The sequence below is a fragment of the Bacillus norwichensis genome, from assembly GCF_014836955.1.
GTDB classification, from domain to species: domain Bacteria; phylum Bacillota; class Bacilli; order Bacillales; family Bacillaceae_C; genus Siminovitchia; species Siminovitchia norwichensis.
This window is the reverse complement of the sequence record NZ_JACSPV010000005.1, coordinates 118,388-174,963: the sequence shown is the minus strand read 5'-3', so window position 1 is coordinate 174,963 and position 56,576 is coordinate 118,388. Positions and strand designations below refer to the sequence as shown.

Annotated in this window: 46 protein-coding genes and 1 pseudogene; 23 read left to right on the top strand and 24 right to left on the bottom strand. The window is 41.0% G+C overall.

Annotated features, from left to right (window positions below):
* Positions 1 to 155 precede the first annotated feature (155 nt).
* Positions 156 to 590, bottom strand: a complete 435-nt coding sequence (locus H9631_RS04820) for a GNAT family N-acetyltransferase (protein ID WP_191810446.1) — start codon at positions 588 to 590, stop codon at positions 156 to 158.
* A gap of 301 nt (positions 591 to 891) precedes the next feature.
* A complete protein-coding gene (locus H9631_RS04815) occupies positions 892 to 1,884 on the bottom strand; it encodes a zinc-binding dehydrogenase (RefSeq protein WP_191810444.1) in 993 nt (330 codons plus the stop codon).
* A 269-nt stretch (positions 1,885 to 2,153) separates the two neighbouring features.
* Between H9631_RS04815 and H9631_RS04810 the strand changes: the two genes are divergently transcribed.
* Entirely contained in the window at positions 2,154 to 2,399 is a 246-nt protein-coding gene (locus tag H9631_RS04810; protein ID WP_191810442.1) for a hypothetical protein, read from the top strand.
* A gap of 362 nt (positions 2,400 to 2,761) precedes the next feature.
* Complete coding sequence (locus H9631_RS04805; protein WP_191810441.1) at positions 2,762 to 3,811, top strand: acyl-CoA dehydrogenase family protein; 1,050 nt, start codon at positions 2,762 to 2,764, stop codon at positions 3,809 to 3,811.
* Between the two features lie 80 nt (positions 3,812 to 3,891).
* Here the strand turns inward: H9631_RS04805 and H9631_RS04800 are convergent, their stop codons facing one another.
* Both H9631_RS04800 and H9631_RS04795 read right to left on the bottom strand, forming a co-directional pair.
* Positions 3,892 to 5,007 (bottom strand): NAD(P)/FAD-dependent oxidoreductase, encoded by a 1,116-nt coding sequence (locus tag H9631_RS04800; protein WP_191810439.1) that lies wholly within the window; start codon positions 5,005 to 5,007, stop codon positions 3,892 to 3,894.
* Positions 5,008 to 5,414: 407 nt separating this feature from the next.
* Entirely contained in the window at positions 5,415 to 6,857 is a 1,443-nt protein-coding gene (locus H9631_RS04795) for a glutamate synthase-related protein (RefSeq protein WP_191810437.1), read from the bottom strand.
* A gap of 136 nt (positions 6,858 to 6,993) precedes the next feature.
* Between H9631_RS04795 and H9631_RS04790 the strand changes: the two genes are divergently transcribed.
* From H9631_RS04790 to H9631_RS04770, 5 genes are all read left to right on the top strand, one after another.
* Positions 6,994 to 7,728, top strand: a complete 735-nt coding sequence (locus H9631_RS04790; RefSeq protein ID WP_191810436.1) for a YqjF family protein — start codon at positions 6,994 to 6,996, stop codon at positions 7,726 to 7,728.
* A gap of 284 nt (positions 7,729 to 8,012) precedes the next feature.
* Entirely contained in the window at positions 8,013 to 9,533 is a 1,521-nt protein-coding gene (locus tag H9631_RS04785) for a spore germination protein (RefSeq protein WP_191810473.1), read from the top strand.
* Positions 9,534 to 9,543: 10 nt separating this feature from the next.
* Positions 9,544 to 10,737, top strand: a complete 1,194-nt coding sequence (locus tag H9631_RS04780) for a Ger(x)C family spore germination protein (RefSeq protein ID WP_191810434.1) — start codon at positions 9,544 to 9,546, stop codon at positions 10,735 to 10,737.
* Between the two features lie 2 nt (positions 10,738 to 10,739).
* Entirely contained in the window at positions 10,740 to 10,961 is a 222-nt protein-coding gene (locus H9631_RS04775; protein ID WP_191810432.1) for a hypothetical protein, read from the top strand.
* Positions 10,962 to 10,983: 22 nt separating this feature from the next.
* Entirely contained in the window at positions 10,984 to 12,087 is a 1,104-nt protein-coding gene (locus H9631_RS04770; RefSeq protein ID WP_449727650.1) for a GerAB/ArcD/ProY family transporter, read from the top strand.
* 72 nt (positions 12,088 to 12,159) lie between these two features.
* On the opposite strand, the gene H9631_RS04765 is transcribed toward H9631_RS04770, so the two are convergent.
* From H9631_RS04765 to H9631_RS04745, 5 genes are all read right to left on the bottom strand, one after another.
* Positions 12,160 to 13,266 (bottom strand): Ger(x)C family spore germination protein, encoded by a 1,107-nt coding sequence (locus tag H9631_RS04765; protein WP_191810428.1) that lies wholly within the window; start codon positions 13,264 to 13,266, stop codon positions 12,160 to 12,162.
* Entirely contained in the window at positions 13,263 to 14,360 is a 1,098-nt protein-coding gene (locus H9631_RS04760) for a GerAB/ArcD/ProY family transporter (protein WP_191810426.1), read from the bottom strand. Before H9631_RS04760 ends, H9631_RS04765 begins: the two co-directional genes overlap by 4 nt.
* A complete protein-coding gene (locus H9631_RS04755; RefSeq protein WP_191810424.1) occupies positions 14,357 to 15,721 on the bottom strand; it encodes a spore germination protein in 1,365 nt (454 codons plus the stop codon). The genes H9631_RS04760 and H9631_RS04755 overlap by 4 nt, the downstream gene beginning before the upstream one ends.
* A gap of 573 nt (positions 15,722 to 16,294) precedes the next feature.
* Positions 16,295 to 17,716 carry an amidase gene (locus H9631_RS04750; RefSeq protein ID WP_191810422.1) on the bottom strand — a complete coding sequence of 474 codons (1,422 nt, stop codon included), beginning with the start codon at positions 17,714 to 17,716 and terminating at the stop codon, positions 16,295 to 16,297.
* Positions 17,709 to 17,891, bottom strand: a complete 183-nt coding sequence (locus H9631_RS04745; RefSeq protein WP_191810420.1) for a hypothetical protein — start codon at positions 17,889 to 17,891, stop codon at positions 17,709 to 17,711. Before H9631_RS04745 ends, H9631_RS04750 begins: the two co-directional genes overlap by 8 nt.
* Before the next feature lie 218 nt (positions 17,892 to 18,109).
* On the opposite strand from H9631_RS04745, the gene H9631_RS04740 reads away from it, so the two are divergent.
* Both H9631_RS04740 and H9631_RS04735 read left to right on the top strand, forming a co-directional pair.
* A complete protein-coding gene (locus tag H9631_RS04740; protein WP_225220860.1) occupies positions 18,110 to 20,440 on the top strand; it encodes a transporter substrate-binding protein in 2,331 nt (776 codons plus the stop codon).
* 282 nt (positions 20,441 to 20,722) lie between these two features.
* Positions 20,723 to 21,721, top strand: a complete 999-nt coding sequence (locus H9631_RS04735) for an ABC transporter substrate-binding protein (RefSeq protein ID WP_191810418.1) — start codon at positions 20,723 to 20,725, stop codon at positions 21,719 to 21,721.
* A 258-nt stretch (positions 21,722 to 21,979) separates the two neighbouring features.
* On the opposite strand, the gene H9631_RS04730 is transcribed toward H9631_RS04735, so the two are convergent.
* The 4 genes from H9631_RS04730 to H9631_RS04715 form a co-directional block, all read right to left on the bottom strand.
* Entirely contained in the window at positions 21,980 to 23,233 is a 1,254-nt protein-coding gene (locus H9631_RS04730; protein WP_191810417.1) for a glycosyl hydrolase family 18 protein, read from the bottom strand.
* Between the two features lie 169 nt (positions 23,234 to 23,402).
* Positions 23,403 to 23,867 (bottom strand): SRPBCC family protein, encoded by a 465-nt coding sequence (locus H9631_RS04725; RefSeq protein WP_191810415.1) that lies wholly within the window; start codon positions 23,865 to 23,867, stop codon positions 23,403 to 23,405.
* A 177-nt stretch (positions 23,868 to 24,044) separates the two neighbouring features.
* Positions 24,045 to 25,454, bottom strand: a complete 1,410-nt coding sequence (locus H9631_RS04720) for a LysM peptidoglycan-binding domain-containing protein (protein WP_191810413.1) — start codon at positions 25,452 to 25,454, stop codon at positions 24,045 to 24,047.
* A 149-nt stretch (positions 25,455 to 25,603) separates the two neighbouring features.
* On the bottom strand, positions 25,604 to 26,692 hold the full coding sequence (locus tag H9631_RS04715; RefSeq protein WP_191810411.1) for a low temperature requirement protein A: 1,089 nt from the start codon (positions 26,690 to 26,692) through the stop codon (positions 25,604 to 25,606).
* 364 nt (positions 26,693 to 27,056) lie between these two features.
* Between H9631_RS04715 and H9631_RS04710 the strand changes: the two genes are divergently transcribed.
* The 3 genes from H9631_RS04710 to H9631_RS04700 all read left to right on the top strand — a co-directional run bounded on the left by H9631_RS04710 (position 27,057) and on the right by H9631_RS04700 (position 30,035).
* Entirely contained in the window at positions 27,057 to 28,148 is a 1,092-nt protein-coding gene (locus H9631_RS04710) for an NAD(P)-dependent alcohol dehydrogenase (protein WP_191810409.1), read from the top strand.
* A 202-nt stretch (positions 28,149 to 28,350) separates the two neighbouring features.
* Positions 28,351 to 29,043 carry a response regulator transcription factor gene (locus H9631_RS04705; RefSeq protein ID WP_191810407.1) on the top strand — a complete coding sequence of 231 codons (693 nt, stop codon included), beginning with the start codon at positions 28,351 to 28,353 and terminating at the stop codon, positions 29,041 to 29,043.
* On the top strand, positions 29,040 to 30,035 hold the full coding sequence (locus tag H9631_RS04700; RefSeq protein WP_191810405.1) for a sensor histidine kinase: 996 nt from the start codon (positions 29,040 to 29,042) through the stop codon (positions 30,033 to 30,035). The genes H9631_RS04705 and H9631_RS04700 overlap by 4 nt, the downstream gene beginning before the upstream one ends.
* A gap of 226 nt (positions 30,036 to 30,261) precedes the next feature.
* Here H9631_RS04700 and H9631_RS04695 read toward each other — a convergent pair whose 3' ends face one another.
* Entirely contained in the window at positions 30,262 to 31,140 is an 879-nt protein-coding gene (locus H9631_RS04695) for a LysR family transcriptional regulator (RefSeq protein ID WP_191810403.1), read from the bottom strand.
* A 142-nt stretch (positions 31,141 to 31,282) separates the two neighbouring features.
* On the opposite strand from H9631_RS04695, the gene hutG reads away from it, so the two are divergent.
* A complete protein-coding gene (gene hutG, locus H9631_RS04690; protein WP_404801716.1) occupies positions 31,283 to 32,230 on the top strand; it encodes a formimidoylglutamase in 948 nt (315 codons plus the stop codon).
* Between the two features lie 392 nt (positions 32,231 to 32,622).
* Here hutG and H9631_RS04685 read toward each other — a convergent pair whose 3' ends face one another.
* From H9631_RS04685 to H9631_RS04645, 9 genes are all read right to left on the bottom strand, one after another.
* Positions 32,623 to 32,964 (bottom strand): DUF1801 domain-containing protein, encoded by a 342-nt coding sequence (locus H9631_RS04685; protein WP_191810399.1) that lies wholly within the window; start codon positions 32,962 to 32,964, stop codon positions 32,623 to 32,625.
* A 72-nt stretch (positions 32,965 to 33,036) separates the two neighbouring features.
* Positions 33,037 to 33,471, bottom strand: coding sequence for a YciI family protein (locus tag H9631_RS04680; RefSeq protein ID WP_191810397.1), 435 nt, complete (start codon positions 33,469 to 33,471; stop codon positions 33,037 to 33,039).
* 270 nt (positions 33,472 to 33,741) lie between these two features.
* On the bottom strand, positions 33,742 to 35,007 hold the full coding sequence (locus H9631_RS04675; RefSeq protein WP_191810395.1) for an RNA polymerase sigma factor: 1,266 nt from the start codon (positions 35,005 to 35,007) through the stop codon (positions 33,742 to 33,744).
* Positions 35,004 to 35,438, bottom strand: coding sequence for a YciI family protein (locus H9631_RS04670; protein WP_191810394.1), 435 nt, complete (start codon positions 35,436 to 35,438; stop codon positions 35,004 to 35,006). Before H9631_RS04670 ends, H9631_RS04675 begins: the two co-directional genes overlap by 4 nt.
* A gap of 127 nt (positions 35,439 to 35,565) precedes the next feature.
* Positions 35,566 to 36,378: an alpha/beta fold hydrolase gene (locus H9631_RS04665; RefSeq protein WP_191810392.1), complete on the bottom strand. Its 813-nt coding sequence runs from the start codon at positions 36,376 to 36,378 to the stop codon at positions 35,566 to 35,568.
* Positions 36,379 to 37,053: 675 nt separating this feature from the next.
* Positions 37,054 to 38,328, bottom strand: a complete 1,275-nt coding sequence (hutI, locus tag H9631_RS04660; protein WP_191810386.1) for an imidazolonepropionase — start codon at positions 38,326 to 38,328, stop codon at positions 37,054 to 37,056.
* Entirely contained in the window at positions 38,328 to 40,001 is a 1,674-nt protein-coding gene (gene hutU, locus H9631_RS04655) for a urocanate hydratase (RefSeq protein ID WP_191810384.1), read from the bottom strand. The genes hutI and hutU overlap by 1 nt, the downstream gene beginning before the upstream one ends.
* 194 nt (positions 40,002 to 40,195) lie before the next feature.
* Positions 40,196 to 41,665, bottom strand: a complete 1,470-nt coding sequence (locus H9631_RS04650) for a response regulator transcription factor (RefSeq protein ID WP_191810383.1) — start codon at positions 41,663 to 41,665, stop codon at positions 40,196 to 40,198.
* A gap of 340 nt (positions 41,666 to 42,005) precedes the next feature.
* Positions 42,006 to 43,373 carry a sigma-54 interaction domain-containing protein gene (locus H9631_RS04645; RefSeq protein ID WP_225220859.1) on the bottom strand — a complete coding sequence of 456 codons (1,368 nt, stop codon included), beginning with the start codon at positions 43,371 to 43,373 and terminating at the stop codon, positions 42,006 to 42,008.
* 403 nt (positions 43,374 to 43,776) lie between these two features.
* Here H9631_RS04645 and H9631_RS04640 point away from each other — a divergent pair, with 403 nt between their 5' ends.
* From H9631_RS04640 to wrbA, 10 genes and pseudogenes are all read left to right on the top strand, one after another.
* Positions 43,777 to 44,790 carry an NAD(P)/FAD-dependent oxidoreductase gene (locus H9631_RS04640; protein ID WP_191810380.1) on the top strand — a complete coding sequence of 338 codons (1,014 nt, stop codon included), beginning with the start codon at positions 43,777 to 43,779 and terminating at the stop codon, positions 44,788 to 44,790.
* A gap of 189 nt (positions 44,791 to 44,979) precedes the next feature.
* Positions 44,980 to 45,225, top strand: coding sequence for a ferredoxin (locus H9631_RS04635; protein WP_191810378.1), 246 nt, complete (start codon positions 44,980 to 44,982; stop codon positions 45,223 to 45,225).
* A gap of 232 nt (positions 45,226 to 45,457) precedes the next feature.
* On the top strand, positions 45,458 to 46,540 hold the full coding sequence (locus tag H9631_RS04630) for an aromatic ring-hydroxylating oxygenase subunit alpha (protein WP_191810377.1): 1,083 nt from the start codon (positions 45,458 to 45,460) through the stop codon (positions 46,538 to 46,540).
* Positions 46,533 to 47,981, top strand: a complete 1,449-nt coding sequence (locus tag H9631_RS04625) for an aldehyde dehydrogenase family protein (protein ID WP_191810375.1) — start codon at positions 46,533 to 46,535, stop codon at positions 47,979 to 47,981. Before H9631_RS04630 ends, H9631_RS04625 begins: the two co-directional genes overlap by 8 nt.
* Positions 47,982 to 47,996: 15 nt before the next feature.
* Positions 47,997 to 49,085 (top strand): tartrate dehydrogenase, encoded by a 1,089-nt coding sequence (locus H9631_RS04620; RefSeq protein ID WP_191810373.1) that lies wholly within the window; start codon positions 47,997 to 47,999, stop codon positions 49,083 to 49,085.
* A gap of 889 nt (positions 49,086 to 49,974) precedes the next feature.
* The gene (locus tag H9631_RS04615) at positions 49,975 to 51,528 is read left to right on the top strand and encodes a BCCT family transporter (RefSeq protein ID WP_191810371.1); all 1,554 of its coding nucleotides are present in this window, start codon (positions 49,975 to 49,977) and stop codon (positions 51,526 to 51,528) included.
* Between the two features lie 194 nt (positions 51,529 to 51,722).
* Positions 51,723 to 52,178 carry a MarR family winged helix-turn-helix transcriptional regulator gene (locus tag H9631_RS04610; protein ID WP_191810369.1) on the top strand — a complete coding sequence of 152 codons (456 nt, stop codon included), beginning with the start codon at positions 51,723 to 51,725 and terminating at the stop codon, positions 52,176 to 52,178.
* 173 nt (positions 52,179 to 52,351) lie between these two features.
* A complete protein-coding gene (locus H9631_RS04605) occupies positions 52,352 to 53,293 on the top strand; it encodes a ring-cleaving dioxygenase (protein ID WP_191810367.1) in 942 nt (313 codons plus the stop codon).
* A gap of 77 nt (positions 53,294 to 53,370) precedes the next feature.
* A pseudogene (locus tag H9631_RS04600) lies at positions 53,371 to 53,978 on the top strand (alpha/beta hydrolase).
* Between the two features lie 172 nt (positions 53,979 to 54,150).
* On the top strand, positions 54,151 to 54,762 hold the full coding sequence (gene wrbA / locus H9631_RS04595) for an NAD(P)H:quinone oxidoreductase (protein ID WP_191810467.1): 612 nt from the start codon (positions 54,151 to 54,153) through the stop codon (positions 54,760 to 54,762).
* 451 nt (positions 54,763 to 55,213) lie between these two features.
* Here wrbA and H9631_RS04590 read toward each other — a convergent pair whose 3' ends face one another.
* Complete coding sequence (locus tag H9631_RS04590) at positions 55,214 to 56,068, bottom strand: undecaprenyl-diphosphate phosphatase (protein ID WP_191810365.1); 855 nt, start codon at positions 56,066 to 56,068, stop codon at positions 55,214 to 55,216.
* Between the last annotated feature and the right edge of the window lie 508 nt (positions 56,069 to 56,576).

Below are 56,576 nucleotides of genomic sequence, written 5' to 3'. Positions count from 1 at the left end.
GAGGAACGCCTTTGGTTTTAGGAATTTCCTTCGGGCAAGGGCGAGAATACTGCTTTTACATAAGTATAAAAAAATTGAAAGTCATGTTGGGTAGAATGAGCTTCCACCTCACTCTACCCCAACATTTGACATAGAACCTTTTTATTATTAACATATTACATTAAACTTGCTTTGAATACATAACTCACTTTATCATAACCCATTTTTTCTTGGTAAAAACGGTGTGCCTCTGCGCGTTGAAGTCCCGAGGATAGTGCAATATTATCGTAGTGGCTTTCCTTCGCCCATTGCTGAACAAAAGAAAGGAGTTGTTCGCCGTATCCTTTTGAACGGTGATGGGTATCCGTAACTAAATCGCAAACCCAAATAAACCTCCCATAATAGAGAGTGGTCATTGGCTGGAAACCAATAACCGCAACCATATTTTCTTTATCAAAGAGGGCAAACATTTTGTAGCCTTCTTTATCGCGTGCCTCAATGACCAATTTAAGATAAGAGCTTTCATCCAAATGGGTCCGCAGTTGTTTCATCACGGGAAAGGCTGACGTAATTTCCTTTCGCGATTGAAGTTCTTTGATTGACGTACTCATATAAATGCTCCTTTTTCACTTTTGTCATACTGCTGGATAAATCTATCCACAAAATAACTGTATAAGAGATGATCCACATTAATAATGAGTAAGAACCAAGATAAAACGTATTTTATCCACAGATTTAGCATGGAGTTACCCACAATTTCTGTATAACTTTCCTGTGATTCCAAAATTAAAGGAAAAAGCGTTTTCTAACTGTGGATTACTAACATATAAACAAAGTAAAATAACAGACTAATCCACAAGAATATCCACAATTGGGAATAAAAAGGACAGAGCTGAGCTCTGTCTCCATCCATTAATCAATCAAAAATCCAACTTTTCCAAACTGCTCGGCCTCTTCCAAACGGTTGAAGGCTATTTCATATTTGCTTAACGGAAAAATGGCTTCGATTTCCGGTTTGATTTTATGTTTTTCCACAAACTCAATCATTTCCTTGAATTCTTCAGCGCTTCCCATGGTGGTGCCAAGCATGTTGTACTGTCCGTAGAAGAAGGTGCGAAGATCCAAGTTAATTTCATCCCCGGCTGAAGCGCCAAAAGTGACAATGGTTCCGCCAGGACGAAGCTGGCCAAGAGATTTACTGAAAGTAGCAGCTCCAACTGATTCAATCACTAAGTCTACTTTTTCGCCGCTTAGCTGTTCATTCCAGTCACCATCACTGTCGATTGCTTTATCGGCCCCAAGTTCAAGGGCACGCTGCCGCTTTTCTTCCGAACGTGAAGTAACATAAACAGTGGTTCCAACAGTTTTGGCGAATTTTAAAATAAAGGTGATGACGCCGCTTCCAACTCCAGGAAGAAGGATCGTCATATCGGGTGTAATTTTTCCTCTTGTAAACAATGCACGATAACCTGTAAGGGCAGCAAGTCCAAACACTCCAGCTTCTTCCCAAATCAGATGTTCTGGTCTTGGAATAGCATTTTCTGCTGGAATGACAATGTATTCAGCAAATGTACCATGGCCTGGAAGTCCGACAATATCAAATTCTTCAGGCGGGGCATCACTTTTTTCTCTCCAGCCCAATCCGGGATTAATGATCACTTCATCTCCGATATTGGCTGAGGTGACCCCTTTTCCGACAGCATCGATGATTCCTGCTCCGTCAGAGCCAATAACAAGTGGTGGATCCGTTAGTTTATGACGGTGAAGAACGAATAAATCTCTATGGTTCATCCCGGCTGTTTTTAACTTTACTCTTACTTCACCCTCGCCGGGCTGGCCAACTTCCATTTCTTTTAACGAGAGACCTGCCATTCCTGTCTTACCTTCATGAACAATCGCTTTCAACAAAATCCCCCCAGTTTGTATATATTCCAATCATTCTCATAGTCTATCATATGGAGCAAGATTCTGCGTCGGATAAATCAGATTTTTATATTTTTAGATTATTTTTGCAAATAAGAGGAGATTTTAGACGGAAGGGATAATCGGAGAACTCTTGAACTGGTATAATATACTTGAACATTTAAAAATGAATTTCCCGGATTTGTACTTTCAAGGACAAATGAAACTTTCATAAAGCCATTTCGTATTAAAAATAAACGGAGGTAATCGTGATGGAAAGAGATGAAGCTAGTTTGCAGTTGCTGAATGAGCTGAAAGAACTGAAAGCCAGAGAGGAAACAAATACTCAATTATTAAATGAGATAAAAGAAATGAGAACCAAGATGGAAAAGCTGGAACAGGACATCGAAGACATCAAGTTTTTTACGCCAAAACCGATTGTAACCCCTGCGATGATTGGACAAATCGGTGGCCTAATTTTAGGTGCGCTTGTCATAATCGGAATTTTTTGGCTGTAGAGGTGGAGGTACAGCGTGCAGTTAACTGTACGTTGTTTTATTTTTGTAGAGTAAGCAACTAAAAATCAGATGAAATATTTAGTCGAATTAAGTTTTCCTATGTTTAACTACGACGCCCAGGATGTGGCGGCCAGAGGCCATCGGCGTAAGGATCGAGTCACGCGGAAGTTTATTTAGGGAGAATGTGCTCCTGTGGCACAGCATATTCAAGGAAGGATATGTTCTCTTCGTTGCAAAGCTGTGGAGCATACTCAAAGAAGCTTTTCACGATGTAATTGAAATGAGCAGCTTTGCTGTGCTAACTGAGCAACTGCCTCATCAAAATTCGCCTTGCGCTTTTATGCAACTAGGAGGAAGAAATAATGTTCAGTGAAGCAATCATAAATAATATTAGAAGTTATGCAAAGGAAATGGATCAAACTAGGAATGTTCCAAAGGAACTAGTGGAATGGATGTTCAGAGAGAAGCTTTTTAAACTGTTTGTTCCCGAAGAATTAGGAGGAAGATTCCTTGATCTTCCTGCAGCACTTCGTATATTTGAGAAAATGTCCGAAATAGAGGGGAATTTGGGTTGGCTGACTGCAATTGGATCTGGAGGCGGAATGTTCGTCCCCTATATACAAAAAGAGCAGGCTGATAGATTGTTCGATGATGAGAATGCGGTTATTGCGGGGAGCGGGTATCCACAAGGAATGGCCAAAAAAGTTCAAGGTGGTTTTCTGGTTACTGGTGAATGGAAATATTGTAGCGGAGCAGAGTTTGCCTCTTTTTTTACAGCAAACAGCATAAAAGACGATGGCGAAGTGTCCAGTTTTATTTTCATGACGGAACAAGTGGAAATTCTCCATGATTGGCAGGCTTTTGGATTAAAAAGCACGGGTAGTCATACCATACGGGTGAAGGATGCTTTTGTACCAGAAGAAAGAACTTTCGATCTGACACGGAGACAAAATGAATATGATGGCTTCATACATACATTTCCATTTATTCCATTTTCCCAGGCTACCTTTACGTCGGTTTGTCTCGGAATTGCTACTCATTTTCAACAGGAAGCGGAAGCAATAGCCTCTCGCCGTTTTGCAGAAGGATCCAGTCATTTTGAAAAGGTCCTGATGGTTGTACAGGAAAAAGGGAAAGAGCTTGAAAAAGATAGGGATGATTTTTATAAGGAAGTAGATTTACTCTGGGCTGATCATTTAATCGGGAAGCCACTTACATTGGTTCAAGAGGATCATTTTAGTGAAACCTGTAAACAGGCAGTTCATCATGCCATTGGTCGGGCTGGAAGCATCATTCGCTGTCTTGGAATGGAAGCTATTATGGAAGATTCCGCTATCAATAAAATTTGGCGTGATTTAAATACGGCAGGGCAGCATGCGTTTATAACGCCTTATGCTGACAAACTTGCTTAAGGCTGAGCGAGGGATTCTAAGATTGGAATCCCTCGCTGTTTTTCAAACAAAGCTGCCTGCCCTGCAGGCCGCTGATGGCTTCATGTTAAAGCCCGCTCCACTTGATACAGGCTCAAGTCCATACCAGGTTTTTCCCCCAACGCCAACCGTGCAAGCTCTGCCCCTAGGTAAGGTCCTGCGGTTAATCCGGTTGCCCCCAACCCATTCCCAATGAGGATGTTTTCAAATCCAGGCAGTTCTCCGAGCACGGGAATCGATTCGGGTGTATAAGGCCTGAAGCCAACCCGCGTTTCCAACAGGCTGCTGTCTGCAAGACCAGGTGCAACTTCCAAGGCTTTTTCTAAAACTTCATGAATCCCGCCAGCTGTTGCGCGTAGATCGAAGTTAGTAAAGTTTTCATAGGTGGCACCGGCGACAATCCGGCCATCTTCAAATGGAACGATATATTGACTTCCTGGCGGTATAATCACTGGCCAATTTCCTGTTTGTGTATCAGGTAGCCTCATATGTACAATCTGTGCTTTTAAATCCTTCGAACGAAAGCTAATGCCAACGGACTGAAGCAAATCACTAATCCAGGCACCGACTGTTATTACTATTTTCTCTGCCTCAAAAAAATCGCTGCCAGCTTTAACACCTGTCACCTTTTTTCCTTCTGTCACAAGCTGTGCGTCACCGTATATGATCTGTGCCCCTAATCGCTCCGCTGAACGCAACAGCGCATCCCGCAACTCCCGGCCATTCACACGTGCCGCGCCGCTTACATACACAGAGCTGTAGCTTTGCTCTAAAGGGGGAAATAGGGTACGAGTTTCTTCGCTATCTAGAAGCCGGATCTCGCCTATTTCTGGGGCGTCCGCGAGTCTTTTTAAAGCTCTATCTTTCATTTCCATCAGCTTTTTCTGGTCCGTATGGAGGCTGATCGCTCCAACTCTCGCATATCCAGTTTCCGTTTCTCCGGCCTTTTCGAGTTCTGCAATTAAGCCGGGATAGAATGCGGCTCCTGTTTTTGCCAGCCTGTACCAATCTTTATTCCTTCTTTGCGAAAGCCAAGGACAAACAATACCCGCAGCGGCATCTGTTGCCTGTCCCTTATCTTTGCGGTCAATGATCGTAACATTCACTCCCGCTTTGGCCAAATGATAAGCAGTAGAGGCACCGAAAATCCCAGCGCCAACGACAATGAATCTTTCCATTAGATTACATCCCTTTTCCATGGTTGTCCTTATTCGAACTTTTAACTTCATTCAGCTTAAGTCTCCATTGGTATTCCATTCAGTGGGGGTGCAAACCCCGGCTGAGGCCATAGATTTTCAGAGGAAATTTATCGAGCGGAGCTCAATAGAATCTGGGCGACAATACGCAAATATGCTAGCTGATGTCAAAAGCCCGTCAAACGATGGCTCCTCAAATTATTAGAACACCATTTATAAGTTATCATAGCTCATTGAATAACGCCAAAACAGCCTATTAATTAAATGACGGTGGTATTACCAACTCGTATATAATCGTGAACAAATTGGTAATACCACCGCTGGTTTACTGGCTTTTATGAACAAATGATAATAAGAACTGGTTTTTTCTTGGATGTTATAAAATGCCATTAGCTTTCTTGATCTTTTTCGTTTCCTCTGATTCCGTTCTTCCCCTTTCCTGGAAATGGTTGAAATGTAAAGGGAATTCCAATCATTTTCGCTGTCATCTCATCATAGGAAACGAGATCTTTTCTGGATAATTCGCTCAAAGAGCTCTTTCCCATCGCTCTCAATGCCATTTTTATTTCTTCAGTACTAGAGGTGAGGAATTTTTCGGCGCCTCTTGTTCCTTCCTTAATGTCAAACTGGTCTTTAAACTTCCCTTGGTGCCAGACGACTTGTGTGGGCGGCTCGAAGGGAAGGGCTTTTGTAACCTGAGTATGCGCTAATGCAAAGAGAATAGCTGATCCCAGATAGACAGCATCAGCTCCAAGCGCCAGCACTTTTAAGAAATGACCGGGAACAAGAAGTCCACCTGAAACAATCAAGCTGACTTTCCCTTTCATTTTTCTTCTCCGCAAATGATTAGAAGCCCGAACAATGGCATGCAATGTCGGGATTCCGAAATCATCAGCTAAAATAGGTGCACCTGCGTGAGTGGATGCTTGACCACCATCAATGGCGATATAATCGACCCCCATTTCAAGCAAATGGTCGATATCTTCTTCGATCTTTCCTCCGGCTCCCATTTTGGCTCCAATTGGGACGCCTCCTGACAGGTCACGAAGTTCCTTAACTAATTCTTTTAAGTCCTTCAATGTCTGGTTTTCAAAGAAATGTTCATAAATAACGGCATCCTCACCTTCTTTTAAGCCCATGATCTCCCTGGCTTTTCCTGTCAGGTTTTTTGGCGAGAGTTTCGCTCCCATCCCCATCTTGGCTCCCTGACCGAGCTTGATTTCAATCATGTCTGCCCGTTTAATAAATTTTTCGTCCTTGGCCCACTCGGTTTTAGAAAACTGTAGAATATAGTTTCCAGCAGCATCCAACTCCTCATCTAAGATCCCGCCTTCTCCGGAATTAATGGCAGTGCCGGTATTATTTGCTGCACCTGCCAAAGCGATTCGGGCCTGTCGACTAAGACCTACACCATAGGCCATTCCACTAATCATAAATGGGATTTCAATTTTCATTGGCTTCTTTGCTTTGGGCCCGATTGTGACACTGACATCAACATCATCTTCGCTTGAGACCGGAAAAGGTGATGTTTGAACAGGTATAAATGTGATGCTATCCAAATGTGGCCATGTTTTTGATGAACCAAGCGGCCGATGAAGCAGATCTCCGCTTTCAGAGCGTAAATTATTTTCCAGCACATTTTGAATTCCCATATGCTTTAAGCCGGGAATGATTTCAATGATATTTTCCTGATAACTATCAGTAAAAATGATTTTGGTTGTGAGCTTGACAATCCTTTTCATGATCCAACGCCAACCAAATAATGCAAACAAAAAAACGATAAATAAGAAGACTGTGATTCCAAATGTAATATAGGACAAAACTTCCGCCATGGTTGTCCTCCAATCTCTTTTGTCTTGTCTTTATTGTTGCTCAGATAAAAAAAACTATGTCCCGACGTTGAAAAATTATGATAAGGGATAGAAGACAAGTAATAAGCACAAATTATAATTGAAAGGAGACGAGACCATGGACATATATAAAGAAGTTGAGCATCGATTGCTACCATTGCCTCCAAATAATTGGATCATGCGACAGACATGGCGCAATACATTATTTCTACATTGGCCTGTTCAGCCTGAGCAACTCCGCTCTTATATACCGTCTGTATTGGAAATTGATACATATGACGGATCTGCCTGGCTTGGAATTGTGGCATTTGAAATGGAAGGAATTTACTTCCGAGGCCTTTCTTTTTTTTCTGTGGTTGCTCCTTTTTCTGAAGTGAACGTTCGAACATATGTTAAACATAAGGGAAAGCCTGGTGTTTTTTTCATTTCTCTTGATGTAAATGACTGGGCTTCTTTGTTGATTGCAAAAAGATGGTACCGCCTTCCGTATCATTCGGCAGACATTTCCATACGACAGGAAGGCGAGGCTACTTTCTATGACTCTGTACGTAAAAACTTGCCTGTTCGCTTTGATGGAAGCTGTACACCAAAAGAAAATAAGTTTTTCCCGAGCGATGGCACACTCGATCATTTCCTTACAGAGAAATACTGTTTTTACACAACCCAAAATAAAAAAGATATTTTCCATGGAGACATTCATCATCTGCCTTGGCCTTTACAAAAGGCGGATGTTCAAATCCAAAGAAATACCCTTTTCTCACCTTTAAATCTAGATTTTTCAGAAGAACCGATTGTCCATTTTTCCAAAGGGGTCGATTCGCTTATGTGGAATGTGAAGAAATTGGAGTATTGAACATTTCCAGTTGATTAAAAGGTCAAAAAAAATTAACCAAATTAAAAAACCAACAATTATTTCTAGTCATTAGTGGGAAAAGCAGGCTAAACTTTCGTTTGCTTTTTCCGAAAGGCTCAAGCTGCCCTTGATTTTTTCTAACTTGAAGAATCTGGTGTTTTTTGAATAATTGGCTTCATGTGTAGAAAGATAAAAAAAAACTATAAACGGAGGGAACTGGCTTGATTCGGAATGTGCAGAGGCTACTGAAGAGAAACAGAAAAAAGCAAACAAATGATAAACCAATGCCTAAGCCGCAGGAGCCCCTTCGGAAAAGCTTCAATGAGAATGTTGAGGCTTTTCAATCTATTTATTACGAATGTTCAGATGTCATTTTCCGCGAGTTTCAGATTTTCGGCAGTGTGAGGGGAATGATTATTTATATTGAAGGTTTATCAGATTTGGAAATTCTAGATGAATGTGTTATTTACCCGCTTATCCAGAAAGATGTCGAAAAATTCCACCTGCCAAAGCTTGAGATCATTAAAAATACAATTGCGGTCTCGGGCATTAAACAGGTATCCCTTGTTTCCGACTGTATTGAGTCGATTTCGAATGGTTGTCCTATCTTATTGATTGAAACTGAAAATATCGCCCTATCTTTAGCATTGTCTAAGTATGAAGTCCGGAGTATTGAAGAACCGCAGTCAGAAAAGGTGATTAGAGGTCCGCGCGAAGGGTTCATTGAATCGCTTCAGGTAAATACAGCAATGGTGCGGCGCATAATAAAAAGTGCGGCACTAAAAATGAAACCAATTAATAAAGGTGAATATACGAAGACGGAGATTGTTCTTGCCTATATTGAAGGAGTAGCTAGTCCAAATTTAATAGAAGAATTGGAGGAAAGGCTGCAGCGAATAGAGGTCGGTAGTGTTCTGGAGAGTGGTTATATCGAAGAGTTGATTGAGGACAATCCATATTCGCCATTTCCGCAAGTTTTATCAACGGAGCGACCGGATGTGGTAGCTGCTCAATTGTTAGAAGGGCGTGCAGCGATTTTATTGGATGGTACACCATTTGCTTTAATTGCTCCCGTTTCATTTTTTTCCATGCTCCAAGCGCCTGATGATTATTATGAACGCTATATTTTCGGCACGGTTATCCGTTGGCTGCGGTATGTATTTATCGTTATTTCCTTGGTACTCCCGTCTCTTTTTGTAGCGATTACCACTTTCCATCAGGAAATGATTCCGGATCCGCTGCTTCTAAGTATTGCTGCCGCAAGAGAGAGTGTTCCGTATCCGGCCTTGGTAGAAGTGATTTTGATGGAATTGATGCTGGAAGCGCTGAGGGAAGCTGGGGTTCGGCTTCCCAATCAAATCGGTGCTGCTGTCAGCATTGTCGGTGCCCTTGTTATTGGACAGGCGGCTGTGCAGGCAGGACTTGTATCAGCTCCAATGGTTATAGTGGTATCCACGACGGGAATTGCTTCATTTTTGGTACCACGTTATATTATCGGTTATTCCATTCGTTTTCTTCGTTTTCCTCTTGTTATTCTTGCCGGGTTTTTGGGACTGCTTGGGATCATGTTGGGCGTCTTGGCGATTATTATTCATTTATGTACGTTAAGGTCCTTCGGAGAGCCCTATATGCAGCCGTTGGCACCCCTCAAAAAGCATGAATTGAAGGATGTACTTTGGAGATCGCCTTTTTGGATGATGGACACACGTCCTCATTTTGATGGAAGTACTAATGTATACAGACAGGCGCCCGGTCAAAAGCCTGGACTGGCTCGAAATGACGAGACGCAGAACGGAGGAAAGTGAGGGCTAAATAGTGCAGGAGGTATACAATTCTTTTATCAAAAAATCCATTATATTTATTATCCTTGTCGGAAGTATGCTAATCCTCACTGGTTGTTGGGACCGGATCGAAATAAATGATCTTGCTATTGTGACGGCTACGGGGATTGATAAAAGTGAAGATGGTCAAATAGAGCTTTCTCTTGAAATTTTTATTCCGAAGTCAATGGGGGGAGGCAGCGAGGGCGGTGGAAGCGTTACAAGCGGAGGTAAGCAAACGATGATTACTTACCATAAAGGAAGGAATGTAGCGGAAGCCCTCTCGAAGCTTCAGGCTGAATTATCCCGTAAAGTCTTTTGGGGATCCTGTAAAATATTTATTTTTGGTGAGGATGTAGCCAAGGACGGAATACAAGATCATGTTGATTTTCTCCTACGGCATCCAGAGCCGCGGGAGAGAGCTTACATGTTTGTTGGCCAGGGAAATGCTAAAAGAATCCTGGATACGAAGGCTACCCTTGAACGTTATTCAGCGGACGCCCTTCGGAAGCTCTCCAAAGGAGAGCATGGTATGAATGTAACACTTCAGGATCTTGATGAAATGTTAACTTCGAAAGACCAAAATGTTGTTTTGCCTTACTTGGATGTTATAAAGCACAGTAGTGATGGAGATAAGAATCAAGATGTTATTTTTGATGGTACTGTTTTTTTCGAAAAAGATCGAATGGTAGGAGTAATTTCTGAATCAACAACGCGGGGGCTGCTGTGGCTGAAGGAAAAGTTGAAGGACTATACCATTACCTTTGAGCCAGGGGAAGGCAATGGAAAAATGTCTATTTTCCTAGTCAACAACCAAGTGAAGCTCATACCCAAAATTCAAAATGGGACGTGGAAGATGATTGTAGACATTAATACGGAAGGAAGCCTTATTCAGAATGGAACAGATTTAGATTTGGATAATCCGGAATCAGAGCGGAAAGTTAAGAAGGCTTATGGAGATAAAGTAGAAGAGCGGATTCGCCAAGTGATAGCTGACGCGAAAGAATATAAATTAGATGTACTGGATTACGGCAAAGAATTTCATCGGAAATATCCGCAGGAATGGAAGCAGGTGGAAAACAGGTGGGAAGAAGTGTTTCCGGAAGTTCAGACCGAAATCCACATCAAGACCAATATTCGCAGACAGGGATATATTAATGGTCCGATTAAATCACGGGGAGAAGAATGACAATGGAGTGGAAACAATTCTTCAGTACAGCAGCAGTTGCTGCAGTCATTGTTATTTTACAATGGCCAAGGATGAAGGACAGTTCCAAAAGGGATAAAGGAACATTTATCGTTTTAATTTTGCTAGGTCTTGCACTATCCTTATTCAATTTGGAGTATTTAAAAGGTCCTGCTGATTTGGAGCAAGCTATATTTCGTCCGATCAGCCGGTTGGTAGGGAGGTAGTCTCACCCAGCATGGAAAGGAAGTGGGAATCTTGGAAAGAGGGAAAATATCAGCTTTGCAAATGGCTATGTTATTGTATCCTGCTGTTCTTGCTACTGCCATTCTTTCCATGCCAAGCCTAACAGCTCAATCTGCGGGTCGGGATATGTGGATGTCTCCCATCTTTGCTTCTATAACGGGTTTTTTAGCCGTTTATTTGGCAGGAAGCCTTCATAATATGTACCCAGGGAAAAGTGTTATCCAAATCACTGAAGCTGTCGTTGGAAAAATGCCGGGAAAGGTGATTGGTTTCTTCTTCTTTTTTTTCTACTTAGATCTTTCCGGATTGAGTATCAGATCATATAGTGATTTTATTGTGACTTCTTTTCTGTTCACGACTCCTCAAACAGTTGTCATTTCATCAATGGTATTACTCTGTGCTTTATGTGTATATAGTGGGTTGGAAGTGATGGCGAGGGTAGGACAGTTGCTTTTTCCCCTATTCGTTCTGCCGATTCTAATTGCCATAATATTTTTAGTGCCAGACCTTCAACCAAAAAATATGCTGCCCGTTTTGGAGAACGGATGGCTTCCTCCCCTCAAGGGTGCCATTCCGCCCAGCGGGTGGTTTTCGGAGTTTTTTATCATTGCGTTCCTTCTCCCTTATTTATCAGATGTGAAAAAAGGAATGAAATATGGATTGACGGTAGTTTTGGGAGTCATGATCTCACTGGTAATTGTCAACTTTATGGTTCTCTTTGTCTTGGGTGAATCAACAGCAAATAAACTTTATCCGTTGATGAACGTTGGTCGATATTCGCGCGCAGGTTTTTTTGAAAACATGGAGGCAGTCATTATGGCAGTATGGATCGTAGGTGCCTTTGTAAAAACCTCCCTCTTTTATTACATTTGCTCTTTGGTGATTGCCCAATGGCTGAATCTTTCCGATCATAGACCAGTTGTCTGGCCGCTCGGAATATTGATTGTACAATTTTCCTTTTGGGCAACGCCTAGTACGATGGCCATCAGCCGATTCGACTTTTTGACCTTCCCCTATTATTCAGCTACTATTCAACTGCTTCTGCCACTGCTGCTTCTGCTTATAGCCTTTGTTCGGAAAAGAAAGAAAAAGAAAAGCGCTGTCTGAAATGAGCGCTTTTCCAATTTGGACGGATTTTAAGGCGCGTAGAGAAGGGATTTCCGCTCTAACACCGAATGTTTATTCAACAGTTCCAGTACTTCTAATTTTTGCATCGACGGATACATCAAAAGTCAGATTTGGATAAATCCCCTGCCATTCCTCATATCTTTTTCCGTTTTGGATCCTCGTTGCTTTATAGCGAAGGCCAAAGCCTAGCGGATCCAAGTCCTCTTTCTGGAGGAATCTCAATACCTTTAAGACTTCCTGTTTTGTTTTTTTTGCTGTCATTTTGCTATAGGTATCTAATTCACTCGGGTTCATATCAAAGGTTGATTCTTCAATAATACCCGCAATGACAATCTTCATTTTCAGAACAGGCTTCTTTTGAGGTGCAGTAATAATCTTATACTTGACTCTTGCTGAATCCACTGACATGGTAAAATTCTCACCCTTTTTTTTCACTTCTATGTCTAATTTATTAATACGACTCGCCATCAAACTGAAAAATTTTGTCTGCATTGGATTAAGCTTCACTGGCTCATGACGAGGTGAGAAAACATAGGAATGATTGACAATCAGAGTCGAATGGTCTTTATTGGTTCTGATAATTGGAATAATAGGTTCGATCCCATTTTCCACCATTTTCCTTCTTGCATCAAAAAGAAAAGTGGAGGTGATATAGGCGCTTTCAACCCCATTGCCTGAAAAAAGGTTAGTGAGGACAGTTGAGCCTGCCATTTCCGATTCTGGTTTGACCCTCAACACTTCCTCGGCGGAAGGCTCTCCGACTGCAACCCATGAGATCATCTGAATATCTCTTCTTCTTATGAAAAAGTCCAATGTCTCCTTGAAATCCTTTTCCAAAATTTTTTTATCGAAAATCAGAGCTCTTGTATGTCCAAAATCAAGTTCTTTATCCACTTGTGTTTTCAAAAAGCGAATGGCACCAGCAAGGGTTGAATCTTCCTTCGTCAAATACGTATACTTAACCCCTGCTTCTTTTAACGACCCGGAAGGGACAGCCAGTTTTAAAGTGACTTTGTATGGTTTTTTCTCGTTGCCGGAATAATCAACCCCTATGGCCTGTACGAAAATACGTTTATCGATATCTTTGAAACCACAGCTTGATAATAAAAAACAAGTGATACATACTGCCGCCAATATTAAAAAACGGTTTCGTTTCATGATTTAACCCTCCTGTTGATATACCAAAAACAGAAAAAGAAAAGAAGGATGAGGGGTGGGCCTATATTGTAAAAGTACCCGGAATATAAAAGAAGGGTGTGTTCTGAAAGAGAATTGATTACAATCAACGTAATAGTCCAAAAAACGATTAGGTACAAATAGGAAGTTAAATTCATTTTTTTTAACTTGAATTTTTTAAACCAGATCATATTCTTGCATGCCTCAATGGCTATATGCCAATGAATCAGGAGATTCAAAAAAGAAATGGCCAAAAATAATGGCAGAAAAATATATAGAAGACGTTCAATGATCCCGAATTTTAACCAAAGTGTATCGCTAGTTGAGATAGCAGGATAAACCAAATGGTTAATATGGTCAAATCCGTTCAAGCCAATTGGAGCAAAGTACAAGGTTCCCAACACCCCCGTCCCAATCACGCCAATCAAGGAGATTTGCTTCCAAGTTACGCGGGTTTTTTTGTGTGTAAACGCGCGATTGAAAATGATCATGTTGGAGATGCCGACAAATGCGAAAGTGGCTGCTGAAAAAGAGCTGTAATTGGGAAGGTGATTGAAATGCATGATGGCTTCCCGAACAAAATCCCATTCGAATTGTTTGCTTGAAAAGGCTTTATATATGATCAAAGCAACAAGAGGAAATGATAATAACAGCACATTCTCTACTGTATATAAGACACTCTCTGTATTCATCAGCACACCAAAAGAGACGACGATTAAAAAGCTGATGGCAATCCAGGTGATTGACATCTCCGGGGTTAAAAAGCGTTTAAGCATGAATGAGTAGGTGACCAATGTAATGAGACCAGCTGAAAACCATACACAGGCAATCAACAAATTAAATGGCCAATACATCCAGGAAGGAGCATATTCCTTCAGCAATGAAGGGAAGTCCTTTCCCGGATATTTACTGAAAAAATTGCCGGTTATATATAAAAGGATTAAACCAAAAATGAGAGATAGAAGCATGGAAACAATCGCGCCATCCGTTCTATGATCTAAGAGGACTTTCGGAACTGCGGAAATCATGTTTGCGATCATGTTGACAAATAGTAAACAATACATAAAGCGATTCATGTTCCGCTCCCCTTAATCTCTTTTTTCCGTCCTTTAAAGTAAAATTTTAAATAAGGCTCCCCAAAGCTCCTTTTGTTCGTCAAATACATAATAAATCCAATAAAGCTTAACATTAGGCCAGCCATTCCCGAGATAGTTGTGAAGAATAGGATGACATACCTGAATACCCTAATGGCTAAGCTCATTTCATTAATGGGAATGACAAAGGTTGATATAGCCACTGCAGAAATAATGATGATCATGACATTGGAGGTTAGAGCAGCCTCCGTAGCCGCTGTACCAAGAATAAGACCGCCTACAGTGGTAGCTGTTGCACTAATGGCTTTGGGCAGTCGTATACTGGCTTCTGTCAGAAGCTCCATCACAAATAACATAAACAGGACTTCAACATAGGAAGGATAAGGTACCCCGACTCGGCTTCCTGCAATTGAAAGCGCCAGTTCTGACCGGAAAACATCAGGATTATAAGAGATGACAGCAACATATAATCCTGGCAGAACTAGGCAGTTGAAAAGACCGATGTATCTAAGTATGACAGCAAAACGGGACACCCAGTAAGTATGATAGCTGTCTTCAATGGAAGTCATGAAATCAAAAAAAACGGCTGGAGCAAGAATGGCATTTGAATCTCCATCCAGAAGCAGAATGACTTTTCCACCCGCAATATTGTAGACGATGCGATCTGTCCTTTCTGTCATCATCATGCTTGGGAATAAACAAAACCTTTCATTGTTGATCAGATACAGCAGCTCCGAAGTGGATTGAATAATGTCTCTGTCAAGAGAGTCGATCCTTTTTTTCACTTCCTCCAGTACATTTTGATGTACATCGTCCTGATCATAAATCAGTGCAAGTGACTGGTTTGTCTTTTTCCCAATCGTGAGCATTTCGATAGTAAGAGAAGGCTGATGGTAGCGCTGCCTGATCAAATTCAGATTTGTCATAATAGCCTCACTCATAGCATATTGCGGCCCTTGAATCGTAGGCTCAATATTACTTTCGAGGACATTATCATTATTGACCAAAGTAAAATCAAACAGGAATAAGGAGTCGTTAATATGAATCAAGACACTGCCTTTTGTAATCTCCAGTAAAATGTGCTCCCTTGATTCAATCTCAATCTGATTTGGCAAAGATGACAAATAAGCTTCTACTTCTCCAAGTGAAGGCAGTTCAAAAAATGGCTTGATGAGGCTATCATGCAGCCTTTGCCCGTCTGCGACTGTTTTAATATATAAAAGCATCATCCTCTTATTGTTGATTTCAAGCGGCTTATGTACAAAATCAAAGGATTTGATCTCATTCTTCAACCATTCAATCGTTTCGGATGGAGTGTAAATGATGGGTATTTTCTTACGCATAGGTGTCATCTCCAAACGTAGGTGTGTACTTGCACATTGGTTATGAAATAATGTGTGAAAAAAGTAAAAAGTCATATAGGGATCATAAATTATGTGAAATCCTAAAATCGGTCACTAATGACACGATGCACGTTTAATCAGAATTCATGCTGGTTTTTAGCATGTCACGAATGAAGATGGAATATGCAGGATGTACGGTTACCTTAGGGGTGGAATGTTTCAACAGGGAGGGTGGATAGAATTTGTTTCATCGTTTTATTGTAAAAATGTGCTTGGAAGGATGAAGAGACTGTCGAAAAAAACAGCGGAAAGGGACGGTCATTGTACATTCTACCTTAGTCAACCGAGGACAAAAGCTTAATGAAAATGTGGAAGCGGGGCTTTTCTTTTATCGTAGAAGTTGGTACGTTATTAATGTTTTAAGTGGAAATCAGGGATGCCAGTGTAAATAGTACCCGTTTTTAATGTAAATAAAAGATGTCCTTCTAGTAGTACTCGCTTTTAGTGGAAACAGTAAAGGACGGGCATGAAGCCCGTCCTAATGTCCGATTATCTTGCTGAACGATGCAGCGCTTATTTTACTGGGCTGGCAATTTTGGCTTTTCTTCCTTTTAACGGGTTGGTTTGTTCAAAGGCGTAGCCTGCGTTCAGAACAGTACTTTCACTGAATGCTGGGCCGATGATTTGTAATCCGACAGGCATTTCATCTTTCAATCCGCACGGAAGGGTCATGGCAGGAAGTCCCGCGAGGTTGCATGGTCCCATAAAGCGGATAAAGTTATCAATGAGATCGACTTGCTTTCCGTTCAGGTTAGCGAAGTCGCTTCCGATATCAGGCGGCATGACAGGCAGTGTCGGCGCCATTAGTACATCCACTTTTTCGAAAGCTTTGCGGAAGTCCTGCTTCAATTGGCGGCGAAGCTGCTGTGCCTGCAAGTAGTCGACAGACGAGAAGAGTTCTCCAAGCTCAAAGAGCAGGCGGATATCGTCGCCGAAATCGTCAGGTCGCTTTTGCAAATCTCGATGGTGGATTGCCGAAGCTTCTGATAGGGAAGTAACCAGCTCTGCATATTCGGAATATTGCAGGGCAGGGATTTCAACCTTCTCTACTTTTGCTCCTTGTTTTTCAAGTGTTTTGATTGCTTGTCGAACCAAGCTTTCAACGCCTGCGTCTACGTTTTTAAAATAATACTCTTCGTTGATACCGATGACGAGATCTTTTACATCTCCGGTCAATTTGGAGGAGTACTTCTCCGTTGGAGCATTCGCGGAAGTCGGGTCATTCGGATCGTAGCCCGCGATAACTTCCAACAAGCCAGCTGCATCTCTGACAGTCTTGGTCATTGGACCAATGTGATCTAGCGACCAAGCAAGGGGATAGCACCCGTATTTACTGACTCGGCCAAATGTTGGTTTGAGACCGACGATTCCGCAAGACGATGATGGAATACGGATGGAACCCGCTGTGTCTGTTCCAAGCGTAGCAACGGTCATGTCAGCTGCAATACCTGCACCGGAACCGCCGCTTGATCCACCTGGAATTTTTTCAAGATTCCATGGGTTTCTGACAGGGCCGAAATGCGGGCTGTTATTTGTGATTCCCCATGCATATTCGTGCATGTTCAATTTTCCGGTAAAAACAATGCCGGCTTCTCTCATTTTAGAAATAACAGTAGCATCATAATCGGAAACAAATTCTCCATGGATTTTGGAACTCATGGTTGTCACTTCATCTTTAAAATAAAAGTTATCTTTTATTGCCATTGGAATACCATGATACATTCCTTTATAATTGCCTGATGCGATCTCTTTGTCTGCCTGTTCCGCTTCTTTTTCCGCCTTATCACGCCTAAAGCTGACATAGGCATTGATTGTTTCGTTGAGGGCTTCGGCATGGTCAAGTACTGCTTTTGTCAATTCAAGTGATGACACTTCTCTCTTTTCAATGAGCGGCGCCAACTTTTCTACTGATTTAGTTACGAGCTCTTTACTCAATGTGGTCACCTCCGGGAGTGTTGCGAAGACTTATGTCTGCTTCATCAAGATTCGCATTGTTAATGTTCTTCTTCAAATCCTGAATAGCATCCCAGCGTGTCTGAAGCAGGGGAAGATGCCCTTCTTTAACAGTAATCCCCTTATCCTCCAATTTTTCCTGAATCGATAACTTCAACCTGAATCCTCTCCTTTTTTAATTAAGTAGAAACGGATTGAAACTTATGTTTGAAGCAGTGCTGCCTCGGCCTCCCTTCATATTAAAAATATTGCAAATTTCATGCCAAAGAAAAAAGACGGCTGGAAAGGGATTTTGCTTTTTCCCTTGTCCCAAAAATGGACATGTTAATTGAATTATTAGAAATTTAGATATACTATAGAAGGTGATCATATAGTATGTCCGATATTGAGACGGTTTTCCTAAAATGGGACATAGGGGGAGAAGATGATTTGCAAATTAAAGTTGGACTTCTTTTTTCTTTGACAGGAATCACGTCAATCACGGAAAAAGGGCAGTATGAGGCTGCCAGTTTTGCTATCAGCGAGTTCAATAAGCGTCATGCGGAAATCGAAACCATCATCCGAGATATAGGTTCAGATCCAATGGTGAGTGCCAAAGAAGCAGAAGCGCTTGCCCAGGACGGAGTCAGGATTTTTATTGGCTGTTACACTTCAGCTTGTCGGAAAGCCGTTTTGCCTATCATGGAAAAGTATAATTGTCTCCTAGTGTATCCAACCCTTTACGAGGGACAGGAAGATCACCCCCATGTTTTTTACACTGGAGAAGTCCCTAATCAACAAGTCCATATATTGATTGATTATTTCATGAGTCATTATGGAAAGCGTATTTACCTGGTTGGAAATGACTACATTTACCCACGGGAAACAAATGAGCAGGTAAAGATCTATGCAAATGAGAAGAATGGAGAAGTGGTCGGAGAAAAGTATGTGCCCTTTGGCAATCAGGAATTCTATGAGGTGATTCAGGATATCATCTTAAAAAAGCCGGATGTTATTTTTTCAACCTTGGTAGGAAAAAGTGTGCCGGCGTTTTATCGCCAATATGCTCATATGCGTCTGTCCCCGGAGTCTATTCCCATTTTTAGCCCAATTACGAAAGAAACGGAAATCGAAGCAATGGGAGCGGAATTCGGATCAGGACACTACAGTTCAGCTAGCTATTTTCAATCATTATCCAATCCTCTTAATCTATCCTTCATTCAACAGTTTCATCGTTTTTCTGGAAAAAAAATGCCCGTTTCGTCTGTCATGTATAACACTTATTTGGGAACAAAAATTGTTATTGATTCAATAGTGAAAACAAAAGCACTGGACCGAAGGGAAATTATTCGGAGCATAGGAGGAAAAAGGATGGATACGGCATGCGGGACACTGCGTGTAGATGCTAGAGGCAGACATCTTTCGAGACCAGTGAAAATAGGAAAAGCACAGCCCAATGGCCAGTTTGACATAGTTTGGGACTCAGATAAAAATATAAAGCCAGAACCTTTTAAAATCAGTACAAAGAAAGCGAGCCGTTTAAATGAAATTGTCCTTGAAGCATGGGGACAGATCAGTGAGGAAGCGATCATTGCTTTTTCTGAAAAAGGAACGATTCAATATTTGAGCCGAAAGGCCTCCGAACTGACAGGGCTTGAAAAAGGAAACAAACTAACAAGGAAAATGATCGGGCAGCTATACGACTCCTTTCAAGTTATTTCCCATGAGGCCAAACGGAAGCATCTGTTATTACTAAAGCCGCGAATAGGCAAGAGTACAGTTCCCATTATGACGTTTGGTCGGGTGAGAACAAGAAACGAGCAGTATCAGCTTGAATTGGAGACTGCCCGAATTGCTGCGCAGTCTACCGCGAATGTACTGATTTTAGGGGAGACCGGGACTGGGAAAGAAATGGTGGCTAAATCTATTCATGAAATGAGCGACCGGAGCAGTGGGCCTCTTGTTTCGGTCAACACTGGCCTTATACCTGAGAGTCTCATTGCAAGTGAATTGTTTGGATATATGGAAGGTACGTTTACGGGGGCTAGAAAGGGAGGTGCCATTGGAAAATTTGAAGCTGCCCACAGTGGAACGCTTTTCTTAGATGAAATTGGCGATATGCCAACGGAATTGCAGGTTATTTTGCTGCGGGCCCTTGAAACAAAAACGATTGTCCGTCTCGGTGATACGAAGGAGAGGAAAGTAGATATTCGGATTATTGCTGCAACAAACCGGAAGCTGGAAGAGGAGATTGCTTACGGACACACATTTCGCTCAGATCTGTTTTATCGCTTGAATGTGTTGTCCGTAACAATTCCGCCATTGCGGGAACGACCTGAGGATATTGAATTGCTTGTCATGGAGCTTCTTCAGGAATTGGAAAATTCATATGGAGACGGTGTGAAGCGGGTAAGTGCTGAAGTTATACAGCTCCTTGTGGAATACCCTTGGCCGGGAAATATTCGGGAGTTGAGGAACGTCATGGAACGGGCTTATCTGCTCGTGCGCGGGAAAGACCAGGAAATCAAAGTAGAACATTTGCCCGGGAATTTGCGAGGTTATTTTTCGAGAAAGGCGGGGCCACAACTTTCTTTGAAAGAGGCTGAGAGAGAAATGATTGCGAAGGCGCTCCGCGAAACGAAAAATGTACTGGAAGCAGCCCGGAAGCTAGGGATTGCAAGAAGCACTCTCTATCGAAAAATAAAAGAATTTGGAATCAGTGTCTAAGAGAGCAAGATTGACAGCGCATACACACTGGTTTATAATTTTTCTGAAAATATTAACTTCATAAGTCTCCCACTTCTGTAAGTGGTGAGATGAAAGTGTATTAATATTCTATTCAGTAGGGGTTCAAACACCGACTGAATAAAGTTAAATCCTCCGGTAGATGCCATAGATTTTCAGCGGGAATTTATCGAGCGGAATTCGATAAATTCTGGGCGCAAATACGCCAAGGTGCACTCGATCTTTAGAAAAAAGGGAATTTTATTAGAATTGGGGGTTAGTAGGATGAGGTTTAAAAAGAGTCTCCTTTCCTTAGTCGGAGCCATTTTCATTTTAGGAGCTTGTAGCAGCAATTCTTCTGCGCCTGAAACAGAGCTGGCCGATTCAGACGGAAAGGAAAGCAAGGAGACATATGCGATTGGTGTCACACAATTAATGGAACATCCGGCGTTAAACCAGGCGACTGAAGGATTCAAAAAGGCGATTGAGGAGGCTGGGCTTGATGTTGAATATGACATGCAAAATGCCCAAGGGGATAACAGTGCGAATGATACAATAGCCTCCAACTTTGTCGGCCAGAACGTGGATCTTATTTTTGCGAACTCAACACCAAGTGCTCAAGCTGCATTGAGTAAAACAACGGAAATTCCAATTGTTTTTACATCAGTTGTCGACCCAGTTGGAGCAGAATTGATCGACTCTATGGAACATCCCGGCGGCAATGTAACCGGGACAAGCCATCATCATCCAGAGTCCATTCCAAAAGCACTGGAATATTTGAAAAACGAACTCAAAGCGAAAAAAGTCGGTACGATTTACAATGCTGGGGAGCAAAATTCGCGCGCTCAAATCGATAAAATAAAAAAACAGATGGAAGAGTATGGATTGGAATTGGAGGAAGCGACGGTCTCCACAAGTGCGGATGTTAAGCAGGCGACGGAATCAATTGCGGATAAGGTAGATGCTATTTATTGTATTACGGATAATACTGTAGTTTCAGCTTTTGAGTCAATTGCCGATGTTGCAACTACACAGAAAGTGCCATTATTGGCAGCGGATCTTGATTCGGTTCCAAGGGGGGCTTTTGCTGCGTTTGGAGTGGATTTCTTTGAAGTTGGCCATGGAGCAGGTGAAATGGCTGTGAAAATTTTAAATGGGGAAGCCAAGCCCAGTGAGATTCCTGCCGAGCCGCCTAAAACTTTGAAGTTTATGGTTAACAAGGAAGTGGCGGATGCCATCGAAGTGGAAATCAAGCCAGAATGGGAAGCGGAAGTTTATGAATAAAGAAAGTGTTTAGCGGTTGAAAAAATGTGAAAACGCGTGGATCAGACGGATAAATGAGTGACAGGATTGGCACTAGCATTTCTTTTCCTTTGAATTCAGGAATCGGCAAGATACCTCGGATAAAATGTATGAAAAGATCTCCTTTAGAGAAAATCTCTCTGAAAGGAGATCTTTTTGTGTAGAACTTTTATGTTTCCAAGGTGAAGGAATCAAAATGACTGAGAGTGTACCCATAAACATTAAATAAAGCCGCGCCTTTTATCTTCTTTTTCTAAAAAACTCTCGGACTAAAAATGCGGACTGCGGAAAGTGCAGGCCTAGTTGCCAGGCTCCAACTCCTCGTAGCTGATAATCGACGGCCAATTGAAATTTTACCGCTCGTGCCCGGATATCTTCAAACCAGACAATGTGTCTCCTGCCATCTTCATCCCAGTAAGTGTAGTGAGGCTGTTGATCTTCAGTGGAGTATTCGATTGATACCTGGTATCTCATCGCGGTCGCATAAGCATTTGCTACGGAAAAGGCTCTGGCACTAACAACAGACCCATTGTTCATTGTCCAATTATATCCGTAGCGAGGGACGCCCAGTACAATTTTATCCCTCCTCATCTTTGTCAGGGCATAATCAAGTGTTTTTCTCACTTCAGTAATGGGAGCAACTGGTCCGGGGTCACTTCCGGCCTCATGCCAGTCGTACGCCATGATAAAAACAAAGTCGACAGCTGCTCCGATTCCCCCATAATCAAACCCTTTCAGCCATGGGATGTCGTCAGAACTCTTTGCGGGAACGGCGACCGAAACAGTGAGCCCCTCAGGTCTCAGACGATCCCTAAGGGCAGCCAAGAATCCGCTGTATAAATCCCGGTCACTTTCTAGGGTTTGCTCAAAATCTATATTGACCCCGGCGTAATTTTTACTTTTAACTAGATTATAAATATTATCGATTACTCGCTGACGTAGTGAAGGGTTATTTAATATTCTGTTAGTTAATTGCGGACTAAAGCCACTCTCTGTCAGGTTAGTAATGACAACGATTGGAATCGCACCATTCTCTCTAATAAGCGAAATGACCTGCTGATCATCCAGCGCACTTAAACTACCATCTTCTAAAATATGGTATTCAAACACACCAAAATTCGAAGTGATTGGAGCAAAGGTTTGCACATTTAGCCGGTTTTGCTCAGGGGTGGAAGGAGTCAAATAACTAAGGCCTTGCTTTGGATGCTTTTCCCTCGGTGGAAAATAAAGCTCCATCCCGACGGTCAACTCATCAGATTGAAGCCCGTTATATAAGCGAATTGTCTCTTCTGGAATAAAGGCAATCTGAGAAATGGAATAGAGAGAATCGCCAGGCTGCACAATATATACATTCGATGGAACCAATAAATCCTGACCGGGAACAAGCTGGTCCGTTCTCAAACCGTTAGTGATGCGAAGGCTGTCCATCGAAATTCGATACTTGGCCGCGATTGAAAACAATGAATCCCCCAATTTCACAACATAAATAAACATATGGCACACCCCGTTTCATCATTAGCGGATGGTCTTTTATTGATATATATGTGGGCATGTTTTCTCTTATGTATGGGGATAGAAAGGGAGAGGGGATTTTGGTTAAATGTTTTTTGTTTTTTTGGACAGGCTAGCTTTTTAAAGTCTCCCACTTCTGTAAGCTAGTCGCTTACTCAAATGCTTGTATATATTTCTTATACCACTTCTTCCATTCTTCAGAACGATCAAAGGCTCTGCCATCCATTAATGCACTAATTACGTCGAGACATACATGCCATCCAGCAAGGTCCTTTGGTGTATGATCTGTAATTTTGCTGATTGTTTCGATAAGAACCAGGCGGCACCCATTTGTTTCTGGTTGCAATTCAAAACGGATGCTGTCTTCCCACCAAGCAAATTCCAGCAAAGAAGCATCTTGAAAAGCTGTGATCTCCAGCTTCTCAAGGCTGTTATTCCCCATATCAAATTGCATGAAGCCACCTTTGCGAAGTTCCCCCATTCGCAGTTCGGGAAACCATTGGGAGAGCTTTTCGTTTTCCGTAATCCAGGCCCATACATCTTCAGCGGGATGATGCCAATAACGTTCAAAGCGGGCTCTGCCGCCATTTCCTAATTTTTCAATAGACGCTAACATTGTCAGCCCTCCACTAAGGGGTCAGACCCCCATCACATTAAAGTAGTAACGAATTAACGCAGTGGGGGTCAGACCCCTTATTACTCAAGTTTAAATTTGACAAAATCATACGTGATTGAAAAGCTTAAGTCAAAATATCGGCTTAAATGAAAAAAAGCTGGACTCTCTTTCGTCCAGCTACATTTTTCTAACAATGAAATTATCCTCCAATAAAAGCCAATTCTGTGGAAAAGGATAGCCCAGTACCCAATAGCTCACGCCACGCAAGCCGAATTCTTTTACCAAATCAAACTTGGCCTGGGCACTGCGGGCATCCTCGAACCATACTTCATGGCGGCGCCCCTGTTCGTCTGTATATCGGAAAAACGGGGATTGCGCTCTCTCATCGTATTGAATGGTGGCACCATATTTCAATGCCCGGCGGAGAGCTTCTTGCATATCAAAGGTTTCGGCTTCCTGTCCTTGAACGTGGGGAATGATCCAGTCACGCGCGTACAATTGGAAGCCCATCAAAATTTTATTACGAGGAATGACAGTGACAGCATAATCGAGAACACGCCTCATCTGATTAAGTGGTGAGATGGCTTGCGGAGGACCGAGGCGGTACCCCCATTCGTAGGTCATTAACACAACAAAATCGGCTATTCTTCCATGGGCCTCATATTCATGAGCTTCATACAGAAGCCCTTGTTGCTCACTGCTCGTTTTAGGTGCAAGTGCTGTGGATAAAAAGTAACCGAGCGGATGCAGGCGGTCAGCTGCCCGCTGTAAAAATTGGTTGTAGGCTTCGCGATCTGTTTGCCTGACATTCTCAAAATCGATGTTCAATATGCGGTAATCTTTTTCGTCCATGATATTGATTGCGTTGGTTAATAAACGCTCTTGAAGTTCAGGGTTTGATAGGATTGTATGAGCCAAGCTGGTGCCTGGGTTTGTGGAAGAAAAATTAGTGATGGACATCATAGGGACAACATGGGTTTCTTGAGCTGCTTTAATAATTGGGCCATCATCGATGGATTCGAGGCTTCCATCTTCTTTCATGATATAGGCGAAAGGAGTTATATACGTAAGATGCCGACCCACTTCCCTGACTTCTTTGGCACCAGTTTCCCCTCGGCTGATGGTATAGGCATTTACATCAATGACCGGCTTTGGAAACGGAATCGTGAGCACGGTGCCTATAGGAATGACATTCGGATTTTGAATCTGATTCAATCTTACAATTTCCTGCACTGTTGTTCCGTAGCGTTGAGCAATCTGCCAAAGGGTTTCGCCGGCTTGTACCGTGTGAACACGGGCGGGAATGACTAAGGCGGTACCGAGCTCAAGCATATTAGGATTTGCCAATTGATTCAGCCGTATAATCGCATCTAGTGAAACACCATATCTTTGGGCGATCTGCCATAGAGTTTCTCCACTTCGAACGATATGCTGCTGGGCGGCAATCGGAATAACAAGAGCCTGACCAATGATGAGCCGGTTCGGGTCAGGCAATTCATTCGAAGCTGCAATTTGTGAAACATTGCTACCGTATCGGCGGGCAATCTCCGCTAAAGTCTCTCCGCTGCGGACAACATGAATAATCATAGACATCCTCTCCTAAACACGTCATATGACTTAGTGTATGCGTGGAAAGCGGTGGCAAGAATAAAATCCGAAGTAAGAAAAAGAAAGGGGTCAAGAAAGGGGTCAGACCCCCACTGCTTTAACGCATTAACGTATCGGGGGTCAGACCCCTAAGTTGTGATTTTAGCATAGATCATAAAGAAGATGGCCAATTCCCCCGCAATTATGATGTTAGGTACGGTAAATGCTAAATTGACAAGAAAAAAAGCTGCTAAAATTCCCAAAAATAAGCTTAGGTGATAAATTTTTAATCTTTGATGCTCGTATCGGTATAGGTGAAAGACAAGTGATGTGGATGAAAAGTAGAGTAATGAAGCACCGAATATAAAAAGCAATATAAACATGTAGTTTATTTCTGCTAAATATAATAACCTTATGGAGGCTGCAATCATGCTTAAGGACATTAATATGAATAAATGACCGTATATAATCATTTGCCCCGCAGTTTCTTTTGTTTTGTCCACTTTTTTCTCTAGATTATCAAAGTACTGCCACCACATCGATATAATGAGAATAAACGAGACTAAGGAAAACATAATCGAATGCCAATCATCCTGCCTTGGCTGAATGACAGAAAGTGTACTAACTAGAGTTTCACCAAATAGAATAATGGTGAATAGGCCAAATCGCTCTAATAGGTGCCCCGTGTTTGTAGGTACCTTTACTAAATGTTTACGTCCAATGAGTGGAAAAGAAATATCTGCAAAAATGCCCAAATATAAAATTACATATCTAATCCAGGAATCAAAAAACACAGAACATATTGAAATAAAAATCCCGATCAAAAAGTATTTTCCGAAAAATAAAGCTGCTTTCTTTCGATCCCCTGTTTCTGTACGCTGTGCTACAAAATATTGTATTGAGATTAGTGCTCGTAAGCCAATATAGCCCAACAAAAATGGCTTATAATAGGAATCGAAATCCACCGATAAACTGGAAATCATGACAAGTGCGAAAAACATTTGCAATATTAAAAATATCCGTTGATGAAATAAGTCCTGTCCAAATCGATTGGTAAACATAGTTTGGCCTACCCAAGCCCACCAAATAGGAATAAAAATCAGTACAAACTTTAATAAATACTCTGAAGGGATATCCCCCTCTTCCACGTGGAGCAAAACGTGTGTTACAGTAGCAATGGCAGCTACAATTAACAAATCATAAAATAGTTCTAACCAAGTCACTTTTTTTTCTTCCATTTAATCCCCACCCTTCATTTATGTTGGGCACCAACTAAATGATTCATATCGCTACATTTAAGATACCCTTTTTCAGCAGCTTCTAATATTGTGTTCAACCGTTTATTATGTAGCTTCAAACTCAATTCTTGGATTAAAATAGTCACTACCTCTAATAACTTAATCATGTTTTTTCTGAGTTTAAGGTGAATCAGCATTGACGTCAAGCAGGGATGAACAAATTCCTTTGGTTGTGCTTATTAAAGTTTGAATACACTACGACTCATTTGGATACCATGAACTTGAATCTATTATTTCGAAGGATTAAAATATAGATAGACTTATCTCGGAATAGAGATAAAATCGACTTATTCAGGAGGTAACTATGAAAATTCAAGCAGCTGTTACCCATAGTCAGGGAGAAGAATTCAAATTTGAAGATGTAGAGCTAATTGAGCCAAAGGTCAATGAAGTATTAATCAAAATCGTGGCTTCTGGAGTCTGTCATACAGATGCTGTTGCTCGTGATATGGCAATCGCACCGTATCCAATCGTATTAGGACATGAGGGGTCTGGAATTGTTGAAAAAGTAGGAGAAGGGGTTAAAAGGATCGAACCGGGAGATCATGTTGTTTTATCGTTTGCCTCTTGTGGACATTGTGAAAACTGTTTAACGGGACATCCGACTGTTTGTACCGAATTCAATGAATTAAACTTTGGCGGTAAAATGGAAGATGATACGCACCGTTTACATCAGCATAATCAAGAACTTTCTACCTTCTTCGGTCAATCTTCATTTGCAACATATGCAGTTGCCAATGAAAGAAATGTAGTAAAGGTGGACAAAGATGTTGATCTAGCCTTGTTAGGTCCTTTAGGATGTGGGATTCAAACAGGCAGTGGCACCGTGTTAAATAAACTAAAACCGGAATTCGGAACTTCAATTGTTGTATATGGCACTGGTGCAGTAGGTTTAAGTGCAATAATGGCGGCAAAAATAACGGACTGTAAAAACATTATTGCGGTAGATATCCATGACAATCGTTTAGAGCTGGCGAAAGAACTGGGAGCAACACATACAATTAACAGTAAAAACGAGGATGTTGTAGAAAAAATTAAAGATATCACAGATGGAGGTTCTCATTATGGACTTGATACAACAGGTGTACCTGTTGTAGTTCGCCAAGCTCTTAGAGCCCTTCGCCCTCTTGGTCAACTTGCAATTGTTGGAGTAACACCTGAGATGAGCATCAATGTTCACGAAGAAATTATGGCAGAAGGGAAAACAATGGTTGGAGTCATTGAAGGAGATGCAGTTCCTCAATTATTCATTCCGCAGCTAGTCGAATATTATAAAAAAGGAAAGTTCCCATTCGATAAATTAGTGACATTCTATGATTTCACTGAAATCAACCAGGCATTCGAAGATTCTAAAAATGGTCTGGCCATTAAGCCAATTGTAAAAATCTCTGAATAAAGGCTTGCTTCTTAGGTGAATTTTCTATATTTCTTCCAGGGTTGTTCAGAAAGTCAGTGTTTAATGACTTGCTGGACAGCCCTTGCTACCGTTCCCATTGGTAAATTTCGTAAATCAGAGTATGATATAAGCGAGTTCTGAATGGATATATTTATCACTTATATTTAAAAAAAATGGATGATAAAGAGACAGGGGGGAGTAGATGTATACAGTATTAATCGTTGAAGATGAAAAGACTATCGCTGATACATTAAGAAGCCATCTTGAAAAATACGGCTATCAATGTCACATCGTACTCGATTTTGAAAGGGTACTCGATATGTTCCAGGAGATAGAACCACATCTTGTCATCATGGACATCAATCTGCCTGCTTTTGATGGGTATTATTGGTCACGTAAAATAAGACAGGTATCGAATTGTCCCATTATGATTCTCTCTGCTCGTGTAAGTGAGTTAGATCAAGTGTATGGAATTGAGAACGGGGCAGATGACTTCATTACAAAGCCTTTTGTAATGGACGTTGTGTTGGCAAAAATAAATGGGCAAATTCGCCGAGTTTATGGGGAGTATGCACAAGAATCACAAAAGCGTATGCTAAAAAGGGGAAATACAGTTTTAAACCTGGATGCTGTCCGGTTATCTACACCTGACGAGGAAGAACTTTTAACAGTAAAAGAACTAATGCTATGTTCAATGCTATTTGAAGCATTCCCTAATGTTATATCAAGGCAGCAGTTACTTTCTGCTATCTGGGATGAGGAAATGTTTGTTGAGGAAAATACCTTGACAGTTAATATTAAAAGACTGCGTAAGAAATTAGAAGAGATTCATTCTTCATTAGAAATAGCAACAATCCGGGGGATTGGCTACCAGTTAAGGGAGAAAGATATATGAAGTTGTTTCTAAGGGACCAATTGAGTTTTATTATCCTTTATTTCATCACGTTCATTAGTTTGCCGATCATTATTCATCGACTAGATGGCATCGAGAACCACTATCCTTATTTCATATTTTTATCTTTGACCTTGCTTACCATACTACTTTTCTTTCGCTATGTTCGTCGAAAAAAAATGTATACAAATATGACTAGAAAGAAATTGAACCATGGTGATTTTCTAATTCACCAACCGGCTGCTTCCATTGAAAAAACATATGCTGCCCAATTGCAAGGAATTCAGTCTTTCCTTCTGTCAAAAGAACATGAATACAAGGATTCCCTCCAAGAACAACAAATAATGATTTCTCAAGCTGTTCATCAAATGAAAACACCTCTTTCTGTCATTCATTTATTAATCCAGTCGAATCAATCGAAAGAACCAAGTTTATTTTTAGAATGGCAAAAAGTCAAAGCGGAATGTGACAAATTGAACTTTTCTTTAAATCAGCTATTAACATATAGCCGTTCTACTAAATTATTAGCCGATCTAAAAATTGAACCAATCTCATTAAAAAGCATTGTGCAGGAAGTGATTAATGATTTAAAGGAGTACTTCATTGAGAAAGAAGTCTATCCTAGAAGTACAATCGAAGAAAATATATTGATTTTTTCAGACCGAAAATGGCTAAAGGTTGTTATTTATCAGTTATTAAGTAATGCTGTCAAATATGGTGAGAGTGGACCTTCCGTTCTAATTCAATATGAAGATAGACAGTTATGTATCCGAAACAGGGGAAAACCAATACCTGAAAATGAAATAAATCGTGTGTTTGAACTGTTTTACACAGGTACACAAGGGCGGAAGAAGGGAGAAGCGACTGGTATCGGGCTTTACTTAGTCAATAAAATTCTGTCTACCCTAAACCATCCATACAAGTTAACCTCCACAAATAATAACACGACATTTACGATTGATTTTTCAGGAAGTGTTGTAACGGCTGCTGAATGAGGCAGCCGTTTTTGGATAGGAACATTTTGTTATAGTGGAGGGCTGTTGCCTTACTGTTACCATTGATTGTGTGAAAGCAGAAGAAAATTGTTAATCAGCTTAAAAAGGTCTGAAATTGGCGTGGCACTGATTCTCAGACCTTTAAAGTTTACATTCATGAGTAAGTATAATCAGAGCCAGTATGCGATTTGTTCCATCTTTCATTCAATTAGACCAGCCTGATTTTTCAATAGAATTCCTTTATCAATGTAATCATCCTCAGGACCAACGGGGATAAGTATCTTTTCTTATCATATGCTAGATAAACAGTCCTAGTGCTGTTGGCATCACGAATTTCCTTTGTATGAAAAGTCCCCTTTTTTGAATATTTTATATAGTTTTCCGGCACTACGGTGATTCCTAATTCATTTTCTACTAAACTGACAGCTGTTTCTAATCTTTCTATCTCAAACTGAATATTAGGCTGTATGCTGGCTTGACGAAAAACGTTTAAAACATCTTCTCGGGTTCGAAACCCTTCTTTGGAGATGATGAAAGGTTCATCCTTTAAGTCATATATCTCTATGTCGCTTTTTTCACTTAAAGAATGGGCTGGAGGCAGTATGGCGACAAATCTCTCTTCATATATTGGGGTCGTTTGTATATCTTTGCTATTGATATATTGATTGGTTACGGCAAGATGAATATCAAAGTTATTCAATGCCTTTATGACATCTTTTAGGCTTAAAACTTCTAGTAAACTTATATGAGCATCTTCGAATTCTGCTTTGAATTGCTTTATTACTTTTGGAACCCAAAATATTGAGGACTCAATAACCCCAATGGCCAGTTCTGGAGGCCCATACGTTTTAATCCGCTTCATTTCATCTGATACATGTTCATAGTGTGTCATTAATTTCTTTGCTTCCTCATATAGGATTTCTCCCTCCCTCGTGAGTTTCAAGCCTCTTGTACTTCGATCAATTAAAATTAGGCCAAGTTCATTTTCAAGTTTTTTTAAAGCTGTACTTAGCGAAGGTTGAGATATATGTAATAGTGACGCTGCATTGGTAAAGGTAGATTGTTCAGCAATTGTGACAAAATACCTTAGTAATCTTAAGTCCAATTTCCACCCTCCATTTATAGTTATTAATTATAGAAATATAGAAAACAGGTAATAGTAATTATATCCTATAGGAATTATAATTTTATATAAAGTTCCTTGTTTTAATTTTGACAAAAAGCAAATGTGTACCGAGGTGATTTCTATCTATACGTTACCAGATGAAAATAATTGGAACGGGAGAATCGATGATACTGAAAATCCATTAAGCTTTCGATTCCACCAGGTTGTTAGACCCAAATCAATAAAAGAATTGTCAGCGTTTACCGATAAAAAAACGTTCGGTATTATCGGCTTTAAATGTGATGAAGGAGTAAGGAGGAATGGAGGAAGGATTGGGGCGGCTGCAGCTCCAGACGAGATCAGAAAGCAATTGTCCAAGCTGCCTTATCACATGGAAGCTGAAATAGTAGATGCAGGAGACGTTGTTTGTGAAGATAAAGAATTAGAGAAGGCACAAAGTGAACTCGGCCATTATCTTAACAAATTATTTGCTCATTCCTATATTCCGATCATTATAGGGGGAGGGCATGAAACTCTTTATGGGCATTATTTAGGAGTAAGGCAGTTTATTGGGGCCAACAAATCACTGGGAATCATTAATATTGATGCTCACTTTGATTTAAGAACTGACGATACTCCCTCATCGGGAACTATGTTCAGGCAAATTCTTTCAGAAGACGAGAACGCCGGTTATTTATGTTTAGGAATACAAAAATTCGGTAACACAAAACAATTGTTTGCCGAGGCATCTAAGTATAATTGCAAATATGTCAGCGAGGAAGAGATTACACAATATGATCGTACGTTTCAAGCGATTGATGAATTTTCAGGTCAATACGACTATGTAATTGCAACTTTATGTACTGACTCAATTTCTTCGTCCGTGGCACCTGGAGTTAGTGCACCATCGCCAGTTGGACTTGATCCACGGGTAGTAAGAACAATACTTCGATATATTATTGAAAAAGATAACACGCTGAGTTTTGATTTATCAGAGGTGAACCCTTTATTTGATATAGATGATCAAACAAGCAAATTAGGTGCTTATCTTTTAGCCGAAGTTATGGAAAGCTTTGATAAGAAAAGCTGAAAAATTAATTCTGAATAGTTTGAAATTTTTTGATCGGATGCAAAAGCAAAGGATAACCCTTTTTGAATTGGGAGGAAATATAAAATGAGTAGATATCGGAGGAGCATTTTTTGAGGGAAGGTGGGGAGAAGAGGTTATTCTAAAAAATATCGCTTTTTGTCATATGCTGTTATCTTCAGAAATTTAAGAGAGTGGGAGGGAGTGGCTAAACTAAGGAAAATGAGAGATAGAAAAGGAGTGAATGGAACGAATAAAGGGATGTCATTTTTCTAATTAGCAGTATTGTTTTTGCTAAGGTATTTGAAGCCTCATTCAATCATGTTCTTGTGAGATGGCAGAAGTAAAAAAGGGTGCAGCAAGGAGTTGCATCCTTTTTTACTTTTGATTTACTGTTAAAGCGTCGCTGAAGCTTGACGCACAAGGGAGACAAGCTGTTCAAATTCAAACGTATCTCCTTTCTGAAGCTTCATGGTCTTTCTTTCAGGAGGCCCAGCAAATATTTCTCCTGGAAGATCTAATAAGGAGGGATTAAAAATGGTAAAGCTGACTGCTGCTTTTGATGTTGAGATAACAGCTGCGTACTTTCCGTTTTTTAAAAAGTGCGGTTTTTTGTATTGAATGCGTTCGTGTACGTCTGGTATGGCTTCGTGAACAACCTTCCTTAGACTAGCGGCAAGCTCTTCTTGCCAGGGTTCTTTTAATGTAGCAATAAAATCAGTAACTTCTTGGTTCATTTAATACACGTCCTTTATATAGAGATAAAAAATTTTCTCGGATGAAACAAATCAACTTTTCGCAAATGGACATTACCAATTTTTCAACATATTAAGCTGATCCTGTAATGACCATTCAATTTCTTTTATTCTAGGATCCTGTATAGGCTCAGATTTTTCCTGCAGTTTTCGCATTTCTATTTCGTATTGGCCACCCAGCTTTGGAACAGGCATTCTTAGCGCACAGTTTAGCGCTTCCTCCTCTGTGCTTACATGAATCAAAAGATACTCCATGATAAGGCCCTGATTTATTGGAAACGGCCCAGCCAGCACCTGAGGTTTTTCCTCTTTTTTTGAATATGTTATTCTTAACCCGGTTGAACTTGGCAGCAGCTTTTCATCAGCCAGAAGTGCCCCTTTTTTTGCGAGTGACTCCTTATACGAAGTGAATGCCTCACGGAAATCTTTATTATCGGTTAGTCCTGCCTCCGAGTACTCTGTTGCTTTGATGATCAATAAAAATCGCACTGTTTTCCCTCCTCGTTTTAAGCTTGGAAGAAATGAAGAGCGGACTGGATTGCTCAACTATTCCTTTACTAAGACGACGAATATGTAACGAGATAATCGACAAAGGTATGAAAAAGTTCTATATAAGTTGAATTAACGTTCCCCCTGTAACTTGTTGCATATACTGAGATCCAGTTCCGTAATCAAAAGATTTTCGTACAGACTATATAGAAAGTGAATTTGGAAATGCTGTTATACAGGCTTAAAATTCATCCGGAATAAACCGCAAATTTATATAGAAGTCCCTTTCTCACATTCCTTTGCGCGATTTTGTAGAAGAGTCCTTTCACGTTCATTTTGGGTTAGGGATGCAGCGCGTTCAAATTCTGCCTGAGCTTCGTCGAGCCGTCCGAGCTTCATTAAGATATCCCCGCGAACACTTGGCAGGAGGTGATATTTTTTTAAGGATGGATCAGTATTCAACTCATCAACAATCTGGAGACCTATCTCTGGGCCGAAAGCCATGGAGATAGCAACCGCACGATTTAATTCTACGATTGGAGAGGGCATTACAATCGAAAGGGCCTCGTAAAGCGCAGCAATTCGGGGCCAATCTGTTTCCTCCGGAGTTGTTGCTTGAACATGGCAAGCCGAGATGGCTGCCTGCAATGAATATGGACCAAGTGACCGACCTAGTTTCTTGCTGCGCTCCAGTGCCGCTAAACCACGGCGAATCAATAATTGATCCCATTGTGCCCGATTTTGATCCAATAGAAGAATAGGTTCTCCTTTTGAATTAACTCGAGTGTTAAACCTCGAAAATTGAATTTCCATTAATGCCACTAATCCATGAACTTCTGGTTCATTAATTGCGATCTCAGCAAGGATACGTCCCAGTCTCAGCGCCTCTTGGCATAATAAAGGACGGATCCAGTGGTCACCGGAAGTTGCTGAATATCCTTCATTAAACATAAGGTAGATCACTTCAAGTACGGTTGACAGACGCTCATGAAGTTCTTCCCTCATAGGCATCTCAAAAGGAACCTTTTTTACTTTCAGGGTTTTCTTAGCGCGGACAATTCTCTGAGCGATGGTTGATTCCGCGACGAGGAATGACCGTGCAATCTCTTCCGTTGTAAGTCCACATAAAAGACGCAGTGTCAAAGCTACTCTGGCATCCTGTGACAATACCGGATGACAGGTCATAAAAATCAGACGAAGGAGATCGTCGCCAATCTCCTCATCAAGAATATGATCTATGTCGTCTTCAGTATACAAATCCTTATTTCTAGCAAATTCTACATACTTTTGATCGCGTATTTTCGTTCTTCGCATTAGATCAATCGCACGTCGTTTTGCCGTTGTCATCAGCCATGCGCCAGGGTTGTTTGGGATTCCAGCGTGAGGCCATTTTTCTAGGGCAATCACCAAGGCATCTTGGGCTAAATCTTCTGCAAGACTAACATCCCGAACCATTCTAGTTAACTTTGCAATAAGTTTTGGTGACTCAATCTGCCATATTGCTTCTATCGTCCGTTGCGTTTGGGGCAAACTCACGCTTTCTTTTGCTCCCCTACATGCTTGCGAAGTGCTGTTTCTTTTTCAAGTAATTTAGGATTATCTGTCAAGTCCACTGCCTCAAATACCTGTCTAAGTTCAATTTCTCCTTGCCCAAATCCATGGGGATCTGGCATCCGTAATGCCCATTCGAGAGCTTCTTCCCTGGATTTCACTTCAATCAAGGTATATCCCGCAATTAATTCTTTTGACTCAGTAAACGGACCGTCCACAATGTTCGGTTTACCTCCCGGTTCCGGATAAGAAATCCTTATCCCACTTGAACTAGGATGAAGTCCATCTCCAGCTAATAAAACACCTGCTTTCACTAGTTCTTCGTTATACTTCTGCATTGCTTCAAAAAGCTCTGGACTAGGCATTTTTCCTTCCTCTGAATCTGTAGTTGCCTTTACAATCATCATAAATCTCATCAGTCATAACCTCCTGGTTTTATTTTGAAGCGTCATTCTCATGAAAAATCGCTTCTACTGATACAACGAATAATTTCCTGTTAAATCGACGTTTGAAGTATATTTATTGTGAAAATTTATTTCTTGATTAGTGATTAGCTGTAAAAAAAAGTGTGAGCTCCGGTGATATCTTTTTTGTGTCAAGCTTCTTCGTATGCCCTAGCCCTTTTTTACTCAGCAATTGTGCGTTGGGGAGCACATTTGCCAATGCTTGAGCGCTATGGCGAAGAGATGCAGGGCTCTCGGTGCCTTCTAACACTAAAGTTGGCATCGTAACATCGCTCCACCATTCAACAGAAAGTTCTTTTCCCTCCATATAGCCATCCAACAAAGCTGCATCATAGGGAAGCGTATGGGCAATTTCTATAAGTCGAGACCATACTCCTGGGAAAATCCGCATCATGCTGACAACAAAGGATGGTGCTCCCATACCTTTGGTCATAAAGTACTTAATGGCTTCAGCTCTGTTATTCTTGGAAATAAGCTCAGAAGTATGCTCTCTAAAATCTTTAGGTGGCTTTCGATCCTCTGCTCTTACCACGAAAGGCGGTTCATGCAGAGCCAACTTGGTAATGTTTAACCCAGCCTTTGCGGCTCGGAGGGCCAGAGCAGCTCCCGAAGATAATCCCCAAACATATGCCGATCCGCCAGCTTCATCAATCAAAGCCTGAAGATCTTCAATTTCGCGTGCGACATCATATGGATGTGTGTCCCCGCTATCACCTCGGCCACGGCGGTCGTAATTGTAAACCGTGAAGTACTCGGATAACAGATCTGCCAACTCCACTTGCTGGGGAAATTTTCGGTAGCTAAATGCACCTGCTACCAGGATAAGTGCTGGCCCTTGGCCAACTTTGTCATAAGCGATTTTTGTACCGTCTTTCGAAGTAACTGAATACATGAAATTTCCTCCTTTGGTTGTTGAAACAGTTTTTGATTGCATTATTCACAGATAATCTTCGCCTCTAAATAAGACGACGAATCATTATAAGTTAAATCGACACACTTTTAAAAAATTTTTGGGGCTAAGACATTGAATGAATTGGAAACTTTAGAATTCTATTCATCTTATATACTCCAATTAGATAATTATTTCCTTTAAAAAAATGAAGAACTTTTACCTTCATTCAGCAGAAGTCTCCGACTTCTGTAAGTGGTGAGATGAGTGCGTATTGGTATTACCATTCAGTGTGGATTCACCCATGGCGGATGCCACAGAATTTTAGAGGGAATTTTTCAAGTGGAGCTTGCCAACGTGAATTTCGCTAAATTGTTTGAATAAATAGGGGGCATGTCTATTGTAAAAGAGCCGCGCTACAATTTAAATAGAGGGGATGTAATAGTACGTACACATGAATGGAGCTCAATGTTGAATGATTGACTAGTGGCTAACTAGTGATTCGATTTCACCTAACGATTTTTAGAAGTGCATATATTTGAGCGCGGGTGTGAGCATGATCGGTAAAAAGTAATAGGGCATGTCGATTTACAAAGAATCAACATGCCGCATTTATAGGTTTCTTCGTTTAACTAACAGTTTTTTAGCCGATCAGTTTCTCATTAAACGAAAGCTACTTCAATTCTGGAGTCCATTGGACCAAGCCAGTGTTCCCTTTTTCCATACAGAGTGAACGTGATTAACGCCAAATAAATATTGTAGTTCCTGATAATTTGTTACGTTCCAAAGGACAACGTCCGCTTGTTTTCCAACCTCCAATGACCCAACTTGTTCTTCGCGTTTTATGGCACAAGCTGCATTATAGGTTGCGGCAGTAAGTGCTTCGGCAGGAGTCATTCTCATTGAAATACATGCCAGGTTCATGACTAACGGCATTGAAGTTGTCGGAGAAGACCCGGGGTTGCAATCTGTAGAAATGGCAACAGGAACTCCTTCGTCAATCATTTTTCTTCCTTTTGCAGCTTCTTCACGTAAATATAGGGCAGTTGCTGGTAGAAGGCAAGCAATCGTACCTGCTTTTGCCATTGCCTTAATTCCTTCATCCGAAGCTTTCAAGAGGTGTTCAGCTGAAATGGCTCCTACTTTCGCAGCTAGTTCCGCTCCGCCATAAGGGACAATCTCATCTGCATGGATTTTAGGGGTTAGACCATATTTTTTTCCCGCTTCAAGAATACGCTCTGATTGTTCCGGAGTGTATACGTCTTTTTCGCAGAAAACATCATTGAACTCTGCTAATTTTTCTTCTGCCACAACTGGAAGCATATCATTGATGATATGATCAACAAATTCGTCCTCTCGACCTTTGTATTCTACTGGAACGGAATGGGCCCCCATAAACGTTGGTACGATGTCAACAGCGTGCTTATCTTTCAGGTTTTTCATCACTCTGAGCTGCTTCAATTCAGTCTCTAAGTTCATTCCGTAGCCACTTTTACCTTCCACAGTTGTCACGCCATGTTTGAGAAAGGAGTCGAGCCGGGAGAGCGTTTGTTCAAGGAGTTCTTCTTCACTGGCTTCCCGTGTCATTCGCGTGGTTGCGTGGATTCCTCCACCTGCATTCATGATATCCATATAAGACGCACCTTCTAGGCGCATTTCAAACTCCTGGGCACGACTGCCACCAAATACAATATGAGTATGAGGGTCTATAAGGCCTGGTGTAACCAAGTGTTCAGATGCATCCACAACCTCAGCGTCATTTACTTTAGCTTTATACAGCTTTTCGATTTCCCTTGTTGTACCGACAGCTTCGATTACTCCATCCTCAATCCACAGACTGCCATCCTCAATTAGGCTTAGCTCTCCCATTGCTTCTTTTGAGCGAGGACCTTTCATTTCTGAAGCCAGTGTAGCCAGCTGTGCAGCATGTTTGATCCAAACGGGTTTTGTCATTACTTGTCACCTCTATCCAGCATTGGCATGTGGATGCCTTTTTCCCGCGCTGTTTTCTTCGCAAGTTCATAACCTGCGTCAGCATGCCTGACAACGCCCATGCCTGGATCAGTAGTTAATACGCGGAGAATGCGAGTTTCGGCTTCTTTCGATCCATCTGCAACAATGACTACGCCAGAATGCTGGGAATACCCCATGCCTACGCCGCCTCCATGATGAAGAGAAACCCAGGTTGCACCGCCAACAGCATTGACCATCGCATTAAGAAGCGGCCAATCTGAAACAACATCTGAGCCGTCTTTCATTGCTTCGGTTTCACGGTTAGGGGAAGCGACTGAACCGGAGTCAAGGTGGTCTCTTCCAATAACAATCGGCGCTTTCAATTCACCGCTGGCAACAAGATCATTCAGGATTTTGCCAAAGCGAGCCCTTTCTCCGTAGCCTAGCCAGCATATGCGAGAAGGAAGACCTTGGAATTCAATCTTCTCTTGAGCCATACGAATCCAATTGCAAAGATGCTCATTATCCGCAAATTCTCGCAAAATGGCTTCGTCTGTTTTATAAATGTCTTCAGGATCTCCTGAAAGGGCAGCCCAGCGGAAAGGGCCTTTGCCTTCGCAAAATTGCGGACGAATATAGGCTGGAACAAACCCAGGAAAATCAAATGCATTTTCAACGCCTTCATCTTTTGCAACCTGCCGGATATTATTTCCATAGTCAAAAGTGATGGCACCTTTCTCCATCAATTCCAACATCGCTTTTACATGAGTGGCCATAGAGGCTTTGGATAATTTTACATATTCCTCTGGATTAGACTCACGAAGCTCTGCAGCTTGTTCCATTGACAGCTTAGATGGTACATAACCATTTAGTGGGTCATGTGCAGAAGTTTGATCTGTTAAAGCATCCGGAATAAAGTTAAGTTTGATCATCTGTGGCAAAATATCGGCTGCGTTGCCGACCAGACCAATGGATAAAGCTTTTCCATCTTCCTTAGCTTTCTCAGCTAAACGAATAGCTTCTTCTAATGAATGGGTTTTCAAATCGGTATATCGCGTTTCGATGCGGCGGTCAATTCTTGTTTCATCGACATCAATAGCAATGACAACACCGCCATTCATTGTCACAGCCAATGGTTGAGCGCCGCCCATGCCGCCAAGACCTGCTGTAACTGTTATTGTATTTTTCAGTGTACCATTGAAGTGCTGTTTCGCAAGCTCTGCAAATGTTTCATAGGTTCCTTGAACAATTCCTTGGGAGCCAATGTAGATCCAGCTTCCAGCGGTCATCTGTCCATACATCATGAGACCTTTTTTGTCCAGCTCATGGAAGGTATCCCAGTTTGCATAGGCAGGAACAATGTTGGAATTTGCAATCAATACGCGTGGAGCATTTGTATGTGTTTTAAAGACAACGACAGGCTTTCCGGATTGGACAAGTAGGGTTTCATCATTCTCCAGTTCTTTTAACGTGTCTACAATCGCATCAAACGACTCCCAGTTACGGGCTGCTTTTCCAATACCTCCATAAACGACGAGTTTGTCCGGATGCTCTGCCACTTCAGGGTCTAAATTGTTCATCAGCATGCGAAGAGCCGCCTCTTGCTGCCAACCTTTTGTATTTAATTCTGTCCCTCTGTATTGTATGACCTTATTTTTCGAAATTGCATTCATATTATTTACCCTCCTCACCTTGATAATTTAATTTTATAGTAAATATTTCAAAAAAATATTATATAATGGTTTTGTTTTTATAAAATATTGATATATAAGGTGGTATTTTTGTATTTTTTATAATGTATTTCACTCGATTTTTCAGAAAAGAAAGTTTATAGAAAAGGCTTACTGTTCAGGAAAAGAATCTGTTTTCAGAGTCCTGAACGGTAAGCTGAGGGGGTACAGCCTTCAAGTTGTTTGAATTTAGCACTAAAATAGGTTTGATGAGAGTATCCGCTCAATCGTGCAATGTCAACTAAAGATAAATCTGTTTCTATTAACAGACGTTTTGCCTCCCTAATCCGTACATGATGGAGCGTGTTTTGGAATGAATACCTTGCCTCGGCTGCAAAGCGACGACTTAGGGTGCTCTTGTTGACTCGAAGTGTATCAGCGCATGCAGCAAGGCCCCATTGAGCATCCCAATAATTGGATTCAATTAATTCTCTAGCCTTTTCAACAAGCTCAAGTTTTCTTTCTTGCTCGCTATCATGATTCTCAGTGAGCAATCCGGTCGTAAACTTGATCAACTCTTGGATAATATCGTAAATAATCGGGCTTTTGACAATTTGATGGAAAACATGATGGTAGGCTGATTCCCAAGATGGTGTATGAATATTGCGGGATTTCATATAACGTCGGATTTGCGCAAGTACGCTTGTTAAACGAACGCGAATAACTTCCGGATCCGGATAGGGTTCATGAAAAGTCAAGAATTCACTTTCCATCCATTCACGAATGTCTATTATGTTTCTTCGCTCAAGCATTTCAATCCACTTCCGCTGCTCTAATGGTGTAAGAAATGGATCCATCTCTTGATAGATGATTTCTTCTTCGGCTGTTAAGATAATGTCGTATCCCTCGAAAAAGACTCGTCTAATTAATTGACGTGTCTGCTGATAGGTATGTTTTAAAGAGTCTTCTTGAGTTGCTTTTTTAATAATGATTGCAAGGGGCTCGACCATCATTTCTTTCCAACGAGTAAGAAATCCATGGCATTCCTCTTGAAATACATCGTTTTCCTGTGTTTCCCGCACGCATAAAATAAAATCAGATAATGCAAATGTCCAGTATTTTCCTATAAATGGATATTGTTCCAACTCGTCTAATATGACTGGAAGGTTTTCACTTTTAGGGGTTAAAAAAGCAGCTATCATATATGAAGTGTGGTATTTTCGTCCGCTCAAAAATAGATCAGTGTAATCAACGGACAAATCCTCGTCATTTTCTGAAATTTGTTCTGACGGGTTTTGCTGCCTATTTCTTAGTTGATAGCGCAATTGCTGAATCTGTTTGATTAGATCCATTGGAGAAAAAGGCCGAAACAGGACGTCCTCCGCCCGAAAACGAAGTGCTTGATAGACGGTTTGAAAAATCCTTTCAGATGAAAGACCCAGCCAGTGGATATTTTTTCTTTGAAGAATCTCACCAATACTTTGGCTTTCATCTTTCCAGCCATCCATATCTAAAATAATCAGGTCTGGCTGATGATTGATTACACCAACTTGGAACTCTGCTACGTTATTCCACGGAATTAGTTGAACACCGGTTAGGTGAGATGTCACCATCCATTGTATCCCTTGTGCCTCTAGTTCATTTTTCGCTATCAGGTGGATTTCCATTAATTACACCTCCTTTTTACCATATTCCTATTATCATAATAAAAGATATTGACATGCAAGAAAAAACTGTTCTTCTAGTTGGATAAGGGCATACATAGTGGCAGGTTCAATCAGTAAGTATGGCATACGTGTAGGTTGGATTTTTTCCAAAAGGGGGAAAAGTTGATAACTGCTCCTCGTTCAACTGTATGTCTTATTGCCGTGGGGAGCGTTTTCTTTACAAAGGTTTCCTCGGAAGGAGGCATCCGCCTCCAACCTAAAAGTCGCGGGAAACCCAGTAAAAAAATAGCCATCTAGGTGAATAATGATCATCCATTTGGAATGATCCACTGTTGTTGTCTCAACCAATTAAATCTTGGCAATATTCTCTAATCAGCCGAGAAACTTTTGTTTGACTAATACTTAAATCGCTGGCTACTTTCCTTGAAGAGCGATGTTCTATATATGATTTCCTTATTAAGATTCTTGTTGTATCAGCCAGTGCTTTATCGAGGGTTGTGGCTTGCAAAAGCTTTGGGGTTGGTCCAACGCTGTCTTTTATCAAATCTGGAAGGTCATCAACCTGGATAATGGAATTGCTGATCACTACTAGTCGTTCCATTAAGTTTTCAAGCTGGCGGACGTTTCCCGGCCAAGAATATTGAATGAGAATATCCAGACATTCTTTTGAAATAACTTTATTTTCGTTATATTTTTTATTGAATTTATTTAAAAAACGGTATGTTAGTGGAATGATTTCTTCTTTTCTTTCTTTAAGTGGCGGTAAATGAACATCGACAACGTTTAAACGATAGAATAAGTCCTCACGAAACGTCTTTTCTTGCACCATCTCTAACAAATTTCGGTTTGTGGCTGCAATAATCCGAATATCCACTTTTCTTGTCTCATTACTGCCAAGTGGAATGAACTCTTTGTCCTGGATTACTTGAAGCAATTTTGCTTGAATGCCCATTGGCATTTCACCAATCTCATCAAGGAATAAAGTTCCGCCATCTGCGGCTGCAATTAATCCTTCTTTTCCTGAACCTTTTGCCCCAGTGAAGGCACCTTCTGTATATCCGAATAACTCAGATTCTAACAGTTCTGCAGGGATAGCAGCACAATTAATATTCATGAAAGGTTGACTTTTTCTTTTACTAATTTGGTGGATATGCTGGGCAAGGACACCCTTACCTGTTCCTGACTCACCTAAAATGAGGACTGTGGAATCTGTTCCTGCAATTTTTGTACAAAATTTAAGGATTTTCCTCATCTTTTCACAGTTGGCAATCATTTTTCTTGAACTTGTTTCGGGTTCTTGCTCATTTTTATTTTCCGGTTCTCCGTTCTTTAGCAGCTTGTATCTCTGGAGCTCAGAAGAGGTGATAACCACTAATTCAATTTCATTTTCCTCATTTAAAATCGGAATAGCAGATGACATTAATTCCGTTCCAATATAGGTCTCTTGCTTCATGTAACAGGGTTTTTTCGTCTCGTAAACTTCCGGAACAATGGAGGGCTTCCAATATCCTTTGTTAAATAAGTCGAGATTTAACTTTCCAATGATTTCAGAAGGTTTCAATCCATAATGTTTTTCACAGGTTCGGTTAACATACACAATTCTTTGCTCTCCATCCAATACAAAAATCTCATCCGAAGAATAATCAAGTATTCTCAGAAGAGCCTCCATCGTTATTTCTAAAGTATTATCCTCTGCTTTTTTGTTCAAATAAAGCCCCCCTTATCTAAATGAATCAAAATTAACTCAACCCTTCGTTGATTTCGAGTTTAATATAACTCAAAAAAATGAATTTTGCACCTATTTTTTTTATTTTAGCTGAACCTTACACGTTTTTTAAGAGGTGGCATGGTAGTTGCATTAAGTAAACATAAGCTTTTAACTTCATTCATCAGAAGTCTCCCACTTTTGTAAGTGGTGAGATGAATGAGCATTGGTATTCCATTCAGTGGGGGTCCAAACTCCGGCTGAATCAAGTTAAAGCCTCTGGCGGATGCCATAGATTTTCAGAGGAAATGTATCGAGCTTCGCTTGATAAAATCTGGGCGCCATTACGCCAGGCGAATTTGATAAAAAAGAATACCTTTTAGTTTAGATAAGAGGGGGCTTGCTTATGGGAGCACAAATAAAAGAATATGATATTACGGTTATTGGGGGAGGACCCGTAGGGCTGTTTACCGCCTTTTATGCGGGGATGCGCAATGCTTCGGTAAAAATTATTGAAAGTCTGCCGCAATTGGGTGGTCAGCTGTCTGCCTTATACCCAGAGAAATATATTTATGACATTGCTGGTTTTCCTAAAGTCAGCGGACAGGAATTGATTAATAACTTATTGGAGCAAGTGAAGCAATTTGAAACAAAAGCTTGTTTAAACCAGTCCGTTGAAAGTATCGCTCGGTTGAATGAAAAGCTGTTTGCTATTACAACGAACAAAGAAGCTCATTATTCCAAAGCTGTGATCATTACAGCAGGGAATGGTGCCTTTCAGCCTCGGAAATTGAAAATTGAGGGCGAAGAAAAATTTGAGAGCACGAATCTCCATTACTCTGTACAAAACTTAGCGCAATTCGAAGGTCAAGAAGTGGTTGTTTTTGGTGGAGGAGATTCAGCTGTAGATTGGGCTTTGATGTTGGAACCGGTTGCAAAAAAAGTCACAATCGTTCATCGCAGAGATAAATTCCGGGCACATGAGCACAGTGTGGATTTATTGATGAAATCAAAGGTCGAAGTTTTAACTCCATATGTGCCGACTGAGCTTGTTGGTGATGAAAAAATTGAAAAAGTGGTTGTTGCAGAAGCCAAGGGTGATAAAGAAATCGAATTGAATGCAGATGCTGTATTAGTGAATTACGGTTTTGTTTCTTCACTAGGCCCAATTACGAATTGGGGACTAGAAATCAGCAAAAATTCAATTGTTGTTAATTCCAAAATGGAGACGAATATTCCAGGGATTTATGCGGCAGGCGATATTTGCACGTACGAAGGAAAGGTCAAACTGATCGCAAGTGGTTTCGGCGAAGCACCGACAGCAGTGAGCAATGCAAAAGTTTATATTGACCCGACTGCGAAAGTGCAGGCTGTCCACAGTACAACATTGATGGAAAGCAAAGATAAAATTTTAACTTAATTCGGCAGAAGTCTCCTGCTTCTGTAAGTGGTGAGATGAATGAATGCGTGTAGGTAGGGGGGCAAACCTCGGTTGAATCAAGTTAAAGCCTCTGGGATCAGAGAAATGTATCGAGCTTCGCTTGATAAAATCTGGGATACGCCAAGGCGAATTTGATATTAAATGTCAACAAACAGGGGAGGTTTTCAGATGGCAAAATACACATGGGTAGATCAAGAGACCTGCATTGCATGTGGAGCTTGTGGAGAAACAGCACCAGACATCTTTGATTATGACGAAGAAGGCATCTCTTATGTAATTTTAGACAATAATTCTGGAGAGTGCCAAGTGCCGGAGGAATTTGAAGATGATTTAGAGGATGCACATGATGGATGTCCAACCAGCTCGATCAAGGTTTCTGGGGAACCATTTGGCAAAGCTGAAAAGGCAAGCTGAATTTTATTTAATATTTAACATCATTTAGCAGAAGTCCCCGACTTCTATAAGTGGTGAGATGAATGCATATTGGTTTTCCATTTAGTGGGGGGTCAGACCCCGGCTGAATCAAGTTAAAGCCTCCGGCGATGCCACAGATTTTCAACGGGAATTTATCAGTGGGGCTCAATAAAATCTGGGCGCAGATACACCGAGGCGAATTTGATAACAATAAAATCAGGGGGAATTATTTATGGCGTATAACAAGGTAATTAACAAGTCAAATCGTACATTCGAAAGAACACTTTCTTATGATAAATACACTGACCCAAAAGTATTAGAAAAAGAAATTGATGCCATTTTTTCAAAAGCGTGGCAAAAGGTTGGCCACGTTAGCCAATTGGAGAAGGAGGGATCATTTTTTACAACGGAAGTTGCTAATGAGCCGATTATTGTGGTTCGCGGACAAGACGGTGTCATCCGCGCTTTCTATAACGTTTGTCCTCACCGTGCTACAAAACTAGAAAAAAATGAATCTGGTAAAAAAAGAATTTTACAATGTGGATACCACGGTTGGACTTTCAAGCTAGACGGAAAATTAAATAAGGCACCTAATTTTAGAGGGGAAGATGCAGCCTGTGTCCAAGACGCCTGTTTGCGACCAGTCCGAATGGAAGTTTTGGAATCGCTTATTTTTGTCAACTTGGATGACGATGCGAAACCGTTATCCGAATCTTATGGAGACTTCTTTGAGCATTTAAGCAAATTTTCATTCTTGAGTGAATTAAAAAGAACAAATGTAAAAACAAGGCATCTTAAAGCGAACTGGAAAGCATTTGTGGATAATTATTTGGAATGTGATCACTGCCATGTGGCACATCCAAGTTTTATTGCAACTTTGGATATGAATGCGTATCAAATCATGACCTGTGATAATTACTCTTACCAAGCGTCCATCGTGAAGCCAGATAAGAATTATGGCTCTATAGAACTGGATGAAGCTGAAATGCAAGGAGGCTCCTTCTATTGGTTATGGCCAAACTTGATGTTAACCATTTATCCAGGTCCGGGAAATATGGCTACGATTCAATTAAAACCAATAGACCATGAAAATACATTAATTGAGTACACGTATTATTTCCGTGATGAGGAATTGACTCAGGAAGAGAAGGATTTAGTGGCCTTTGCAGAGCAAGTTCGTCAGGAAGATATTGACCTAGTGGAGTTAGAGCAAGTCGGGTTCCGTTCACGAGCTTTTGAGCATGGCAGATATTCTTCTTCTGAACAAGCTATTATACAATTTCACGAGATGGTATTGGAGGCTATTGATGAGTAAGGTTCAAAGTGATGTGAAATCAGAAAAAAGGTCGTTAATCATCAATGGCGAGCGGGTGGCAGCATTAAGCTACACCCCTCTCTATTCTCCCTATTCGGGTGAAGAGATCGCTCAAATCGCGGCAGCGAGCAAGAAGCAGACGCTTGATGCAATCAATAGTGCCAGTGAAGCTCGTTCAATCATTGGCAACATGACTGCTTTTGAGCGGGCAGAAATTTTGGAAAAGGCTGTCACTATTCTAAGAGATAAAGCAGATGAAGCAGCAAAAATCATCGCTTTTGAGGCAGCAAAACCGATTGTTTTTGCCAAAGCCGAAGTAGCGAGAACGATAGAGACATATAAGTTTGCTGCTGAAGAAGCAAAAAGAATTCATGGAGAAACGATTCCGTTTGACGCAGCGGAGAGCGGAGCAGGTCGTTTTGGTTACACCGTAAGAGAGCCCATCGGAGTGGTTGGAGCGATTACGCCGTTTAATTTTCCGATGAATTTAGTAGCGCATAAGGTGGGACCGGCGATCGCGGCGGGAAATACGATTGTTTTAAAACCTGCTTCACAAACTCCGTTATCTGCTCTCTTTATTGCAGAGGTTTTTGAAGAAGCTGGACTTCCGGCAGGAGTACTAAATGTAGTAACAGGCTCTGGAAGAGTGGTAGGAGAGGCCATTGTTGAAGATGACCGTGTAAATATGGTTACGTTTACCGGCAGCCCGAGTGTTGGAATTGGTATCCGAAATAAAGCCGGTTTGAAAAAGACAACACTTGAGCTTGGATCCAACTCAGCACTCATTATCGATAAAGATGTAGTGATAGATTCCATTATTGATCGATGTATTATGGGAGCATTCTCCAACCAAGGGCAAGTATGTATTTCCCTGCAACGTGTATATGTTCATGAGGAAGTGTACGAAGAGTTTGTATCTAAGTTTGCCGAAGCAGCAAAACAGTTGAAAGTTGGAGATCCACTTGATCCCGAAACAGATATTTCTGCTTTAATCTCCCAAGATGATACAGATCGTGCATTGGCGTGGATTGCTGAAGCAAAAGAACAGGCGACTATCAGAACCGGAGGAAAGCTGACTGGTAGAATACTTGAGCCAACGATTATTACGGATGCCGCTTCTGATTTAAAAGTATCTTGCCAGGAAGTGTTTGCACCAGTCGTTGTGATTAATAAAGTAGGGTCTGTTGAGGAAGCTATCGGCTATGTCAATGACTCCCGTTTCGGACTTCAAGCCGGAATTTATACTAACAATATAAAAAATGCCATGCAAGCAGTAAAAAAACTGTATGTTGGCGGGGTTATTGTCAATGATGTGCCGACATTTAGAGTGGATCAAATGCCGTACGGCGGCGTAAAAAACAGTGGAACCGGCCGTGAAGGCGTTAAATATGCGGTGGAAGAAATGACGGAAATGAAATTGGTTGTTTGGAATCAAAGTTAAGAATGAGGGACAGGCATGAAAACTTATAGAATAGCGGTAATTCCGGGTGACGGGATCGGTCCGGAAGTCATCAATGAAGGTGTTAAAGTATTAAATAAAATAGCCGAGCTTGATTCAAGCTTCGAATTTGATTTCACATACTTCCCGTGGGGATGCGAATTTTACACGAAGCATGGAAAAATGATGGATGATGACGGTATTGATCAGCTAAAGGACTTTGCCGCCATTTATTTAGGGGCAGTCGGGTTTCCAGGCGTCCCTGATCACATTTCTTTATGGGACTTACTGTTAGTGATTCGTAAAAGCTTTGATCAATACGTTAATCTTCGTCCCGTTCAATTATTGCATGGAGCTCATTCCGCTTTAGCCAATGTTAAAAACGATGAGATCGATATGTTGTTCATTCGCGAGAATACCGAAGGAGAATACGCTGGGGCTGGTGATTGGCTTTTCAAGGGTCAAGATAACGAAGTTGTATTGCAAAATGCTGTATTTTCCCGTAAAGGGACAGAACGTATCATCCGTTATGCTTTTGAAGTCGCTAAAAGGGAAGGAAAGACACTTACAAGTATTTCTAAAGCAAATGCTCTGAATTATTCGATGGTTTTCTGGGATGAAGTGTTCGAAGAAGTAAGCTTGGATTATCCAGAAGTAAAAACAGCCTCTTATCTTGTTGATGCGGCGGCGATGCTGATGATAACTGATCCGAAACGATTTGAAATCATCGTTACTTCCAATTTATTCGGTGATATCTTGACTGATGTTGGAGCAGCTATCGCCGGCGGCATTGGACTTGCCGCAGGTGCCAACATCAATCCGGAAAGAAGATATCCATCAATGTTTGAACCGGTCCACGGATCAGCTCCTGATATAGCCGGGAAGGGTTTGAGCAATCCGCTGGCAACTATTTGGTCTGCTAGTCAAATGCTAGATTTCTTTGGATATAAAGAGTATGGAAAAGCAATCGCTTCTGGAATTGAAGAGTTGCTCTCCACAAAAGAGTTTCTTACACCCGATATGGGAGGAACGGCTACTACTTCCGAAGTAGGAGAGAAGATGGTGGAAATTTTGACTTCTCAAATAAAGAGAAAAGTTTTAGGATAAGAAAATATTCAGGCCATCAAGAAAAATCGGTTTAAAACGTTCTTTCAATGCGTTGAAAATTTCGTAATAGTCAACCTGAATGGAAGCTTAATTTAAACTTTATTCAGCCGAAGTCACCCACTTCTCTAAGTGGTGAATGCATATAGGTGTTCCATCCAGTGGGGGTTCAAACTCGGCTGAATAAAGTGAAAGCCTCCGGCAGATGCCACAGATTTTTAGAGGGAATTTATCGAGCGACGGCTCGAAAAATCTGGGCGCAAATAGGCCAAGGCGAATTTGATTAAGGGGACGGAGGTATTTCTGCCATCTTTGAAGTGGGTGCGGTATTAATGACCTTTATTGGTGGGCCAATCAAAATGGCTTTTTACCTTGAAGAATAGAGGCCATTTTAGAGGAAGTAGACTGAGACGGTCGTCGATCTCGCAGAAAGTTTCCCGCGATTGGAGGAAATGAACTGGGTCGGCCATTCATCTTGGAGAAAGGCTCCCATAAATGAGTGGATCTGATCAAAGTTGTTTCGAGGAAAAGTGCCCCTTTTACAGGAAGCGGTAAGAATGATCCCACCCAATTTGATTAAGCTTTCTGGATAGCTTTATAAAAAACTTACCTATACTCTTTATAACTAAAGATTCGATGGTAAACGCTTACAAATATTATTGTAAGCTTCGTTTAACTTCATTCAGCTCTCACTTCTATAAGTGGTGAGATGAATGCAGATGATTCCATTCAGTGAGGAGGTGAACTCCGGCTGAATAAAGTGAAAGCTTCTGGTGGAGGCCACAGATTTTTAGATGAAATGTATTGAGAGGGGCTCGATAAAGTCTGGGCGCAAATAGGCCAAGGTGCATTTGCTTAAGAGGGAATATATAAAAACAATAGGAGTGTTAATATGAAGGGAAAGAAAGCAGTCTTTTATATCTCATTAGCTTTCAGTCTATTTTTGATTAGTCTTGGTGTTTTTATTCCAAAGCAGGTGGAGAAATTTTCCACTTCATCGTTATCGTTTATTTATAATAACTTGGGATGGTTTATCTTAGGAAGTGTATTTGTATTTTTTGCTTTCTGTATGTACGTAGGGCTTTCAAAGTTTGGTCATATTAGATTAGGAGAAGACTCTGATCGCCCGGAATATAAAACAGCAACTTGGGTTGGAATGTTATTCAGTGCTTCAATTGGAATCAGCTTAGTGTTTTGGGGAGTAGCTGAACCCGTATCCTATTATATTGACCCTCCATTTGGAAATGGTTCCTCAGAGGAATCGGCTAAGCTTGCCATGCAGTTTGTTTACTTACACTGGGGCGTATCCGCATGGGCCTGTTACGCATTGGTAGGGGTATCTCTTGCCTTTTTCCAATATAGAAAAAAGCTTCCTGCTTCATTAAGTTCAGTTTTTTACCCTTTGGTTGGGGACAAAATTCGTGGGAAATTCGGTAAAACGATTGATATTATTGTTATTCTTTCTATTGTAATAGGAATTGCAACTTCCCTGGGTTTCGGAACATTGCAAGTAAACAGTGGAGTCAATGTTCTTTGGGGATTACCTGTTAATTTTAGCGTGCAAATATTCATTGTTCTGGCTGTTACATTGATCTACGTAGGTTCAACGGTATCAGGTCTTCAAGGCGCAATGAAACATCTATCGAATTTAAACATGTTATTGGCGTTTGCTTTACTTGGATTAATCTTATTTCTTGGGCCGACTCAAAGTATTTTTAAAATATTTTTCCAAGGAATTGGCGATTATGCACAAAATTTCATTGGCATGTCTTTCCGAACAGAACCCTATAATGATGGCTCTTGGATTGCGAGTTGGACATTATTTTACTTCGGCTGGTGGATTGCATGGGCACCACTTGTGGGCAGCTTTGTTGCCAGAATTTCAAAAGGGCGGACGATTAAGGAATTCATGATGGGAGCGGTATTCATTCCGGTAGTTGGTTCATTCTTCTGGTTTGCGACTATGGGAGGATCTGCTATTCACCTTATCCAAATTGATGGAGCGACTGAACTTGCAAACGCGGTATCTTCAGACGTCACGTCTGCTTTATTTAAATTCTTCGAGTATTTCCCAATGAGTACTTTTCTAAGTATCCTCGCAATGGTGCTTGTACTGATTTTCTTCATTACATCAGCGAATTCGGCAGTCTTCGTTTTAGGAATGATTAGTGAAAATGGAAATCCTAATCCAAAAACTAGGACAAAGATTGTTTGGGGAGCTGTCATTGCAGGCATTTCAATTGTCCTTATTGTGACAGGAGGATTGCAAGGGTTGCAATCTGCACTCGTCGCAGCAGCTGTCCCGTTATCCGTTATGATGTTAGTTATGTGTTATTCAACCTATAAAGGATTGAATAACGAGCTGATTTTGATGAAAAATAGCGAAAAAGAAGGAAAGGAACTTGTAATAGATTTAGAAGAGCAACAGGCAAGGAAAAAAGCGTAAGGTCAACTGAAAGAAATAACCGAGTAAAAGGTCTGAATCATGTTAGTATTGTTCAGGCCTTTTATTTTTCTGTAAAAAGTCATTCCGGATCACAGCGTCGCCTTCAAAATATTGATTCTTAAAATGGAGTTGACAAAGGAAATAGTTCATTATATAATTATCTCGAAATCGAGATAAAAGAAGGACTGGTATTAATGGACGATAAAATCCAAGCGCAAACTGAGGAAGAATTGTCCCTGAGATTATTTATTGTTTTAACAAGAGCTTTAAATGCAATAAAGAAAAGTGTGGAAGAAGAGATTAAGTCCTTAGGATTAAATCCAACGGAATTTGCTGTTCTGGAGATGATTTATAGTAAAGGTGAGCAGCCGATACAAAAAATTGGTGAGAAGGTTTTGATCGCAAGTAGCAGTATGACGTATGTAGTGGATAAGCTGGAAAAGAAAAAATTGATACAGAGAAAGGCTTGTCCGGAAGATCGACGTATCACCTATGCGACTATTACCCAAGCCGGAACAGATTTGCTGGATGCTGTTTTTCCAGAACATAAATTGGCATTGAAAGAGATCTGTGCAGGCCTAACGACGGAAGAAAAAAAGGTTATGATTAAACAATTAAAAAAGTTAGGGCAGTATGCACAGAATGTATAATTTTTTTATAAACATTTATCTCTAATTCATAATATATCAATTGGTTATAATGTTTGCCAATTAAGGAATTGTGGGGGAGAAAGATGAAGCCATAAGAAATGTTTCTCAAGCAGCCAAGTTGTTAATACAAGATAAGACATAGCTTTGATTATATAAATTTGGAGGGAAAAGAAATGACTAAAAGAACAATGGGAATTCACCACATTACAGCAATTGTAGGCCATCCGCAAGAGAACGTAGATTTTTATGCAGGAGTGCTTGGTTTACGTTTAGTAAAACAAACGGTCAACTTTGATGACCCAGAAACGTACCATTTATATTTTGGTAATGAAGGTGGAAAACCAGGAACAATCATTACCTTCTTCCCATGGGTAGGAGCGCGTCAAGGAAAAATTGGCGGCGGTCAAGTAGGTGTGACTAGTTATGTAGTGCCTAAAGGAGCCATGAAATTTTGGGAACAAAGATTGGAGAAATTCAATATCTCTTTTAGCAAAAGCGAACGTTTTAATGAGCAGTACTTACAATTCGATGACCCACATGGATTACATTTAGAAATTGTTGAGCGGGAAGAAGGAGAAATTAATTCCTGGACTTTTGGAGATGTGACTCCAGATGTCGCTATCAAAGGTTTTGGTGGTGCGACCCTATACTCAACTAAGCCTGAAAAAACAGCAGAATTGCTGGAAAAAGTAATGGGACTGGAATTGATAGGTCAAGAAGGAGACTACAGCCGCTTCCGCTCTTTAGCTGATATTGGAAATATCATTGATCTAAAAGTCGATCGTACACAAAGAGGGCAAATGGGTGTTGGGACAGTTCATCACATCGCATGGAGAGCCAGCGATGACAATGATCAACTGGAATGGCAAAAATATGTTGCTGACAATGGCTATGGTGTTACTCCTGTTCAAGATCGAAATTACTTCAATGCCATTTACTTCAGAGAACATGGAGAAATATTATTCGAGATTGCGACTGATCCTCCTGGGTTTGCTCATGATGAATCACAGGAAACAATGGGTGAGGGCTTAATGCTGCCTGAGCAATACGAACAATATAGAGACTATCTTAAACGCAGTTTGATACCGATCGAAGTCCGTAACTTAGACAAATAATTTATGTTTTGAATGAAAACGAGCTGACTGGGGGCTGTCTAGCCTCCAGTGAAGGCTCATGCTTTGGAGGGAGAGTCATAATGAAACATATATTCAATAAAGGAAAAGATCCACATAAACCAACACTTTTATTACTGCATGGGACTGGTGGCAGTGAGTTGGACTTACTACCCCTTGCAGGAAGAATTGATGAGGGCGCTTCTGTATTAAGTGTCCGGGGAATGTCTTGGAAAATGGAATGCCGCGCTTCTTTAAAAGACTGGCTGAAGGCATATTTGATGAAGAGGATCTTATTTTCCGGACGAAGGAACTAAATGAATTTCTAGATGAAGCTGCCGAAAAATATGAGTTTGATCGCAACAATATCATAGCGATTGGCTACTCAAACGGAGCCAATATCGCGGCGAGCCTATTATTCCATTATCAAGACGCCTTGAAAGGGGCAATCCTTCATCACCCTATGGTTCCTAGAAGGGGCATAGAGCTTCCTGATTTATCCGGAAAATCTGTGTTTATTGCAGCCGGAACCAACGATCCTATTTGCCCATCGGCCGAATCGTTAGAACTACAAGGGTTATTGGAACAGGCGAAGGCACAAGTAGAACTTTATTGGGAGAATCGAGGTCACCAATTAACTGCTTCAGAGGTTGAAGCAGCTAGTAAATGGTATTCAAGTCTTTCGTGAGCCGTCGTTACTTCTGATCAGCACATACTTTGGATGAAAGTGCCAAAAATAAATCTGTTAAAAATATCAAAATCGAGATATATTAAATAGTAATATATTAATTGGGAATGAAGGGGTGGCAACAATGGGTTCTTGGAGCAAACTATTTGGAAAATCAAAGGAGATGGAAGAGATGTCAAACGTTAAATTAGCGGTTGTATTTTACAGTATGGGTGGAACAAACTATCAGTTAGCTAAGTGGGCAGAAGAAGGTGCTAAAGCAGCTGGCGCTGAAGTAAAAGTATTGAAAGTTGAAGAATTAGCTCCTGCATCAGTAATTGAAGGAAATGAAGCATGGAAAGCAACTGTCGATGCAACTAAAGATGTTCCAGTCGTTACTTCTGAGGATCTTGAATGGGCAGATGCCATTATCTTCAGTGTACCGACGCGTTTCGGAAATATGCCGTCCCAAATGAAGCAATTCCTTGATACTCAAGGCGGACTTTGGGCAAGCGGTAAAACTGTGAATAAAGTAGTCAGTGCGATGACTTCTGCACAAAATCCACATGGAGGTCAAGAAGCTACTTTGTTATCCCTCTACACTTCTATGATGCACTGGGGTGCTATTATCGCAACTCCTGGATATACTGACCCAGTTACCTTCGGAGCAGGCGGAAATCCATATGGAACAAGCGTAACAGTCGGTCAAGATGGAAAAATGATCGAGGATGTTGAAGCAGCTGTAAAACACCAAGCAAAACGTACAGTTACTGTTGCAGAATGGGTTAAAAAAGGTAATCAATGACCCTTGTGATTGACAGAAAGAGCAAACGAATCGTTTGCTCTTTTTTTTGAAAGAAAATATATAAATGATTAAAGTTTTCCTTTTAACAGTTGCACATGCTTAGATTCAGTTTCGTAATCAAAGATTTTCGTTCAAACTTTAATAGGATACGAAAATCCTGCCCGAAACCTGATGCACCTGTTTCAAATTCTTCTATTATAAAGCGTAACTATTTTTTTCAAGTTATATATAATGCTCAAGGAAGTTTTTCATGATGTAATTGAAATAAGCAGCTTTGCTGCGCGGCTGAAGGGCTGCCTCCTTTTGTTTGTACTGAACAAGGCGCTTTTGCCTTTGAGCACATTTAGAACGAAGAAAAGAATTGATCTACGTCTGTGTATACAAAGACAGAAAAGGGCTGTACAGGTCATCAGTTTTACTGAATCACTATACAGCCTTCTTCTCTGCGGCGCTATTTAATGTTGATATAAATCACTAAAATAACCGCGGCCAACACAACTCTATAAATTGCAAAAGGCATCAATTTAATCTTGCTAATCAGAGCTAGGAAAAAGCGGATGGACAGCCAAGCAAAAACAAAGGCGCTGATAAATCCGACCACAAAGAATGGAATAACATCTACAGTCAGAAGGTCCATTTTTTTATATAAAGAGACAGCACTTGCTCCGAACATGATCGGGATCGCCATGATAAAAGTAAAGTCCGCAGCGGCCCGGTATTTCAGCCCCAGCAAGACCCCACCTGAAATGGTAGACCCAGATCTGGAAAAGCCCGGCCATAATGCGATACATTGGAATAGCCCAATCAAAAAAGCCTGCTTAATGGAGATGTCATCAAGGCTGGTTTTTTCCTTCGCTGCTGAACCAGATCTTGCTTTCCAATCGGCTGCCGCCATTAAAATTGCTCCTCCTACAAGGCCGACTAATACTGTTTCTACAGAAAATAGATATGTATCAATAAAATCCTCTAATGTAAATCCCAGTATGATGGCTGGAATCAACCCGATGATGATGTGTGTTAATCGAAGACGAGAATGGCCTTTTTCAGGTGCAGGAGAATTCGCCGTACGAATTCCGAACAAGCTCAAAATCCGCTGCCGAAAAACGATGGCCGCTGCTAGAACGGATCCCAATTGGATAACCACTTTAAACGTATTGGCTATTTCCTGGGATTTTAGTAACTCTGCTGATTTTAATAAAATATCATCCACGATGATCATATGGCCTGTCGATGAGACAGGAGCGAATTCGGTCATACCCTCAACAAAGCCCAATATTAATGCGACAATGAATTCCCAAATGCTCATTTCTATTATTTCCTCTCTTTCAAATCAATGGGTCTATTTTACATGTAAAAGGCGAGAAAGAAAACAAGAGATTTCCGGCTGCCGCCTTTAAGACTTGTCCACTCTTATAATACGTGTTATTTTTCACACTTACTACGCCCCTTTAGAAAAATGTGGTTTTTTTAACGAACTTCTAAAAGAAATCTCTTCCTTCGATCGGCGATTAGTTTGGCGAAGCCAATAGATTTTTGGGTAGGAACGCTTGTTTTCTATTGAGCCAAAAGATAAAATACATATAATCAAAATATTTAGAAGTGGGGTGATTTTCCTTCAACAAAGACTTGTCCGAGTTATGTTCGGTAAGGGAGATCACCTTACCACAACGTACTTATCAATGCACTTGTGGTCTAACGATTGATAAACTACAACTCTGGAGCTTATTAGCGACGTCTAATATCCAGTATACAGGAGGGGCTAGCTTGGTTCATTTCGTCAGCTACCAAAAATGGTGATTACCCAAGAAGCCCCC

Coding starts and splice junctions, on each gene's coding strand:
- H9631_RS04820 (WP_191810446.1), bottom strand. CDS start 590: ATGAGTACGTCAATCAAAGAACTTCAATCGCGAAAGGAAATTACGTCA.
- H9631_RS04810 (WP_191810442.1), top strand. CDS start 2,154: ATGGAAAGAGATGAAGCTAGTTTGCAGTTGCTGAATGAGCTGAAAGAA.
- H9631_RS04805 (WP_191810441.1), top strand. CDS start 2,762: ATGTTCAGTGAAGCAATCATAAATAATATTAGAAGTTATGCAAAGGAA.
- H9631_RS04800 (WP_191810439.1), bottom strand. CDS start 5,007: ATGGAAAGATTCATTGTCGTTGGCGCTGGGATTTTCGGTGCCTCTACT.
- H9631_RS04795 (WP_191810437.1), bottom strand. CDS start 6,857: ATGGCGGAAGTTTTGTCCTATATTACATTTGGAATCACAGTCTTCTTA.
- H9631_RS04790 (WP_191810436.1), top strand. CDS start 6,994: ATGGACATATATAAAGAAGTTGAGCATCGATTGCTACCATTGCCTCCA.
- H9631_RS04785 (WP_191810473.1), top strand. CDS start 8,013: ATGCCTAAGCCGCAGGAGCCCCTTCGGAAAAGCTTCAATGAGAATGTT.
- H9631_RS04775 (WP_191810432.1), top strand. CDS start 10,740: ATGGAGTGGAAACAATTCTTCAGTACAGCAGCAGTTGCTGCAGTCATT.
- H9631_RS04765 (WP_191810428.1), bottom strand. CDS start 13,266: ATGAAACGAAACCGTTTTTTAATATTGGCGGCAGTATGTATCACTTGT.
- H9631_RS04760 (WP_191810426.1), bottom strand. CDS start 14,360: ATGAATCGCTTTATGTATTGTTTACTATTTGTCAACATGATCGCAAAC.
- H9631_RS04755 (WP_191810424.1), bottom strand. CDS start 15,721: ATGCGTAAGAAAATACCCATCATTTACACTCCATCCGAAACGATTGAA.
- H9631_RS04740 (WP_225220860.1), top strand. CDS start 18,110: ATGTCCGATATTGAGACGGTTTTCCTAAAATGGGACATAGGGGGAGAA.
- H9631_RS04735 (WP_191810418.1), top strand. CDS start 20,723: ATGAGGTTTAAAAAGAGTCTCCTTTCCTTAGTCGGAGCCATTTTCATT.
- H9631_RS04730 (WP_191810417.1), bottom strand. CDS start 23,233: ATGTTTATTTATGTTGTGAAATTGGGGGATTCATTGTTTTCAATCGCG.
- H9631_RS04725 (WP_191810415.1), bottom strand. CDS start 23,867: ATGTTAGCGTCTATTGAAAAATTAGGAAATGGCGGCAGAGCCCGCTTT.
- H9631_RS04720 (WP_191810413.1), bottom strand. CDS start 25,454: ATGATTATTCATGTTGTCCGCAGCGGAGAGACTTTAGCGGAGATTGCC.
- H9631_RS04715 (WP_191810411.1), bottom strand. CDS start 26,692: ATGGAAGAAAAAAAAGTGACTTGGTTAGAACTATTTTATGATTTGTTA.
- H9631_RS04710 (WP_191810409.1), top strand. CDS start 27,057: ATGAAAATTCAAGCAGCTGTTACCCATAGTCAGGGAGAAGAATTCAAA.
- H9631_RS04705 (WP_191810407.1), top strand. CDS start 28,351: ATGTATACAGTATTAATCGTTGAAGATGAAAAGACTATCGCTGATACA.
- H9631_RS04700 (WP_191810405.1), top strand. CDS start 29,040: ATGAAGTTGTTTCTAAGGGACCAATTGAGTTTTATTATCCTTTATTTC.
- H9631_RS04685 (WP_191810399.1), bottom strand. CDS start 32,964: ATGAACCAAGAAGTTACTGATTTTATTGCTACATTAAAAGAACCCTGG.
- H9631_RS04670 (WP_191810394.1), bottom strand. CDS start 35,438: ATGAGATTTATGATGATTGTAAAGGCAACTACAGATTCAGAGGAAGGA.
- H9631_RS04665 (WP_191810392.1), bottom strand. CDS start 36,378: ATGTATTCAGTTACTTCGAAAGACGGTACAAAAATCGCTTATGACAAA.
- hutI (WP_191810386.1), bottom strand. CDS start 38,328: ATGACAAAACCCGTTTGGATCAAACATGCTGCACAGCTGGCTACACTG.
- hutU (WP_191810384.1), bottom strand. CDS start 40,001: ATGAATGCAATTTCGAAAAATAAGGTCATACAATACAGAGGGACAGAA.
- H9631_RS04650 (WP_191810383.1), bottom strand. CDS start 41,665: ATGGAAATCCACCTGATAGCGAAAAATGAACTAGAGGCACAAGGGATA.
- H9631_RS04640 (WP_191810380.1), top strand. CDS start 43,777: ATGGGAGCACAAATAAAAGAATATGATATTACGGTTATTGGGGGAGGA.
- H9631_RS04635 (WP_191810378.1), top strand. CDS start 44,980: ATGGCAAAATACACATGGGTAGATCAAGAGACCTGCATTGCATGTGGA.
- H9631_RS04630 (WP_191810377.1), top strand. CDS start 45,458: ATGGCGTATAACAAGGTAATTAACAAGTCAAATCGTACATTCGAAAGA.
- H9631_RS04625 (WP_191810375.1), top strand. CDS start 46,533: ATGAGTAAGGTTCAAAGTGATGTGAAATCAGAAAAAAGGTCGTTAATC.
- H9631_RS04620 (WP_191810373.1), top strand. CDS start 47,997: ATGAAAACTTATAGAATAGCGGTAATTCCGGGTGACGGGATCGGTCCG.
- H9631_RS04615 (WP_191810371.1), top strand. CDS start 49,975: ATGAAGGGAAAGAAAGCAGTCTTTTATATCTCATTAGCTTTCAGTCTA.
- H9631_RS04610 (WP_191810369.1), top strand. CDS start 51,723: ATGGACGATAAAATCCAAGCGCAAACTGAGGAAGAATTGTCCCTGAGA.
- H9631_RS04605 (WP_191810367.1), top strand. CDS start 52,352: ATGACTAAAAGAACAATGGGAATTCACCACATTACAGCAATTGTAGGC.
- wrbA (WP_191810467.1), top strand. CDS start 54,151: ATGTCAAACGTTAAATTAGCGGTTGTATTTTACAGTATGGGTGGAACA.
- H9631_RS04590 (WP_191810365.1), bottom strand. CDS start 56,068: ATGAGCATTTGGGAATTCATTGTCGCATTAATATTGGGCTTTGTTGAG.